Annotated in this window: 54 protein-coding genes (2 of these 54 only partly in view); 22 read left to right on the top strand and 32 right to left on the bottom strand. The window is 66.4% G+C overall.

The features are described from left to right. On the bottom strand, positions 1-596 hold the 5' portion of the coding sequence (locus tag ACLB1G_RS08055; RefSeq protein ID WP_491626684.1) for an AzlC family ABC transporter permease. It extends 160 nt beyond the left edge of the window; the window shows 596 of its 756 coding nt (coding positions 1-596); its start codon is at positions 594-596; its stop codon lies beyond the left edge, outside the window. Positions 597-735: 139 nt separating this feature from the next. Between ACLB1G_RS08055 and ACLB1G_RS08060 the strand changes: the two genes are divergently transcribed. Genes ACLB1G_RS08060 through ACLB1G_RS08075 form a run of 4 tightly spaced genes read left to right on the top strand, consistent with a single transcriptional unit; the run spans position 736 to position 3,125 of the window. Next, on the top strand, positions 736-936 hold the full coding sequence (locus ACLB1G_RS08060; protein ID WP_491626685.1) for a zinc-finger domain-containing protein: 201 nt from the start codon (positions 736-738) through the stop codon (positions 934-936). An 8-nt stretch (positions 937-944) separates the two neighbouring features. Beyond that, positions 945-1,361: a YybH family protein gene (locus ACLB1G_RS08065; RefSeq protein WP_491626686.1), complete on the top strand. Its 417-nt coding sequence runs from the start codon at positions 945-947 to the stop codon at positions 1,359-1,361. A gap of 13 nt (positions 1,362-1,374) precedes the next feature. Beyond that, entirely contained in the window at positions 1,375-2,325 is a 951-nt protein-coding gene (locus ACLB1G_RS08070) for a YheT family hydrolase (protein WP_491626687.1), read from the top strand. A 17-nt stretch (positions 2,326-2,342) separates the two neighbouring features. Continuing rightward, the gene (locus ACLB1G_RS08075; protein ID WP_491626688.1) at positions 2,343-3,125 is read left to right on the top strand and encodes a DUF2946 family protein; all 783 of its coding nucleotides are present in this window, start codon (positions 2,343-2,345) and stop codon (positions 3,123-3,125) included. On the opposite strand, the gene ACLB1G_RS08080 is transcribed toward ACLB1G_RS08075, so the two are convergent. Continuing rightward, the gene (locus ACLB1G_RS08080) at positions 3,053-4,780 is read right to left on the bottom strand and encodes a beta-barrel assembly-enhancing protease (RefSeq protein ID WP_491626689.1); all 1,728 of its coding nucleotides are present in this window, start codon (positions 4,778-4,780) and stop codon (positions 3,053-3,055) included. The genes ACLB1G_RS08075 and ACLB1G_RS08080 overlap by 73 nt on opposite strands. A gap of 113 nt (positions 4,781-4,893) precedes the next feature. Here ACLB1G_RS08080 and moaC point away from each other — a divergent pair, with 113 nt between their 5' ends. Continuing rightward, a complete protein-coding gene (gene moaC / locus ACLB1G_RS08085) occupies positions 4,894-5,385 on the top strand; it encodes a cyclic pyranopterin monophosphate synthase MoaC (protein WP_491626690.1) in 492 nt (163 codons plus the stop codon). Between the two features lie 13 nt (positions 5,386-5,398). On the opposite strand, the gene ACLB1G_RS08090 is transcribed toward moaC, so the two are convergent. The 6 genes from ACLB1G_RS08090 to recA all read right to left on the bottom strand — a co-directional run bounded on the left by ACLB1G_RS08090 (position 5,399) and on the right by recA (position 11,447). Beyond that, entirely contained in the window at positions 5,399-5,776 is a 378-nt protein-coding gene (locus ACLB1G_RS08090; protein WP_491626691.1) for a hypothetical protein, read from the bottom strand. A 755-nt stretch (positions 5,777-6,531) separates the two neighbouring features. Continuing rightward, positions 6,532-6,987 (bottom strand): pilin, encoded by a 456-nt coding sequence (locus tag ACLB1G_RS08095; RefSeq protein ID WP_491626692.1) that lies wholly within the window; start codon positions 6,985-6,987, stop codon positions 6,532-6,534. A gap of 245 nt (positions 6,988-7,232) precedes the next feature. Continuing rightward, positions 7,233-8,114: a succinate--CoA ligase subunit alpha gene (gene sucD, locus ACLB1G_RS08100; protein WP_491626693.1), complete on the bottom strand. Its 882-nt coding sequence runs from the start codon at positions 8,112-8,114 to the stop codon at positions 7,233-7,235. 14 nt (positions 8,115-8,128) lie between these two features. After that, entirely contained in the window at positions 8,129-9,295 is a 1,167-nt protein-coding gene (gene sucC / locus ACLB1G_RS08105; protein WP_491626694.1) for an ADP-forming succinate--CoA ligase subunit beta, read from the bottom strand. A 580-nt stretch (positions 9,296-9,875) separates the two neighbouring features. Then, positions 9,876-10,325, bottom strand: a complete 450-nt coding sequence (gene recX, locus ACLB1G_RS08110; RefSeq protein WP_491626695.1) for a recombination regulator RecX — start codon at positions 10,323-10,325, stop codon at positions 9,876-9,878. A 45-nt stretch (positions 10,326-10,370) separates the two neighbouring features. Continuing rightward, a complete protein-coding gene (recA, locus tag ACLB1G_RS08115) occupies positions 10,371-11,447 on the bottom strand; it encodes a recombinase RecA (RefSeq protein ID WP_491626696.1) in 1,077 nt (358 codons plus the stop codon). Between the two features lie 144 nt (positions 11,448-11,591). Here recA and ACLB1G_RS08120 point away from each other — a divergent pair, with 144 nt between their 5' ends. The 6 genes from ACLB1G_RS08120 (at position 11,592) to ACLB1G_RS08145 (ending at position 18,833) form a co-directional block, all read left to right on the top strand. After that, on the top strand, positions 11,592-12,299 hold the full coding sequence (locus tag ACLB1G_RS08120; RefSeq protein ID WP_491626697.1) for a response regulator: 708 nt from the start codon (positions 11,592-11,594) through the stop codon (positions 12,297-12,299). Next, a complete protein-coding gene (locus ACLB1G_RS08125; RefSeq protein WP_491626698.1) occupies positions 12,296-13,804 on the top strand; it encodes a sensor histidine kinase N-terminal domain-containing protein in 1,509 nt (502 codons plus the stop codon). Before ACLB1G_RS08120 ends, ACLB1G_RS08125 begins: the two co-directional genes overlap by 4 nt. Beyond that, positions 13,797-14,057 carry a DUF4212 domain-containing protein gene (locus tag ACLB1G_RS08130; protein WP_491626699.1) on the top strand — a complete coding sequence of 87 codons (261 nt, stop codon included), beginning with the start codon at positions 13,797-13,799 and terminating at the stop codon, positions 14,055-14,057. Before ACLB1G_RS08125 ends, ACLB1G_RS08130 begins: the two co-directional genes overlap by 8 nt. Next, on the top strand, positions 14,054-16,105 hold the full coding sequence (locus ACLB1G_RS08135) for a sodium:solute symporter family protein (RefSeq protein WP_491626700.1): 2,052 nt from the start codon (positions 14,054-14,056) through the stop codon (positions 16,103-16,105). Before ACLB1G_RS08130 ends, ACLB1G_RS08135 begins: the two co-directional genes overlap by 4 nt. 67 nt (positions 16,106-16,172) lie before the next feature. Continuing rightward, positions 16,173-18,227 carry an alpha/beta hydrolase family protein gene (locus ACLB1G_RS08140; RefSeq protein ID WP_491626701.1) on the top strand — a complete coding sequence of 685 codons (2,055 nt, stop codon included), beginning with the start codon at positions 16,173-16,175 and terminating at the stop codon, positions 18,225-18,227. A 303-nt stretch (positions 18,228-18,530) separates the two neighbouring features. Next, positions 18,531-18,833 carry a hypothetical protein gene (locus tag ACLB1G_RS08145; RefSeq protein ID WP_491626702.1) on the top strand — a complete coding sequence of 101 codons (303 nt, stop codon included), beginning with the start codon at positions 18,531-18,533 and terminating at the stop codon, positions 18,831-18,833. Positions 18,834-18,851: 18 nt separating this feature from the next. Here the strand turns inward: ACLB1G_RS08145 and ACLB1G_RS08150 are convergent, their stop codons facing one another. Further along, a complete protein-coding gene (locus tag ACLB1G_RS08150; RefSeq protein WP_491626703.1) occupies positions 18,852-19,769 on the bottom strand; it encodes a LysR family transcriptional regulator in 918 nt (305 codons plus the stop codon). Between the two features lie 100 nt (positions 19,770-19,869). Between ACLB1G_RS08150 and ACLB1G_RS08155 the strand changes: the two genes are divergently transcribed. Both ACLB1G_RS08155 and ACLB1G_RS08160 read left to right on the top strand, forming a co-directional pair. Next, positions 19,870-20,610: an SDR family NAD(P)-dependent oxidoreductase gene (locus ACLB1G_RS08155; RefSeq protein WP_491626704.1), complete on the top strand. Its 741-nt coding sequence runs from the start codon at positions 19,870-19,872 to the stop codon at positions 20,608-20,610. A 10-nt stretch (positions 20,611-20,620) separates the two neighbouring features. Then, on the top strand, positions 20,621-20,824 hold the full coding sequence (locus tag ACLB1G_RS08160; protein WP_491626705.1) for a tautomerase family protein: 204 nt from the start codon (positions 20,621-20,623) through the stop codon (positions 20,822-20,824). Positions 20,825-20,855: 31 nt separating this feature from the next. Here ACLB1G_RS08160 and purM read toward each other — a convergent pair whose 3' ends face one another. Continuing rightward, entirely contained in the window at positions 20,856-21,899 is a 1,044-nt protein-coding gene (purM, locus tag ACLB1G_RS08165; RefSeq protein ID WP_491626706.1) for a phosphoribosylformylglycinamidine cyclo-ligase, read from the bottom strand. A 170-nt stretch (positions 21,900-22,069) separates the two neighbouring features. On the opposite strand from purM, the gene ACLB1G_RS08170 reads away from it, so the two are divergent. From ACLB1G_RS08170 to panB, 6 genes are all read left to right on the top strand, one after another. After that, entirely contained in the window at positions 22,070-23,152 is a 1,083-nt protein-coding gene (locus ACLB1G_RS08170; protein ID WP_491626707.1) for an AI-2E family transporter, read from the top strand. Positions 23,153-23,200: 48 nt separating this feature from the next. Continuing rightward, positions 23,201-23,881 carry a DnaA regulatory inactivator Hda gene (hda, locus tag ACLB1G_RS08175; RefSeq protein WP_491626708.1) on the top strand — a complete coding sequence of 227 codons (681 nt, stop codon included), beginning with the start codon at positions 23,201-23,203 and terminating at the stop codon, positions 23,879-23,881. Further along, the gene (locus tag ACLB1G_RS08180; RefSeq protein WP_491626709.1) at positions 23,881-24,552 is read left to right on the top strand and encodes a histidinol-phosphatase; all 672 of its coding nucleotides are present in this window, start codon (positions 23,881-23,883) and stop codon (positions 24,550-24,552) included. Before hda ends, ACLB1G_RS08180 begins: the two co-directional genes overlap by 1 nt. After that, entirely contained in the window at positions 24,545-25,933 is a 1,389-nt protein-coding gene (gene pcnB / locus ACLB1G_RS08185; RefSeq protein WP_491626710.1) for a polynucleotide adenylyltransferase PcnB, read from the top strand. The genes ACLB1G_RS08180 and pcnB overlap by 8 nt, the downstream gene beginning before the upstream one ends. 95 nt (positions 25,934-26,028) lie before the next feature. Continuing rightward, entirely contained in the window at positions 26,029-26,508 is a 480-nt protein-coding gene (gene folK / locus ACLB1G_RS08190; RefSeq protein WP_491627262.1) for a 2-amino-4-hydroxy-6-hydroxymethyldihydropteridine diphosphokinase, read from the top strand. Positions 26,509-26,605: 97 nt separating this feature from the next. Further along, complete coding sequence (gene panB, locus ACLB1G_RS08195; protein ID WP_491626711.1) at positions 26,606-27,484, top strand: 3-methyl-2-oxobutanoate hydroxymethyltransferase; 879 nt, start codon at positions 26,606-26,608, stop codon at positions 27,482-27,484. Here the strand turns inward: panB and ACLB1G_RS08200 are convergent. Beyond that, the gene (locus tag ACLB1G_RS08200; RefSeq protein WP_491626712.1) at positions 27,481-28,389 is read right to left on the bottom strand and encodes a LysR substrate-binding domain-containing protein; all 909 of its coding nucleotides are present in this window, start codon (positions 28,387-28,389) and stop codon (positions 27,481-27,483) included. The two genes, panB and ACLB1G_RS08200, sit on opposite strands and share 4 nt — an antisense overlap. Before the next feature lie 101 nt (positions 28,390-28,490). On the opposite strand from ACLB1G_RS08200, the gene ACLB1G_RS08205 reads away from it, so the two are divergent. Further along, on the top strand, positions 28,491-29,102 hold the full coding sequence (locus tag ACLB1G_RS08205; RefSeq protein ID WP_491626713.1) for a glutathione S-transferase: 612 nt from the start codon (positions 28,491-28,493) through the stop codon (positions 29,100-29,102). Here the strand turns inward: ACLB1G_RS08205 and ACLB1G_RS08210 are convergent, their stop codons facing one another. From ACLB1G_RS08210 to ACLB1G_RS08240, 7 genes are read right to left on the bottom strand one after another with little or no spacing between them, the layout of a single operon-like run. After that, positions 29,103-30,458 carry an aspartate aminotransferase family protein gene (locus tag ACLB1G_RS08210; protein ID WP_491626714.1) on the bottom strand — a complete coding sequence of 452 codons (1,356 nt, stop codon included), beginning with the start codon at positions 30,456-30,458 and terminating at the stop codon, positions 29,103-29,105. Positions 30,459-30,466: 8 nt separating this feature from the next. Beyond that, positions 30,467-31,804, bottom strand: a complete 1,338-nt coding sequence (locus tag ACLB1G_RS08215) for a glutamine synthetase family protein (RefSeq protein WP_491626715.1) — start codon at positions 31,802-31,804, stop codon at positions 30,467-30,469. Positions 31,805-31,818: 14 nt separating this feature from the next. Continuing rightward, on the bottom strand, positions 31,819-33,195 hold the full coding sequence (glnT, locus tag ACLB1G_RS08220; protein WP_491626716.1) for a type III glutamate--ammonia ligase: 1,377 nt from the start codon (positions 33,193-33,195) through the stop codon (positions 31,819-31,821). Beyond that, the gene (locus ACLB1G_RS08225) at positions 33,192-34,676 is read right to left on the bottom strand and encodes an aldehyde dehydrogenase (protein WP_491626717.1); all 1,485 of its coding nucleotides are present in this window, start codon (positions 34,674-34,676) and stop codon (positions 33,192-33,194) included. Before ACLB1G_RS08225 ends, glnT begins: the two co-directional genes overlap by 4 nt. A gap of 12 nt (positions 34,677-34,688) precedes the next feature. Further along, a complete protein-coding gene (locus ACLB1G_RS08230) occupies positions 34,689-36,143 on the bottom strand; it encodes an aspartate aminotransferase family protein (protein WP_491626718.1) in 1,455 nt (484 codons plus the stop codon). Positions 36,144-36,170: 27 nt separating this feature from the next. Beyond that, positions 36,171-37,541 (bottom strand): glutamine synthetase family protein, encoded by a 1,371-nt coding sequence (locus tag ACLB1G_RS08235; protein ID WP_491626719.1) that lies wholly within the window; start codon positions 37,539-37,541, stop codon positions 36,171-36,173. Positions 37,542-37,553: 12 nt separating this feature from the next. Then, entirely contained in the window at positions 37,554-38,315 is a 762-nt protein-coding gene (locus ACLB1G_RS08240) for a gamma-glutamyl-gamma-aminobutyrate hydrolase family protein (RefSeq protein WP_491626720.1), read from the bottom strand. Between the two features lie 96 nt (positions 38,316-38,411). Here ACLB1G_RS08240 and pdxR point away from each other — a divergent pair, with 96 nt between their 5' ends. Continuing rightward, positions 38,412-39,914, top strand: a complete 1,503-nt coding sequence (pdxR, locus tag ACLB1G_RS08245; RefSeq protein ID WP_491626721.1) for a MocR-like pyridoxine biosynthesis transcription factor PdxR — start codon at positions 38,412-38,414, stop codon at positions 39,912-39,914. Then, the gene (locus tag ACLB1G_RS08250) at positions 39,911-41,059 is read left to right on the top strand and encodes an MFS transporter (protein WP_491626722.1); all 1,149 of its coding nucleotides are present in this window, start codon (positions 39,911-39,913) and stop codon (positions 41,057-41,059) included. Before pdxR ends, ACLB1G_RS08250 begins: the two co-directional genes overlap by 4 nt. A gap of 87 nt (positions 41,060-41,146) precedes the next feature. Here ACLB1G_RS08250 and ACLB1G_RS08255 read toward each other — a convergent pair whose 3' ends face one another. The 14 genes from ACLB1G_RS08255 to ACLB1G_RS08320 form a co-directional block, all read right to left on the bottom strand. Beyond that, positions 41,147-41,986, bottom strand: a complete 840-nt coding sequence (locus tag ACLB1G_RS08255; protein ID WP_491626723.1) for an ABC transporter permease — start codon at positions 41,984-41,986, stop codon at positions 41,147-41,149. Next, positions 41,983-42,891 carry an ABC transporter permease subunit gene (locus tag ACLB1G_RS08260; protein WP_491626724.1) on the bottom strand — a complete coding sequence of 303 codons (909 nt, stop codon included), beginning with the start codon at positions 42,889-42,891 and terminating at the stop codon, positions 41,983-41,985. The genes ACLB1G_RS08255 and ACLB1G_RS08260 overlap by 4 nt, the downstream gene beginning before the upstream one ends. A 10-nt stretch (positions 42,892-42,901) precedes the next feature. Next, positions 42,902-44,026: an ABC transporter ATP-binding protein gene (locus ACLB1G_RS08265; protein ID WP_491626725.1), complete on the bottom strand. Its 1,125-nt coding sequence runs from the start codon at positions 44,024-44,026 to the stop codon at positions 42,902-42,904. Positions 44,027-44,194: 168 nt separating this feature from the next. Continuing rightward, entirely contained in the window at positions 44,195-45,565 is a 1,371-nt protein-coding gene (locus ACLB1G_RS08270; protein ID WP_491626726.1) for a glutamine synthetase family protein, read from the bottom strand. 51 nt (positions 45,566-45,616) lie between these two features. After that, positions 45,617-48,334 (bottom strand): molybdopterin-dependent oxidoreductase, encoded by a 2,718-nt coding sequence (locus ACLB1G_RS08275; RefSeq protein ID WP_491626727.1) that lies wholly within the window; start codon positions 48,332-48,334, stop codon positions 45,617-45,619. A 13-nt stretch (positions 48,335-48,347) separates the two neighbouring features. After that, positions 48,348-49,562, bottom strand: a complete 1,215-nt coding sequence (locus ACLB1G_RS08280; RefSeq protein ID WP_491626728.1) for an NAD(P)/FAD-dependent oxidoreductase — start codon at positions 49,560-49,562, stop codon at positions 48,348-48,350. Positions 49,563-49,571: 9 nt separating this feature from the next. Beyond that, positions 49,572-49,919 carry a nitrite reductase small subunit NirD gene (gene nirD, locus ACLB1G_RS08285; protein ID WP_491626729.1) on the bottom strand — a complete coding sequence of 116 codons (348 nt, stop codon included), beginning with the start codon at positions 49,917-49,919 and terminating at the stop codon, positions 49,572-49,574. Positions 49,920-49,935: 16 nt separating this feature from the next. Further along, positions 49,936-52,476: a nitrite reductase large subunit NirB gene (gene nirB / locus ACLB1G_RS08290; protein WP_491626730.1), complete on the bottom strand. Its 2,541-nt coding sequence runs from the start codon at positions 52,474-52,476 to the stop codon at positions 49,936-49,938. 10 nt (positions 52,477-52,486) lie between these two features. Next, a complete protein-coding gene (locus ACLB1G_RS08295) occupies positions 52,487-53,782 on the bottom strand; it encodes an MFS transporter (protein WP_491626731.1) in 1,296 nt (431 codons plus the stop codon). Between the two features lie 287 nt (positions 53,783-54,069). Continuing rightward, complete coding sequence (locus tag ACLB1G_RS08300; protein WP_491626732.1) at positions 54,070-54,378, bottom strand: hypothetical protein; 309 nt, start codon at positions 54,376-54,378, stop codon at positions 54,070-54,072. Further along, on the bottom strand, positions 54,375-54,623 hold the full coding sequence (locus ACLB1G_RS08305; RefSeq protein ID WP_491626733.1) for a hypothetical protein: 249 nt from the start codon (positions 54,621-54,623) through the stop codon (positions 54,375-54,377). Before ACLB1G_RS08305 ends, ACLB1G_RS08300 begins: the two co-directional genes overlap by 4 nt. A gap of 94 nt (positions 54,624-54,717) precedes the next feature. Beyond that, positions 54,718-55,521 (bottom strand): uroporphyrinogen-III C-methyltransferase, encoded by an 804-nt coding sequence (gene cobA, locus ACLB1G_RS08310; protein ID WP_491627263.1) that lies wholly within the window; start codon positions 55,519-55,521, stop codon positions 54,718-54,720. Between the two features lie 11 nt (positions 55,522-55,532). Continuing rightward, a complete protein-coding gene (locus tag ACLB1G_RS08315; RefSeq protein ID WP_491626734.1) occupies positions 55,533-56,204 on the bottom strand; it encodes a methyl-accepting chemotaxis protein in 672 nt (223 codons plus the stop codon). Further along, positions 56,204-56,333, bottom strand: the end of a protein-coding gene (locus ACLB1G_RS08320; protein ID WP_491626735.1) for an ABC transporter ATP-binding protein. Its footprint extends 677 nt past the window's final position; the window shows 130 of its 807 coding nt (coding positions 678-807); its start codon lies off the right edge, out of view; the stop codon is at positions 56,204-56,206. The genes ACLB1G_RS08315 and ACLB1G_RS08320 overlap by 1 nt, the downstream gene beginning before the upstream one ends.

Consider the following 56,333-nt stretch of genomic DNA (forward strand, 5'->3'; position numbering starts at 1 on the left):
GGACGACCGGCCACCAGCGGCACCATCACGCACACGATGGCCAGGGTGCCGGCAAAGCCCAGCTGCCACTCGGGCGGCACAGTGCTGCCCAGGAAAATGCCGGCAATAGAGCCGATCTGCCAGGACGCCCAGTTGGGGTACAGCAAGCCCTTGAGATAGGAAATCTTGCCCGGCGCCGGTTCCTCGCTCGGGTATTTTTGCAGGAACAGGGCCACCGTCAGGTCGCCCGACACATAGCCCAGGGCCAGGCGCTGGCGCCACGGCAGGTGCGCGAAGTGCGGCGCCAGCAGGGCGGAGAAGATGACGAAACGCAGGTTGACCACCAGCGCGGTGAGGAAGATGACCCAGATCGGCGCGGCCGCCGCGATCAGCGGCAGCGAGGCCAGCTGGGCGGACCCGGCAAACACCACCAATGTCATGCCCAGCGCCTGCGGCACGGTCAGGCCGGACTTGATCATGGCAATACCCACCACCAGCCCCCAGGCGCCGATGCCGAACAGGCTGGGCATGCCATGGCGGACGCCTTCGCGCCAGGCAGCCTGCTCATGTTCTCGGAGCTCCGGGTCGGGAGGGACGGGAGGGGTCGTTTCGCTCATGTGGTTTTCCTGCCACATTGCTCGCGGCCCAAGAGTTATTAGACCGCTATTCTACCGGCGATTTTTGCTCCCTGCGCGAATCCGTTAAAATCGTGCTTATTTGCCTTTTACCGCCCTTACTTGTCCGGAGCAATCGAAGATGACCCACGCCACCACGCCAGCCCACGCCGTTGAACTCGACGGCAAGGATTTGCCTGCCCACTGCCCTAACCCGGCCATGCCCCTGTGGTCCTCGCATCCGCGCGTGTTCCTGGAATTCAACCACGACGGCGTCGCCAAGTGCCCCTACTGCGGCACCGCCTACAAGCTGAAACCCGGCACCGTGGTGGCCCACCACTAAGCCGGTCCATGAAAAAGCAGCTGAACGGCAGCGCCGCCGAAGTCGAGGCGGCCTTTTACGACGCCATGAACCGGGCCGACGTCGAAGCCCTGATGGCCCTGTGGGCCGACGACGAGGAAATCGTCTGCGTCCACCCGGGCGGCCCGCGCCTGATCGGCCATGCCACCATCCGCGCTTCCTGGAGCGCCCTCCTGGAGCACGGCGGGCTGCACATCCTGCCGTCCCAGCTGCATGAAACGCATAACCTGATGAGCTCGGTCCACACGGTGGTCGAGGGCACCACGGCCGCCAGCGGCGAGCCGGCCCACCTGGTGGCCACCAATGTGTACGTGAAAACGCCGCGCGGCTGGCGTATCGTGCTGCACCATGTGTCGGTAGCGCCGGGACCGGTGCCGGTCGACACCCGGGCCCAGGTGCTGCATTAAGGACCAGGCAGGCGTGGACTACAGCGCGCCCCTGTGGCTGCCCGGCGGCCACCTGCAGACCATCTACCCCGCCACCCGCATCGCCCGGCCGGAGGTAGGCTACCGGCGCGAGCGCTGGGACACGCCGGACGGCGATTTCATCGATGTCGATTTCGTCGACGGCCAGCCCGGCCTGCCCTTGGTGGTGCTGTTCCACGGCCTGGAAGGCTCGTCCGGCAGCCATTACGCGCGCTCGCTGATGGCGGCCCTGGGAGAACGCGGCTGGTCCGGCGCGGTGCCGCATTTCCGTGGCTGCTCCGGTGAACCCAATCGCGCGCCGCGCTTCTACCATTCCGGCGATGCCGAGGAGATCGGCTGGATCGTGCAGCGCCTGCGCGCCCGCGCCACCGGTCCCCTGCACCTGGCCGGGGTCTCGCTGGGCGGCAACGCCCTGCTGCGCTGGCTGGGCGAGTCGCAGCACCAGGCCGATTTCGTGGCCAGCGCCTGCGCCGTGTCGGCGCCGCTGGACCTGGCCCAGGGCGGCGTCTCGCTGTCGCGCGGCTTCAACATGGTCTACACCCGCATGTTCCTGCAGACGCTCAAGCCCAAGTGCGTGGCCAAGCTGCGCCAGTATCCGGGCCTGTTCGACCTCGGCGCCCTGCAGGCGGCGCGCGACCTGTACGCCTTCGACAACGTGGTCACCGCGCCCCTGCACGGCTACCGCGACACCGACGACTACTGGCACCGCGCCAGCGCCAAGCACGTGCTGCACGACATCACCGTCCCTACACTGGTGCTGAACGCGCAAAACGATCCCTTCCTGCCGGGCCGCCATTTGCCGCGCACGGCCGCCGCCTGCGTCACGCTGGAGTATCCGCGCCATGGCGGACACGTGGGGTTCGCGGTCGGCGCGCCTCCCGGCCGCATCGACTGGCTGCCCCGGCGGCTGCTGCGCTTCATGGATGGCGACGCAGCCGCAGCCTGACTGGTAGACTGGCGGCCATGGACGATATAGTCAAACAAGCCATGGCCAAATGGCCGAACGTGCCCTATTGCTACGGCTGGCTGGCGCTGGACGCGCGCGGCCACTGGCGCATGCGCGACGAGCGCGCCCAGCACCTGAACCTGCCGGGCGACAAGCTGACCCACGCGGCCCTGCTGGGCTTCATCGCCCGCAATTACGCACGCGACGACTCGGCCGAACGGCGTGGCTGCTGGTATTTCCAGAACGGTCCGCAGCGCGTCTACCTGGAGCTGGAAGCCACGCCCTACATCGTGCGCACAGATCCGGCCCAGGGCTGGGTGCTGCACACGGGCGAGCCGCTGGGGGCGGTGGAGGAAGCGGTGCTGTCCGAAGCCGGGGAACTGATACTGCGCAGCGGCGCCACCGTGGCCCAGCTGGATGACCGCGACACGGCCCAGGTGCTGTCCACCCTGGAACGCGACGGCGCCGCCCTCGGTGATGAGGCATTGCTGGCGTGGCTGGACCATGCCACTGCCCCGGGCGCTGCGGCCACCGAGCCGCCCGGTGGCGTAACCCTTGCCCCTGCATCACGGCAGGCCGAGGGGCCGGCGGCAGGCGACGCACATGGGGCAGGTTTGGTAAACTCGGCCGGTATGCCGCAGCCGCCAGGCGGCCCCGCCGCCCCTACTTTGCCGGATGGCGCGCGCCGCGTGCCGCTACGGCGGCTGGCCCGCGCCGAGGTGGAGGCTCACTTCCAGTTCGTGCGCTCGCCGCTGGCGCGCAGCCGCGCGGACGGCGACCAGGGGTCGGCAGCGTCCTGATCGGCGGCGCCGTTCTGCGCGCCGCCAGTCGTGCTCCCGCCGCTGACCTTCATGCTCAGGCCCAGGGGCCTGGCCTGGGGCGACTTCTCCGCCAGGTCCTTCTTGCCCTTGTCGCCCAATTCTTCGCGGCGGCGCGCCTGCAGCTCGCGCTCGCGGGCGTCGATCTGGGCCTGGTCGTAGAACGATGCGTCCGGCGCCTTGCGCGCCAGGTTGAGCTGGTCCAGCGCCGCCATTACCCCGCCCTGCAGGTTGTACGACTCCGCCAGCGCCATGTGCTGCAGCGCTTTCTTGCCCTGCTCGGCGTAGGTCTGGGCCAGCAGGTCGTAGGCGTCCGGATCCTCGCGGTACAGCTGGACCTGGTCGCGCAGGTAGGCCCCGGCCGCTTCCAGCTGCCCGTCGGCAATCAGGGCTTCGGCGTACTGGTGGGCCAGCCCGCGCGATAGCGGATACTGGGCGTGGGCCGCCTCGGCATCCTTGACCGCCTGCGCGATCACCGCCTTGTTGGTCTTCTGCGCCAGCTTGATCTCCAGCGCCGTGCTGAGGAAGATGGTGGTGCTGTCCTTTTTCGCCACGCTGAACGTGCCGGCGGCGGGCGCCTTGTTGAGCGTGGCCTGGGCCTTGTCCAGCCAGCTCTGGGCCAGGGTGGTGTCGCCCTGCTTCAGGGCCACGAAGGCCAGGCCGTACTGGGCCGCCGCCTGCTGCTGGCGGCTGGGCTGGTCCAGCTGGATTTCGAAGAAGGTCTTGGCGTCGGCCAGGCCCTGCGTGCTCTCATCCTGCAGCACGCGGGCGCGCGAACGCACCAGGTAGAAGTCCAGGCTGTCGGTGCGCTGGCGATAGGGCTGCTCGCGGATGCGGGCCTGGATGTCGGCGATGCGCTCGGTGGTCAGCGGGTGGCTCTGCAGCCAGGCCGGCACCAGGTCGCTGTAGTTGCGGGTGGCGGTCTGCATGCGCTGGAAGAAGGCCACCATGCCCGAGGTGTCGTAGCCGGCCGCGCCCATGATCTGGAAGCCGATGCGGTCGGCCTCGCGCTCGGCGTCGCGGCCGAAGTTGAGCTGGCGCTGGATGGCCAGGCCCTGCCCGGCCGCGAACACGCCGATGGCGGCGTCGCCGCCGGCGCTGCTGCGCGCCGTCAGCGCCGCCAGTATCATGGCCGCCAGCGGTATCAGGGCGTCCTGCTTCTGTGCGCCGATCGAACGGGCGATATGGCGCTGCACCACGTGGCCGATCTCGTGGCCCAGCACCGAGGCCAGCTCGGACTCGCTCTGGGCCGCCAGCAGCAGGGCCGAGTGCACGGCAATGAAGCCGCCCGGCAGCGCGAAGGCGTTCAGCTGCGGGTCGCGCACGGCAAAGAAGTAATAATCGAAATTGGCCTCGCCGCGCGCGTCCGGACGGGCCGCCACCAGCGAATTGCCGAAGTTGTTCAGGTATTCCAGGATGGGCGCGTCGTTGAGGAAATCGCGGTCACGGCGGATGTCGCGCATGATTTCCTCGCCCAGCTTGCGCTCCATCAGGGGCGACAAGTCCTGGCGCTCGGTGTCGCCCAGCGCGGGCAGGTTGGGTATCTTGGCCGGGGCCAGGGCGGTCTGGGCGATGCTGATGCTCAGCGGCGCGGCCAGCAGCAGCGCGGCCGCCAGGGTGCGCAGGCGTGGGCGCATGGGCAGGGCGGGAGAGTAACGTCGGGCATTCACGGGTGATATCATACCTGCATCCGGGGCGCGCAGGCCGCGCCATCTCGGGCAATTTCTTTATCCTACAGAATACCACCATCATGACCGACACCGCCGACCAGCTGACCCACTTCGACTCCACCGGCCAGGCCCACATGGTCGACGTGGGCGCCAAAGAGGAGACCCACCGCATCGCGGTGGCGGCCGGCTCCATCCGCATGAAACCCGAGACCCTGGCCATCATCCAGGAAGGCACTGCCAAGAAGGGCGACGTGTTGGGCATTGCACGCATTGCCGCCATCATGGGCGCCAAGCGCACCAGCGACCTGGTGCCGCTGTGCCATCCGCTGGCGCTGACCCGGGTCAAGGTCGAGTTCGAGATCGAAGCGGCGGCCGCCACCGTGCACTGCACGGCGCAGGTGGAAACCCACGGCAAGACCGGGGTCGAGATGGAAGCCCTGACGGCCGTGCAGGTAGGCCTGTTGACCATCTACGACATGTGCAAGGCGGTGGACCGCGGCATGGTGATGACCAATGTGCGCGTGCTGGAAAAGCATGGCGGCAAGAGCGGGGATTGGAGCGCCGCCGTCTAGGACACACGCAGGATCAACCGTGCGCCGCGAGGAAGATATCTTTATCGATGAGCACCCCGGCCTCGCCACGCTCGATGCCGAACAGCTTGTTGAAATCCGCTTTTCCCAGCACCTGCTCACAGCGAACAGCAAAATCCTGTATCAGCTTGTTGCAGGCGTCGACATATTGTTCGGGCGAGATGCTTTTTGATTCCAGCCCCGTGATCAAAGCATCCTGTTCCGCGTGCAGCCGCACTTGCAGGGTTTCGATTTCAACAAGCTTGGCTTTGTCGAAATCCGCTCCCAGATACACATCCGCCATAGCAGCAAACTCTTCATGGCGGATATCCTCAACCCCGCCGTCGCCATGAATAGCGAGAATCCGGCGCTCATAATCATCATCGGGTGCCATAGTGCCTCCTAAGGATGTGCATGGTTGCAGCAGGCAACCAGTTCGGGCCAAGGGTGGGATGCTGGGGAATAATATACACGCCCCTTTTTGCCGTAAGCGCCGTAGATCAAAGAACTCATGCGATAGCCACGCGCCCTCACTACCAGTCTACTTGACGGAAACAGGATACGGTTGGCCATTTGATGACACACGCCTTCGATGCCGTATAAAACGCCCGCAGAATGGTCGGGGAGCGCAAGGCACACCGCCTGATCTACGCTTCCCGCCCCCCGAGAAATAAGCTTGCCAGCCGAGGCACGCCCATGACATGCCCAGACGTGTCCCTCGCTGCCGCAGACATAGGTGTGATCGGCTACTTGCCCTATCATCGGCAAGGCATAAGCGGAGAGATTTCCTTGAGCCATGAAAGTCCTCCAGATGGAACGAATGAAGCTTCGAGGCTAGCGCAAACCAACCGGCTGCAAGGCCACCATCCGCAACATCACTGTGATGAAGCCGGAAAGCGGTGAAAAGCGCCCGGTGTTCACTACGGCGTGCAGTTCGGCGAGCTCGATCCGGTTCACCACACCATGCTGCAGAACCTGACCTACGAAGCCCTGGTCACCGACCGCCACAAGATCGTGTAGGCCCGGTGCTGGAGACAAGCCGGGCTTAGAACCCGTTTCAAAATGAGCAGGGTTAGGCACGGCGACGAAGACAGTGCGCCTGCACGGCCAGGAGCCGTAACGACGCGATGGTCATTTTGAAACGGGTTCTTACAGCTTGGGCCGGTACTTGGCGGGCAGGGTACTGTTGTCGGAGACGGTAGTCTTGCAGGTGGCGCCAGCCGTGCAGGCGATTGCATACACCAGCGTCTTGGTGTCAATATCGGTGCTGCCCGTGTTGCCAAGGGTCACGGTCACGGTGCCGTCGGTGGCGCTGCTGCCGGCCGCCGCCACGCCAGTCACATATTTGCCGGTGGTGGTCGGGATGCCCAGGCTGGCGTTGTCGGTGACGGAGGACAGCGTGCCTTCGTTGAAGGCCTGGACTACGGCCAGGCGCGCTGGGGCCGAGACCGTATTCGCTTCGGCGACCTTGGCTTTCATGGTGTAGTCGCTATAGACGGGGATGGCAAAGGAGGCCAGGATGCCGATAATGGCGACCACGATCATCAGCTCGATGAGGGTGAAGCCGGCTTGTCCCGGTTGCTTGATCATTTTCATCGATTTCATGTTGCTGCTCCTGTGTGAGTGACGTTGGGTACTGTGATACCCCAAACAGGCAATGGCTGTGCCAACCGGTTTTGATGGCAAAAGCGTATCAACCCCGCCCAAAAACGCCACTCTCGCCACCTGCAGCTGACCAGCCTTGTCAGGCTGCCGATTTTTGTCAGTCCGCACTGACGAATTTTGTCATCCAAAAATAAAAAACGGGAGGACCAGGCCTCCCGTTTCTTCGCTTGCAGAACAGCCTGAACTTACAGCATGGCTTTCAGCAGACGCGCCATTTCCGACGGGTTTTTGGTGACTTTGATGCCGCACTCTTCCATGATGTCCAGCTTGGCTTGCGCGGTGTCGGCGCCGCCCGAGATCAGCGCGCCGGCGTGGCCCATGCGCTTGCCCGGAGGAGCGGTGACGCCGGCGATGAAGCCGACCACCGGTTTCTTCATGTTGTCCTTGATCCAACGGGCGGCGTTGGCTTCGTCCGGACCGCCGATTTCGCCGATCATGATGACGGCGTCGGTGTCAGGATCGTCGTTGAACATGCGCATCACGTCGATGTGCTTCAGACCATTGATCGGGTCGCCGCCGATACCGACTGCGGACGATTGGCCCAGGCCCAGGGCGGTCAGCTGGCCCACGGCTTCATAGGTCAGGGTGCCCGAACGGGACACGACGCCAATGCGGCCTTTCTTGTGGATGTGGCCGGGCATGATGCCGATCTTGATTTCGTCGGGGGTGATCAGGCCGGGGCAGTTCGGGCCCAGCAGCAGGGTCTTGGAGCCGGCCTTGGCCATGCGGTCCTTGACTTCCATCATGTCACGAACGGGAATGCCTTCGGTGATGCAGATCGCCAGTTCCAGCTCGGCTTCCACGGCTTCCCAGATGGCGGCGGCGGCGCCTGCCGGCGGCACGTAGATCACGGAAACGGTGGCGCCGGTCTGCGTCGCGGCTTCCTTCACGGAACCGTAGATCGGGATGCCTTCGAAGTCTTCGCCGGCTTTCTTCGGGTTCACACCGGCCACGAAGGCGTTCTTGCCGTTCGCGTAGTCGCGGCAGCCGCGGGTGTGGAACTGGCCGGTTTTGCCGGTGATGCCCTGGGTGATGACTTTGGTGTCTTTGTTGATCAGAATAGACATGTTTGTTTCCTCAATTATTTACCGGCAGCGGCGGCGACGACGCTCTTGGCCGCGTCTTCCATGGTGTCAGCGGAGATGATGGGCAGGCCGGAGTCGGCCAGCATTTTCTTGCCCAGGTCTTCGTTGGTGCCCTTCATGCGGACCACCAGCGGCACGTTCAGCGAGACGGCCTTGACGGCGGTGATCACGCCTTCGGCGATCACGTCGCAGCGCATGATGCCGCCGAAGATGTTCACCAGGATGGCTTTCAGGCCGGGGTTCTTCAGCATGATCTTGAACGCTTCGGTCACTTTCTCGGCCGTTGCGCCGCCGCCCACGTCCAGGAAGTTGGCCGGCTCGCCGCCGAACAGCTTGATGGTGTCCATGGTGGCCATGGCCAGGCCGGCGCCGTTCACCAGGCAGCCGATGTTGCCGTCCAGGGAGATGTAGGCCAGGTCGAATTTCGAGGCTTCCACTTCGGCCGGATCTTCTTCGTCCAGGTCGCGGTAGGCCACGATTTCCGGGTGGCGGAACAGGGCGTTGGAGTCGAAGTTGAACTTGGCGTCCAGGGCGATGACCTTGCCCGAGCCGGTCAGGATCAGCGGGTTGATTTCAGCCAGCGAGGCGTCGGTTTCCCAGTAGGCTTTGTACAGGCCTTGCAGGTTGGTGACGGCGTCGGCAATCGAGCCTTCCGGCACGCCGATCTTGGCGGCGATGGAAGCGGCTTCGGCGTCGGTCAGGCCCACGGCCGGATCGATGGCGATCGAATGGATTTTTTCAGGGTGGGACTCGGCCACTTCCTCGATGTCCATGCCGCCTTCGGAGGAAGCCATCAGCACTACGCGCTGGGTGACACGGTCGGTCACCAGGGAAACGTACAGTTCTTTCTTGATGTCGGCGCCTTCTTCGATCAGCAGGCGGCGGACTTTCTGGCCTTCGGGGCCGGTCTGGTGGGTGACCAGCTGCATGCCCATGATCTGGTCGGCATATTCCTTGACCTGTTCCAGCGATTTCGCCACTTTCACGCCGCCGCCCTTGCCGCGGCCGCCAGCGTGGATCTGCGCCTTGACCACCCATACCGGGCCGCCCAGGGTTTCGGCTGCCTTGACAGCTTCTTCAACGGACAGGCACGGAATGCCGCGCGGAACCGTCACTCCGAATTTTCGGAGGATTTCTTTGCCTTGATACTCATGGATTTTCATGCTGGCTTCCCTTCTGATACTGATATATAAAAATCAGGGTTATGTTGCGAAATAAAACGAACGTGTAAAACGGCGCACGTCGGGGCTAGGCCGGCACAGGCTAGCCGTCCCGAAGCGGGTACAGCGGTGTGATGAAGCGCGGGTGCAGTTCGTGCGGGAGGAGGCCATCGGCGCGGACACCGGAAGCCAGCGGAAAATCATGGACGGCGCCATGCACGTCACGCTCCCACGGCCCTGCCGCGCGGCAGGCGGAGGTGGCATCTACGCGCATACGCCAGGGCGCACGCCGGGTTACTCGATTCGACAGTGACATAAGACCGTGCCGCTGATGCGGCGCTAATTAGTAAGCAGCCATTGTGCTGTTAAGCACGTTGCCGCAGCTTCTACGGACAACCACCGCACCCGCGGCGCTGCAAAAACCCCAAAAGTGTAGCATATCGCGTTCGCAGTTGCGCCAACAACATTTGCAATTTGCTGAAAAACCATGCGCCGATACGGGGAATGTTATGGATGTTCCCGGCAAATGAACGCAATTGCATGAAGTTTTCACCAACGTTTTCGTTGTGAAAATGTCGCAGGCTTACTCTTGATTTTCGCCGCGCAGGGCGGTGCTGATGGCGCGCTGCGAAAACCCGCGCTGCAGCAGGAAGCGCATCTGCTTGTTGCGCTCGTGAGGATCGGCCGCCACGGTACCGAACTTGCGCCGCCACACGTCGCAGGCACGCGCCGTTTCGGTGTCGGCCAGGGAGGATTTGAGTTCGCGCAGGGCGTCGCCGTTGATGCCCTGCTGCTGCAGTTCGGCCACGATGCGGCTGGCGCCGTAGCGGGCCGACTTGCGGTGGACCAGGGATTCGGCATAGCGCTCCTGGGACAGCCAGTTGTTGGCTTCCAGCCAGTCCAGCAGCGCGTCGATATCCTCACCCTCTTCCGCATGGCGGGCCAGCTTGCGCGCCAGCTCCATGCGGCTGTGTTCGCGCAGGGACAGGAAGCGCAGGGCGCGGGCTTTGAGGCTGAGGGGAGGCTGGGGCATGGCTGCCGGCAGCGACGCCGGGGGCCGGCGCCGCTGGAGGATGGATCAGGCCGCGTCGGCGGGCTTGAAGTTGATGACCTTGCCGTCATCGCTGAGCGGCGGCAGCTGGCGCACGCCCAGTGCTTCGCGCACCTTGTTCTCGACTTCCCAGGCCAGCTGCGGACGCTCCTTGAGGAAGGCGCGGGCGTTGTCCTTGCCCTGGCCTATGCGTTCGCCGTTGTAGCTGTACCAGGAGCCGGACTTCTCGATCACCTTGGCGTCGGCGCCCAGGTCCAGGATTTCGCCTTCGCGCGAGGTGCCTTCTCCGTACAGGATGTCGAAGTGGGCTTCCTTGAACGGGGGCGCCACCTTGTTCTTGACTACCTTGACCTTGGTTTCGTTGCCGATCACCTCGTCGCCGGACTTGATCGAGCCGGTGCGGCGGATGTCCAGGCGCACCGAGGCGTAGAACTTCAGCGCATTGCCGCCGGTGGTAGTTTCCGGGCTGCCGAACATGACGCCGATCTTCATGCGGATCTGGTTGATGAAGATCACCAGGGTATTGGTGCGGTTGATGGAGCCGGTCAGCTTGCGCAGCGCCTGCGACATCAAGCGGGCCTGCAGGCCGGGCAGTGAATCGCCCATGTCGCCTTCGATCTCGGCGCGCGGGGTCAGGGCCGCCACCGAGTCCACCACCACCAGGTCCACGCTGCCCGACCGCACCAGGGCGTCGCAGATTTCCAGCGCCTGCTCGCCGGTGTCCGGCTGCGAGATCAGCAGTTCGTTCAGGTTCACGCCCAGCTTTTGCGCATAGCCCACGTCCAGCGCGTGCTCGGCGTCGATGAAGGCGCAGGTGCCGCCCAGCTTTTGCATTTCAGCAATAGCTTGCAGGGTCAGGGTGGTTTTGCCGGACGATTCCGGACCGTAGATTTCCACCACGCGGCCGCGCGGCAGGCCGCCCACGCCCAGCGCGATGTCCAGGCCCAGCGAGCCGGTCGACACCACCTGGACTTCTTCCGGCGGTGCGCTGCCGTCCATGCGCATCACGGAGCCCTTGCCAAATTGCTTTTCAATCTGGGCCAGCGCGGCCGCCAGGGCCTTGGCTTTCTCGGATGCGGGTATTGCGCCTTTTTTCTCGTCCATGATGATCTTTCCGCTGGGTAAGCAGTGAGTGGAATTCCGGTACAGGCGATACTGTATAAAAAAACAGTGATCAATGCAAGCGCGATTTGCAGCACAATAGAAGTACAACAAAAAAACACCAAAGCAACGCCCGAGGAGACTGTTATGCGTATTTTACTGGCCGAGGACGACAGCGTACTGGCGGACGGGCTGACCCGTTCCCTGCGCCAGTCCGGCTATGCCATCGATTGCGTGGGCAACGGCCAGGAGGCCGACACCGCGCTCTCGACCCAGGAATTCGATCTGCTGATACTGGACCTGGGCCTGCCCCGCCTGTCCGGGCTGGAAGTGCTGCGCCGCCTGCGGGCGCGCGGTTCGCTGCTGCCGGTGCTGATACTCACGGCGGCCGACTCCATCGAACAAAAGGTCAACGGCCTGGACCTCGGCGCCGACGACTACATGGCCAAGCCCTTCGCCCTGTCCGAGCTGGAGGCGCGGGTGCGGGCCCTGACCCGGCGCGGCGCCGGCGGCGGCGCCACCATCATCAAGCACGGCCCGCTGTCCTACGACCAGGTGGGACGCAGCGCCTACATCCACGACCAGATGCTGGACCTGTCGGCGCGCGAACTGGGCCTGCTGGAAATCCTGCTGGCCCGCACCGGCCGCCTGGTGTCCAAGGAACAGCTGGTGGACCACCTGTGCGAATGGGGAGAGGAAGTGAGCAACAACGCCATCGAAGTCTATGTGCACCGCCTGCGCAAGAAGATCGAGGTGGGCGGCATCCGCATCGCCACCGTGCGCGGCCTGGGCTATTGCCTGGAAAAATACGTGGAAGGCGCGCGCGCCGAACTCGCGGGGCACAGCGCCAAGTGAAGGAGCCGGGGGACAGCGGCGACACCTGGCAACCGCCCGCCGCCGAGCAGGACGACGGCATCCAGCACTCGCTGTTCGGCGAAATCCTGGACTGGATGCTGGCTCCGCTGCTGCTGCTGTGGCCGATGAGCATCGCCATCACCTACCTGGTGGCCAAGAGCATCGCCAACCAGCCCTTCGACCATGCGCTGGAGGACAGCGTCACCGTGCTGGCCCAGCAGGTGCGCACGGTGGACGGCAAGCTGATACGCCACCTGCCCGGCAGCACCCGCGACATCCTGCGCGCCGACGATATCGACAATGTCTACTTCCAGATCCTCGGCCCCGACAACGCCTACGTGGACGGCGACCGCGACCTGCCGCCGCCGCACGAGGAAGACAAGTTCCGCGCCGGCCTGGTGCGCTTCCGCAACGACAGCATGCACGGCACGGCGGTGCGGGTGGCCTATTCCTACGTCCAGCTGGACAACACCGGCGACGATGAGGCCCAGCTGGCCCTGGTGCAGGTGGCCGAGACCCTGGAAAAACGGGCCCAGCTGGCCAACGAGATCATCAAGGGCGTGATACTGCCGCAGTTCATCATCCTGCCCATCGTGCTGGCCCTGGTGTGGTTCGCGCTGGCGCGCGGGCTGTCGCCGCTGGCCCAGCTGCAGGAGCGCATCCGCGCGCGCAGCTCGGACGACCTGAGTCCCATCGATTCCAAGCAGGTGCCGGAGGAAATCTCGCCCCTGGTGCGCTCGCTCAACGAACTGCTGGGCCGGCTGTCCCAGAACATCGAGATGCAGAAGCGCTTCATTGCCGACGCGGCGCACCAGATGAAGACCCCGCTGGCCGGCATGCGCATGCAGTCCGAGCTGGCCCTGCGCCAGACCGACCAGGCCGAGGTGCACCGCTCGCTGGAGCAGCTGGCCAAGAGTTCGGAAGCGGCCACCCGCCTGGTCAACCAGCTGCTGGCCCTGGCCCGCGCCGAGCATCTGCCGCAGGCCGGCACCGCGCCGCAGCCGCTGGACCTGGGCGAGCTGGCGCGCAGCGTGGTGCACGACTGGGTCCAGGCCTCTTTTTCGCACCGGATCGATCTCGGCTACGAGGCCCCGCCGCAGCCGGTGGAAATCGACGGCAACCCGACCATGCTGCGCGAACTGCTGTCCAACCTGATCGACAACGCCCTGCGCTACACCCCGGCCGGCGGCAGCGTCACGGTGCGGGTGCGCGAGACCGCCGAGCACGTCCTGCTGGAGGTGGAGGATACCGGCCCCGGCATCCCTCAGGCCGAGCGCGCCCATGTCTTCGAGCGCTTCTACCGGGTGCTGGGCTCCAACGTGCCGGGCAGCGGCCTGGGGCTGGCCATCGTGCGCGAGATCGCCCAGCAGCACGGCGCCGAGGTCGATGTGTTCAACAATCCGCGCGCGGCCAACCCCAGGCTGCCGGGCGCCCTGTTCCGCCTCAGCTTCCCGCTGCCGCCACGGCCGCCGCAGGACGACAACGAGATCATCTACTATGGATAAACCTGGATTGCGCGGCCTGCACTGGCGCCGCACCCGCCGGCTGAGCGCCTGGCTGCTGGCGGCCTGGATACTGACCGGCTTCTGCGCCGCCTTTTTCGCGCGCGAGCTGGCCGGCCTGTCGGTGTTCGGCTGGCCGCTGTCGTTCTACCTGGCGGCCCAGGGCGCGTCCCTGGTCTACCTGGCCATTATCGGGGTCTACGCCTGGCGCATGCGGCGCCTGGACCTGGGCGCCGCCGGGGAGCAGCGTCCTTGAGCCAGCGCTCCTTCCAGCAGCGCCTGCGGCGCTACTACACCTTGTTTACCATCGGCTTCGCCGGCTTCCTGGTGGCCCTCACGGCGCTGGAGCAGGAGGGCATGCCGCGCGTGTGGATAGGCTATCTGTTCATGTTCGCCACCATCGTGCTGTACGCCACCATCGGCGTCATCAGCCGCACCTCCAACGTGCTGGAATACTACGTGGCCGGACGGCGCGTGCCGGCCGTGTACAACGGCATGGCGACGGCGGCCGACTGGATCTCGGCGGCCAGCTTCATCAGCCTGGCCGGCACCCTGTATTTGCGCGGCTTCGACAGCCTGGCCTACATCATGGGCTGGACCGGCGGCTACTGCCTGGTGGCGCTGCTGATCGCACCCTATCTGCGCCGCTTCGGCCAGTACACCCTGCCTGACTTCCTGGCCGCCCGCTACGGCGGCGGCGACGGCGCCAACTGGGGCGGGCGCACCGTGCGCCTGCTCGCGGTGGGCGCCACCATCGCGGTCTCCTTCACCTACGTGGTGGCGCAGATCTATGCCGTGGGCCTGATCGCCTCGCGCTTCACCGGGGTCGATTTCTCGGTCGGCATCTTCCTCGGCCTGGCCAGCATATTGGTTTGCTCGTTCCTGGGTGGCATGCGCGCCATCACCTGGACCCAGGTGGCGCAGTACATCATCATCCTGGTGGCCTTCCTGCTGCCGGCCATCTGGCTGTCGGCCAAGCAGGGCGGCAACCCGGTGCCGCAGGTGGCCTACGGCACCCTGCTGCCCAAGCTGGGCGCGCGCGAAGCCGCGCTGCAGCAGGACCCGAAAGAGCTGCAGGTGCGCGCCATCTTCCGCCAGCGCGCCGACGACTACCAGGCCAGGCTGGACGCCCTGCCCGCCTCCTGGGAACAGGGCCGTATCGCGGTCCAGCACCAGCTCGACAAGGTCAAGCAGCGCAACGCCTCCCTGCTGGAAATCCGCGCCGCCGAAAAGGCGCTGATCGCCTACCCCAAGACCGCCGAGGAAGCGGCCCGCAGCTGGAGCGAGGAGCGCGACCTGAACCTGGCGCGCGCGGCGCCCATCACGCCGCACGCCACGCCCTACCCCGGCACGCCGGAGCAGTCCGACATCAAGCGCAACAACTTCCTGGCCCTGGTGTTCAGCATGATGCTGGGTACGGCCGCGCTGCCGCACATCCTGATGCGCTCCTACACCACGCCCTCGGTGCACGAGGCGCGGGTGTCGGTGTTCTGCGCCCTGTTCTTCATCCTGCTGATCTACCTCACCATCCCGGCGCTGGCGGTGCTGGTCAAGTACCACATCTACAGCAGCCTGGTGGGCAGCGACTATGCCCACCTGCCGAGCTGGGTCTCGTACTGGGCCAATGTGGACAAGGTCCACCCGCTGCTCAGCATCAGCGACATCAACCATGACGGCATCGTGCAGCTGGCCGAAATCGCCATCGACGCCGACGTGCTGGTGCTGGCCACGCCGGAAATCGCCGGCCTGCCCTACGTGGTGTCCGGACTGGTGGCGGCCGGCGGGCTGGCGGCCGCGCTGTCGACGGCGGACGGCCTGCTGCTGGCGATTTCCAACGCGCTGTCGCACGACGTGTATTACAAACTGGTCGATCCCTCGGCCTCGACCCAGAAGCGGGTCACCATCTCCAAGCTGCTGCTGCTGGCGGTGGCCTTCATCGCCGCCTACGAGGCCTCGCAAAAGCCGGGCGACATCCTGTCGCTGGTAGGCGCGGCCTTCTCGCTGGCCGCCTCCACCCTGTTCCCGGCGCTGGTGCTGGGCGTGTTCTGGAAGCGCGCCAACCACCAGGGCGCGATTGCCGGCATGGTCACCGGCTTCTGCGTGTGCGTGTACTACATGGTGCACACCAGCGCCACCTTCGGCGGCGGCGCGGCCGGCCAGTGGTTCCACATCGCGCCGATTTCGGCCGCCGTATTCGGCGTCCCGGCCGGGGTGCTGGCCATGGCCGTGGCCAGCTGGCTGACGCCGGCGCCGGACGGGCGCACCATGGCCCTGGTGGACTATATTAGATCGCCGGAACTATAGCGAAAAAAGCAAGGCGGTGTTATTCTCAGGCAATTATTTATTTTGTAACGACACGAGGTAGAGTTCCATGAAGCACGCCACCATCCTGCGCACCACCGTCCTGGCCTGCGCCCTGGCCACCAGCCAGGCCGTCCTGGCGGACGCCGCCCAGTCCACCGAGGCGGCCGCCGCGGCGCCCCAGGCCGCCGCCCTGCCGCCGCTGGAAGCTTTTTTCGACAATCCCGCATTCAGCGGCGCCGCGCTGTCGCCCAGCGGCAAATACCTGGCGGCCAAGGTGGGCGGCAAGGACCAGCGCGAACGCCTGGCCGTGGTCGACCTGGCCACCAGCCAGCTGACCGTGGTGGCCAACTTCGTGGACGCCGACGTCGGCGACTTCCACTGGGTCAGCGACGAGCGCCTGGTCTATGACGTGACCGACCGCAGCGTCGGCCCCGGCGACGCCCGCTACGCGCCTGGCCTGTACGCCGTCAACCGCGACGGCAACGGCTTCCGCCAGCTGATCAACCGCAGCAACCGTCCCGATGTCAGCGGCGTGGCCGCGCGCCTGGTGCTGCCCTACAATCACTACCTGCTCAGGCAAAAAATCGGCCTCAAGGACAACATCGTCTACGTACAACGGGCCAACTACAGCGGCGACCAGTTCGACAGCGCCGACCTGCTGCGGCTCGATACGGTCAGCGGCACCAGCACCATGATCAAGCGCCCCGGCAAGGTCAAGAGCTGGCTGCTGGACCAGAATGGCGAACCGCGCATCGCCGCCACCATGGAGCAGGGCGAGACCACCTACCTGTACCTGGACCCGGCCAGCAACACCTGGAACAAGCTGGCCAGCTTCCACACCTACAAGGAAACCGCAGGCGCTTTCACGCCGCTGGAATTCGGTCCGGACGGCACCCTGTACGTGCTGTCCAGCGCCGGCCGCGACACCCAGGCCGTGTACACCTTCAATTTCAGCACCGGCAAGATCAATCCGCAACCGCTGGTGGAGCTGCCCGGCTACGACTTCAGCGGCGCCCTGGTCATGAACGACAAGAAGCTGGTCGGCGTGCATTACATGATCGATGCCCACGCCACCAGCTGGCTGGACCCGGCCATGAAAGCCAATCAGGAAGCGGTCGACGCCCTGCTGCCGGGCAAGGTCAACGTGCTGAACGCGCCATCCCGGCCGCAGACCCCGTGGATACTGGTCAATTCGTATTCCGACGTCACCCCGCTCAACACCCTGCTGTACAACACCGAGACCAAAAAGCTGGCCTCGGTGGGCTCGACCTATCCGGCCATCGTGCCGGGACAGATGGGCCACCAGACCATGGTGCGCTACAAGGCGCGCGACGGCCTGGAGATCCCGGCCTGGCTGACCCTGCCACGCGGCAAGGACAAGAACTTGCCGCTGGTGGTGCTGGTGCACGGCGGCCCCTATGTGCGCGGCGGCCACTGGGGCTGGAACCCGGACGCCCAGTTCCTGGCCTCGCGCGGCTACGCCGTACTGGAGCCGGAATTCCGTGGCAGCACCGGCTTCGGCAACAAGCTGTACCGCGCCGGCTGGAAGCAATGGGGCCTGGCCATGCAGAACGACCTGGCCGACGGCGCGCGCTGGGCCATCGCCCAGGGCACGGTCGATCCCAAGCGCATCTGCATTGCCGGCGCCAGCTACGGCGGCTATGCCACGCTGATGGGACTGATCAACGATCCCGACCTGTTCAAATGCGGCATCGACTGGGTCGGCGTGACCGACATCAACCTGCTGTATGACGGCAACTGGACGCGCTCGTCCGACATGCAGGAGGGCTGGAAGCAGTACGGCATGCCGGAACTGGTCGGCGACCAGGTCAAGGACGCGGCCCAGCTGAAAGCCACCTCGCCGCTGCTGCAGGCGCACCGCATCACCCAGCCGCTGCTGCTGGCCTATGGCGGCACCGACCAGCGCGTCCCCCTCTACCACGGAACCAAGTTCTACGAAGCCGTCAAAGCCACCAACAAGAACGTGCAGTGGATAGAGTATCCCGAGGAAGGCCACGGCTGGGCCCTGCCCAAGAACCGCTACGACTTCTGGGGCCGGGTGGAGAAATTCCTCGACCAGAACATCGGTCCCAAGGCGCAGCCGGCCGCCCCGGCGCCCTGATTTGGCGTACCCTGCGCCGCCCTGCCGGGCGTGTACGTGGGAGTGGTGATGGGCCGCCACGCCGGCCAGGCTGCCGTTCCGGCATCTTTACCCGGCTTTACGCGGCCTTGACATCGTCTAACGCGGTGCTGGCGGACAATGGCTCCGCAGCCCGCATAGATGGGCTGGTTCAAGCGCACAACCGTAGGGCGCCGTGCCAGCCCGGATACCCGGCACCGCACGCCGCCGCTCGGCGAGGAATACGGGTCAGGTGGACTACGTCACCGTGTCGATCGCGGTATGACCATCAACCAAGGAGTACATATGAAAAACGTAGGACAATGGGCCCTGTGCATGGCCCTGGCCGTGGCCAGCATGGCTGCCGTGGCGCAGAACGACAGCATGCAGCCGCCGCCGGGCGGCGCCCCGCCGGGCGGCGCTCCGCACGGCCCGCCGCCGGAAGCCATCGAAGCCTGCAAGGGCAAGGCCGAAGGCGCCGAAGTCAGCTTCACCATGCGCGACCGTAAAGTGAGCGGCACCTGCCAGAAGGATGGCGAAGTGCTGGCGGCACGTCCGGCCGGCATGCCGCCCGGCGGTCCCGGCGGCGGCAAGGGCGGCGGCAAGTAAGCTCCGATACCGGCGCCGTCAGCCGCGCGGCGCCAGCTTCTCCACCAGGAAATCCACCAGGGCCCGCACCCGCAGCGACAAGTGCCGCGCGTGCGGATACAGCAGGATGAAGGGCCGCGAAGCGCCGCCATGCTGCGGCAGCAGCTCGACTAGCGCGCCCCGCTTCAAATCTTCCTCCACGATGTAGCGGTAAGTCTGCACCAGGCCGGCGCCATGCCGGGCCAGGGTGACGATGCCCAGCACGTCCTCGGTGCAGGTGTAACTGCCGCTGGTGGCTACCTCCACCACTTTGCCATCCACCCTGAACGGCCACGGTATGGTGCGGCCGGTGCTGGGCAGTTCGAACTGTATGCATTCGTGACGCTGCAGATCGTCCAGCGATCGCGGCGCGCCAGCCCGCTTCAGGTAAGCCGGCGACGCCACCAGCACCAGTTCCGCATCCTCCAGCTTGCGCGCGATCAGGGTGGAGTCGGCCGGATCGCGGCCTCGGATGGCGATGTCGTAGCGGTCTTCGACGAAATCGATATTGCGGTTGCTGACGTGGACTTCCACCGTCACCTCCGGATAACGCGCGCGGAATGCCGGCAGCAGCGGCAGCAAACGGTAGTGCGCATACGGGGTCGGCGCGCTGATGCGCAGCGGACCAGCCGGCGCCGCCTGGGCGCCGGTCACCTCGCGCTCGGCCTCGACCAGTTGGCTCAAGGCTTGCCTGCACTGCTGGTAGTAGCGCTGGCCGGCGTCGGTCAGCTTGATGCGGCGCGTGGTGCGCACGAACAGCCGTACCCCCAGTCTCTTCTCCAGCCGCAGCACGGAACGGCTGACGGCGGCCGGCGTCACCCCGGCCGCGTTGGCCGCTTCGGTAAAGCTGGACAGCTCGGCCGCGAGGCAGAACAGTTCTATGCTGCCCAGCTGGATATCGTCGAAACTGCGCTTCATTGATTACATGATGTAAGTAGTAATGTGCTTGCCGCCTAATTTATCGGCTTCCCACGCAAAAGTATAGTGGCTGCTCCACCGCTTACTTTGAGGTTTACAGATGAGCACCAAGACTGTCATCGTGACCGGCGCATCCAGCGGCATAGGCTACGCCATCGCCGAGGCTTACCTGAAGCGCGGCTACAACGTGGTCGGCAACGCCCGCACCCTGGAGCGCCTGCAGGCCGCCGCCGCGCAACTGGGCCAGCCCGCCAATTTCCTGCCGGTGGCAGGCGATATCGCCAAGCCGGAGACGGCGCGCGCCCTGTTCGAGCGCGCCATCGCCGCTTACGGCAAGGTGGATATTTTGATCAACAACGCCGGTATCTTCATTGCCAAGCCGGTAGGCGATTACACCGAAGAGGATGTGAACGCGCTGGTGGCCACCAACCTGGCAGGCTTCTTCTATCCTGCACAGCAGGCGGCCAGGCACATGGCGGCCCGTGGCGACGGCCATATCGTCAGCATCACGGCCAGCCTGGGCGTGCAGCCGACAGCGAAGGTGCCGGCTTTGCTGCCGGTACTGGTCAAGGGCGGCTTGAACCAGGCCACGCGCGCGCTGGCGCTGGAACTGGCGGCATCGAATGTGCGTGTCAACGCGGTGGCGCCGGGCATCATCGCCACCCCGCTGCACGCGGGCGCCGACGAGGCCACCTGGAATTACCTGAAAACGCTGGCGCCCAGCGGCAAGGCCGGCACGGTGCAGGACATCGTCGACGCGGTGCTGTACCTGACCGATTCCAGCTACACCACCGGCACGGTGCTGAGCGTGGACGGCGGCGCCACCGCCGGCAGCTGGTAAGGAGGCCGCCATGCCCTACGTGAATATCCGCATTACCCGCGAAGGCGTCACCCCGGAGCAGAAGCTGGAACTGATACAAGGCGCCACCGACCTGCTGACCCGCGTGCTGAACAAAAACCCCGCCACCACCTTCGTCATCATCGACGAGGTGGAGATGGATAACTGGGGGGTGAACCGGGAAAGCGTGACCACGCTGCGCAAGCGCGGGGAATGAATACTGCGGGCTGAAAAGCCCGCTTTTTGTTTTACACCACGATGGTCTGGTGCTCGTCGCCCACGCGTTCGCGGATGGCGCCGATACGGTACACGGTCTCGCCGGCCGCTTCCAGCTGGGCCTGGGCCGCGTCCGCGTTTTCCTTGGAGACGATGACCGTCATGCCGATGCCGCAGTTGAACACGCGGTGCATTTCAGCGTCGGCCACGCCGCCGTGCTGCTGCAGCCACTGGAACAGCGGCGGCAGGGTCCACGAGCTGGAATCGAGCTCGGCCACCAGGTTCGGCTGCAGCACGCGCGGGATGTTCTCGACCAGGCCGCCGCCGGTGATGTGCACCATGCCCTTCACTTCCAGCTTTTCCATCAGGGCCAGCAGCGGCTTGACGTAGATGCGGGTCGGGGCCATCAGCACGTCAGCCAGCTTGCGGCCGTGGAAATCGGCGTCCAGGTCCGGCTTCGACACTTCGATGATCTTGCGCACCAGCGAGTAGCCGTTCGAGTGCACGCCCGACGAGGCCAGGCCCAGGATCACGTCGCCCGGCGCGATTTTGGTGCCGTCGATGATCTTCGATTTTTCCACCGCGCCGACAGCAAAGCCGGCCAGGTCGTATTCGCCGGCCGGGTACATGCTCGGCATTTCCGCCGTCTCGCCGCCGATCAGGGCGCAGCCGGCCTGTTCGCAGCCGGCCGCGATGCCCTTGATGACGTCGGTCGCGGTCGGCACGTCCAGCTTGCCGCAAGCGAAATAGTCGAGGAAGAACAGCGGCTCGGCGCCCTGCACCAGGATGTCGTTCACGCTCATGGCCACCAGGTCGATGCCGACCGTGTCGTGGCGGTTCAGCTCGAATGCCAGTTTCAGCTTGGTGCCCACGCCGTCGGTGCCGGACACCAGCACCGGTTCCTTGTACTTCTTGCTGACTTCGAACATGGCGCCAAAGCCGCCCAGGCCGCCGAGCACGCCCTCGCGCAGGGTACGCTTGGCAAATGGCTTGATCGCTTCGACCAGGGCATCGCCCGCATCGATATCGACGCCGGCGTCACGGTAGGAGAGGGAAACATTTGGAGTTTGGCTCATGGTGTATTTGGCAGCAGAGGCGGTAAAATAGAAGGCGGAGACCACTTTTGGCCCAAAATCCCGCGATTTTGGCCAAAAACGTGTGAAAAAGACACGCTAATCAGGTAAGTCCGCTATTTTATCAAAATGCCCCGTCCAGCACCCTTTTTTAAACCACCAGATCCCATTCCATGCCATTTCCCCTCACGGTAGAGCAAAAGCAGACGGTGTTCTGGGTGGCGGTGTGGGCCGCGTTCTTCTTCCTGCTGATACTGCTGGGGCCGGTGCTGACGCCCTTCCTGGCGGCCGCCATCATCGCCTATGCCTTGAATCCCGGCGTCGATCATATTGCCCACATCCGTCTCGGGCGGTTCGGCGTGCCTCGCGCATTGGCCGTGACCATCGTGGTGACGCTGTTCTTTGCCGCCATGACGGCCCTGGTGCTGATCGTGGTGCCGGTGCTGCAGAAGGAAATCCCCATGCTGCAAGCCCAGATCCCGGCCTTCCTGGCCAAGGCCAACGACCTGCTGGCCCCCAGGCTGCAGGAGCTGGGCGTCAAGGTGCGGCTGGACAGCGCCGGCATCAAGACCATCGTCACGCGCCAGCTGTCCACCAGCGGCGACGAGATCTGGACCGCCGTGCTCAGCTCGGCGCGGGTGGGCGGCACGGCGGTGCTGGGCTGGCTGGCCACCGTGACCCTGGTGCCGGTGCTGCTGTTCTACCTGCTGCTGGACTGGCATCCCATGCTGGCCCGCATCGCCGGCGCCGTGCCGCGCCGCTTCATCGCGCGCGCCATGGCCATGGCCGAGGAAGTCGATACCCTGCTGGCCCAGTACCTGCGCGGCCAGCTCCTGGTGATGCTGGTGCTGGCCGTGTACTACTCGGCGGCGCTGGCGATCGCCGGCTTCGACGTGGCGCTGCCGGTCGGGATTTTGACCGGGCTGCTGGTGTTCATCCCCTACCTGGGCTTCGGCCTGGGCCTGGTGCTGGCCCTGATCGCCGCCGTGCTGCAGTTTGCCGACTGGAGCGGCGTGATCGCGGTGGCCATCATCTACGGCTGCGGCCAGGTGCTGGAAGGCTTTTTCCTGACCCCGCGCCTGGTGGGCGAGCGTATCGGCTTGAATCCGCTGGCCGTGATCTTCGCCCTGCTGGCGTTTGGACAGCTGTTCGGCTTTGTCGGTGTGCTGCTGGCATTGCCCGCGTCGGCGGTGCTGATGGTGGCGTTCAAGCACCTGCGACGCCACTACCTGCGCAGCAGCTTCTATAATGCGTGACGTGATACAGAAAACCGTTATGCAAAAGATAAGCACAGGACGAACGCCATGAAGCAGCTGGTGCTCGATTTAGGCGCGGAACCGGCGCACAGCCTCGACTCGTTCGAGGTGGGCCACAATGCGGAAGCGGCGGCGCTGATGGCGCAATTCGCCGCGCGCAGCTCACGCGAGCACTTCGCCTACCTGTGGGGCGAGGTCGGCGTCGGCAAGAGCCATTTGCTCAAGGCCCTGGCCGGCACCTCCGGCCCGAACGGGCGGGCGCGCTACATCTCGCCCTTCTCGATCGAGTCCGAATTCGTGTATTCGCCCGAAGTCGATTTGTACCTGCTGGACGATTGCGAAAAGCTGTCGCCGGTGGCCCAGATCGACGCCTTCGCCCTGTTCAACGAGATCCGCGCCAACCATGCGTTCATGGTGTGCAGCGGCGCGGTGGCGCCGGCCGTGCTGCCGGTGCGCGAGGACCTGCGCACCCGCATGGGCTGGGGCCTGATCTACCAGATCCACGGCCTGACCGACGACGAAAAGGTGGCCGCCCTGAGCGCGGCGGCGGCGGCGCGCGGCTTGACGCTGTCGCCCGGCGTGTTACCCTATTTGCTGTCCCATTTCCAGCGTGACATGCGTTCGCTGTCGTCCATGCTGGATTCGCTGGACCAGTATTCCCTTGAAACCCAACGCCCCATCACTCTGCCGCTGCTGCGCGAGTGGCTGCAGGCGGAAGCGAAAGAATAATGAAACTCGCCCTGTTTGACCTGGACCACACCCTGCTGCCCATCGATTCCGACAACGAGTGGGGCCGCTTCCTGGTGCGCGTGGGCGCCATCGACGGCGAGGAATTCGGCCGCCGCAACGACGCCTTCTTCGAGCAGTACAAGGCCGGCACCCTGGATGCGGAAGAATACCTGGAATTCACGCTCGGCATGCTGGCCAACTTCACCCGCCCGGAACTCGATGCGCTGCACGCCCGCTTCATGGACGAAGTGGTGATGCCGGCGCTGCGCCCGGCCGCGCTGGCGCTGGTGAAGAAGCACCTGGACGCCGGCGACCTGGTGGCCATCGTCACCGCCACCAACCACTTCGTCACCGCCCCCATCGCGCGCGCGCTGGGCGTGGAGCACTTGATCGCCGCCATGCCGGAGTACGATGCCGACGGCCGCCCGACGGGCAAGCTGGTCGGCACGCCCACCCTGGGCAAGGGCAAGATCACGCACACCAAGGCCTGGCTGGACCAGCTGGGCCACACCCTGGAAGGGTTCGAAAGCAGTCATTTCTACAGCGATTCGCAAAACGATATTCCGCTGATGGAACTGGTGACCCATCCGGTGGCGACCAATCCCAATGCCCTGCTGCGGGCGCACGCCAGTTCCAAAGGCTGGCCACTGATAGAATTGTTCAATGATTAAGAAACTCATCCGCAAAATCCTGGGCACCAAGAACAACAAGGGCGGACGCGATACCCCGGTGGTGCTGGGCCCCGAACAGCATGGCATCGATCCGAAGCTGGTGTCGAACAACGCCGTGCGCGTCACCAGCACGTTGCAGGAAGCCGGCTACGAAGCCTTCGTGGTGGGCGGCGCCGTGCGCGACCTGCTGCTGGGCGTCAAGCCCAAGGACTTCGACATCGCCACCAACGCCACCCCGGAGCAGGTCAAGCGCCTGTTCCGGCGCGCCTTCATCATCGGCAAGCGCTTCCAGATCGTGCATGTGATGTTCGGCCAGGACCTGCTGGAAGTGACCACCTTCCGCGGCACCACCTCGGGCGATGCGCCCAAGGATGAACATGGCCGCGTCCTGCGCGACAACACCTTCGGCACCCAGGCCCAGGACGCCGAGCGGCGCGACTTCACCATCAACGCCATGTACTACAACCCGGCCAACGGCCAGGTGCTGGACTACCACGGCGGCATCGAGGACATCCGCGCCAGGACCCTGCGCATCATCGGCCAGCCGGAGGCGCGCTACCGCGAGGACCCGGTGCGCATGCTGCGCGTGGTGCGCTTTGCCGCCAAGCTCAATTTCGAGATCGAGCCGGAAACCCGCGCACCCATCGCCCTGATGGCCACCCTGATAGACAACGTGCCGGTGGCGCGCGTGTTCGACGAAATGCTCAAGCTGCTGATGAGCGGCCACGCCATGGCCTGTCTGCAGCAGCTGCGCAAGCAGGGCCTGCACCACGGCCTGCTGCCGCTGCTGGACGTGGTGATGGAGCAGCCGCTGGGCGCCAAATTCGTGACCCTGGCGCTGGACTCGACCGACGCCCGCATCCACGCCGGCAAGACCGTCTCGCCCGGTTTCCTGTTCGCCTCCCTGCTGTGGCACCAGGTGCTGGAAAAGTGGACCGCCTACCGCGCCGCTGGCGAACAGGTGATCCCGGCCCTGCACCTGGCGGCAGACGACGTGCTGGAATCGCAGACCGAGAAACTCGCCCTGCAGCGCAAGATCGGTTCCGACATGCGCGACATCTGGGCCATGCAGCCGCGCTTCGAGCGCCGCTCGGGCAAGTCGGCCTACAAGCTGCTGGAGCACCCGCGCTTCCGCGCCGGCTACGACTTCCTGCTGCTGCGCTGCGCCTCGGGCGAGATCGAGCAGGAGCTGGGCGACTGGTGGACCGGCTTTTACGAGGGCGACGAGATCAGCCGCGAGGAACTGGTGGCAGCCGCCAGCCAGCCCGCAGCAGCGGGCGGCGCCAAGCGCAAGCGCCCGCCGCGCCGCGGCAACCGCGCCAAGGTGCAGGGCGAAGCCCAGACCGAAACCGCTGCAGCCGACCATGCCAGCGACAACTGAAACGTCGCTCCCGCCTGGAGCGGGAGCCCATGCTGACTGCGCACGGACGCGCCAGGTTCCATGTCGATATACCCGGCATGCGTGGCGGGCCTGACATGAAGACCACCGCCTACATCGGCATAGGCGCCAACCTGGGCGATGCGCGCGCCAACGTGCTGGACGCCGTCGAACGCCTGCGCCGGGTTGAGGGGACCAGCGTGGAGGCCGTGTCCTCGCTGTACCGCACCGCCCCGATCGACTCCAGCGGCGACGACTACATCAATGCCGTGGCCCGCATCTCCACCACGCTGGACGCCGAAGCCCTGCTGCTAGCCCTGCAGCGCATCGAGCAGGAGCACGGCCGCGAGCGCCCTTACCGCAACGCCCCGCGCACCCTGGACCTGGACCTGCTGCTGTACGGCGACGCCGTGATCGATACCCCGACGCTGAGCGTGCCGCATCCGCGCATGCACGAACGCGCCTTCGTACTGGTGCCGCTGCTGGAAACCGCGCCCGACGTCACCATTCCCGGCCTGGGCCCGGCCACCACCCACGCCGAAGCAGTTGCCAACCAGGCCATCGCCCGCCTGGCCTGAAGCGGCTATACTCCGACGCCAAATAAAGAACTTACAGCGCGAAGTTGGTCCAAAGGCTACACTATCGCGGTCCAAACTCATCTAACAAGGAATCCCCATGTCTGGTTATTTGCAAGGGAACGAAATGGCGGCCAGCCAAAAGGCTGCCGCCACCCCGGCGCCGGCACCGTCCAAACCGGCCGCGACCAAGGCCATCACCGTGAACTCGCTGGCGGCGCTCAAGGGCGCGGGCGAAAAGATCACCATGCTGACCTGCTACGACGCCAGCTTCGCCGCCACCATGGACCGCGCCGGCGTGGAGATACTGCTGATCGGCGATTCGCTGGGCATGGTATGCAACGGCCACCAGTCCACCCTGCCGGTGACGGTGGCCGAAGTGGCCTACCACACGGCCGCCGTGGCGCGCGGCGCCAAGTCGGCCATGATCGTGGCCGACCTGCCGTTCGGCGCCTACGGCACCCCGGAGGCGGCCTATAGCAATTCCGTGCAGCTGATGCAGGCCGGCGCCCACATGATCAAGCTGGAAGGCGGCGCCTGGCTGGCCGAGACCGTGCGCTTCCTGACCGAGCGCGCGGTGCCGGTGTGCGCCCACGTGGGCCTCACGCCGCAGTCGGTGCACCAGCTGGGCGGCTACAAGGTGCAGGGCAAGACCACGGAAGCGGCAGACCGCCTGAAAGCGGACGTGCTGGCGCTGCAGGAAGCGGGCGCCTCCATCGTGGTGCTGGAAGCCATACCGGCCGCGCTGGGCCGCGAGGTGACCGAGCTGCTGCACATGCCCACCATCGGCATAGGCGCCGGTCCGGACTGCTCCGGCCAGGTGCTGGTGATGCACGACCTGCTGGGCGTCTTCCCCGGCCGCAAGGCGCGCTTCGTGAAAAACTTCATGGAAGGCCAGCCCAGCATCGAAGCGGCCTTTGCCGCCTACGTCAGGGAAGTCAAGGAAGGCAGCTTCCCGGCGCTGGAACACTGTTTCTAAGTGCGATATTGATTTGCCACCTCGGCCTCCAGCCACTCCATGAAGTGGCGCTGGCCTGGGCTGAGGCCGTCGCGGGGCTGCCAGACCAGCCAGTATTGGTAGGGATAGGGAACCGTGACGGGGCTGAGCTGGACCAGTTCGCCCCGCCGCAGCGCTTCCGCCACCAGGCTGCGGCGCTCCAGCGCCAGTTCCGTGCCCTGCGCCAGCGCGGCCAGGATCACGTTGGAATCGTTGGCGTGCAGGACCGCGCGGCCCGGCGCTTTCTCCACGCCGGCGGCCTGGCACCAGGAGCCCCAGGGCGCATCCGGACATTCGATACGCGGCGCCTGCGCGATCTCCTGCGCCCCCAGCCCCTGCGGCGCGAACTGCAGCACGAACTGCGGCGAGGCCACCACCAGCAATTCATCCTCGAACAGCACGCGGCTGGACAGCCCCGGCCAGTCGCCCTTGCCCATGCGGATGCCGATGTCGGCCATGCCTTTCGCGGCCCCGCCCGGTCCCAGGCCCTGCACCTCCAGGCTGGTATGCAGCCGCAGGCGGTACTGCGGATAAGCGGCGCGGAAGCCGCCCAGGCGCGGCGCCAGCCAGTGGGTGGCGAAGGAGGGCAAGGTGGTCACCACCAGCTCGCTCTGCTGCGGCCGCGCCTGCGCGTGCCGGGTGGCGTCGGCAATGCCGCGCAGCGCAGCGCGCACATCCAGCGCGTACAGGCGGCCGGCGTCGGTCAGGCGCAGGCCGCGCGCCTCGCGCTGGAACAGCGCCACGCCCATCCATTCCTCCAGCACGCGGATCTGCTGGCTCACGGCCGAATGCGTGACGTGCAGTTCGCGCGCCGCCGCCGTCACGCTGCCCAGCCGGGCGGCGGACTCGAAACAGCGCAGGGCTGCCAGGGGTGGTATCTCTCTCATGTAAGCAGGTCTAACGCTTAGCGTCGAATAATATTGCTATTCACACCAATCCGGCATGCTTAGACTGGTACGGATTGATAGCGATTCTAACGGAGGAATGAATGAAACTGATCGGCATGCTGGATTCCCCATACGTGCGGCGCACCGCCATCGGCATGAAGCTGCTGGGCCTGGAGTTCGAACACCACTCCATCTCCGTGTTCAGCACCTACGAGCAGTTCAGGCAGATCAACAGCGTGGTCAAGGCGCCCACCCTGGTGCTGGACGATGGCCAGGTGCTGATGGATTCCAGCCTGATCCTCGACTACCTGGCGCCGCTGTCAGCCAACGGCCATGTGCTGATCCCGGCCGAACCGGCGCGGCGGCTGCAGGCCTATCGCCTGCTGGGCCTGGCGCTGGCGGCCTGCGAAAAGTCCGTGCAGATCGTCTACGAGGACAAGCGCCCGCAGGACAAGCGCCACGCCCCGTGGGTGGAGCGCGTCGCCCAGCAACTGCTGGCCGCCTGCACGGAGCTGGAACGGGAAGTGGCCGAGCTGCCCATCCCCGGCTCGGAAGCCGCACTGGGACTGGCCGAGTTGACCATCGCCGTGGCCTGGTCGTTCACGCAGCTGCTGCTGCCGCAGCACGCGCCAGCGCAGCGCTTCCCGGCACTGGCCGCCTACACGGCCGCCCTGGAGGCCCTGCCGGTATTCGTGGACACGCCCCCTGTTTGATCAAACCAGCTCGCCGCAGCAGGCGTCGAATTGGGACAGCAGCAAGTCCACATCGTCCTCGCCGGTCTGCGGGCAGACCAGCAGCATGTTGTGAAAGGGCGTGATCAGCAGGCCGCGGTTGAGCAGGTACAGGTGGATGAGCTGTTCCAGTTCGCTGTCCAGGGCCGCGCCAGCCTCGCTGCCATTGCGCGGCGGCGTGGCGGCAAACTGGAACTCGGTGCGCGCGCCGACCTGGGTCACGCACCACGGCAAGCCGCGCCGCGCGATCACGCCGCGCAAGCCCTCCGCCAGCCGCGCCGCCAGCGCGACCATGCGCTCATAGGCCGGCGCCGTCATCACCTGCTCAAGGTTGGCGCGCATGGCGGCCATGGCGAACATATTGGCGCTCAGCGTGGTGCCGACGCCGGAATGGCCGGGCGGCGCACCGCGCTTGGCCTGCTCCACGCGCGCCGCCAGCTCGGCCGTGAAGCCGTACACGGCGCAGGGCACGCCGCCACCGATTGGCTTGCCCAGCACCAGCGCATCCGGCTGCAATCCATGTTCCCGCGCATAGCCGCCCGGACCGCTGCTGATGGTGTGGGTCTCGTCGATCACCAGCAGCGCGCCGTGGCGGCGCATGATAGCCCGTGCAGCTTCCCAATAACCCGGCTGCGGCAGCACCATGCCGATATTGGTCATCACCGGCTCGGCCAGCACGCAGGCCACCTGGCCGTCGGCCAGCGCCGCTTCCAGCGCCTGCAAGTCGTTGAACTCCACTACCCGCGTGTGTTCCGTGAGCGCATGGACCTGGCCCAGCAGGCTGTCGCGCTGCACCGGCCGGCCATCCTGCAAGTCCACGAACACATCGTCCACGGTGCCGTGGTAGCAGCCGTTGAACACCAGGATCTTGCTGCGCCCGCTGGCGGCGCGCAGCCAGCGCAGCACGAAGCGGTTGGCGTCCGAGGCCGACAACGCGAACTGCCAGTACAGCAGGCCGAAGCGGCGCGCCAATTCCTCGGCCACCGGCGCCGCATCCTCGGACGGCAGCATGGCCGTGTAGCCGCGGCTGGCCTGGCGCGCGATGGCGTGCGCCACCGGTTCCGGCGAGTGGCCGAACATGGCGCCGGTGTCGCCCAGGCAGAAATCGATGTACTCGTGGCCGTCCACGTCGCGGAAACGGGCGCCGCTGGCGTCAGCCACGGTCAGGGCGAACGGCGTGGACCAGTCGTTCATCCAGTGCATGGGCACGCCGAACAGCAGGTGCTGCGCACCGCGCCGGGCCAGCGCGGCCGATATCGGGTGGCGTGCGATGAAGTCGGCGCGTACGCGCTGCATCAGCGCCTGCGCCCGCTCCCAGTTGATGCCCATACGTGTCATGCGCCCTCCTAGACCAGCAGCATCAGATGCTCGCGCTCCCACGAGCTGATGACGCGGCTGTAGGTGGCGAATTCCAGCTCCTTGACCTCGCAGAAGGCGCGCACGAACTGCTCGCCCAGGATGTCGCTGAGCGGCTTGCACTCGCGCAGGCGCAGGATGGCGTCCTCCAGGTTGCGCGGCAGCTGGTCGTGCACATGTTCGGCGCTGTCCGCAGTCGGCGCCGAGGGCTGCAGTTCTTCCATCATGCCCAGGTAGCCGCAGGCCAGGGTGGCCGCCATGGCCAGGTAGGGATTGACGTCCACGCCCGGCACCCGGTTTTCCACGCGCCGGTTGACGGGCGCCGAATTCGGGATGCGGAAGCCGCAGGTGCGGTTGTCATAGCCCCAGTGCACATTGGTGGGCGCCGACATGAAGCGCGACAGGCGCCGGTAGGAATTGACGTGCGGCGCCAACAGCAGGGTGGCGGCCGCCGTGTACTTCTCCAACCCGGCGATGTAGTGGAAAAAGCGTTCGCTGGCCTGGCCGTCGGCCTGGGTGAAGATGTTGTTGCCGCCGCCGGTCTCGATCACGCTCTGGTGGATGTGCATGGCGCTGCCCGGCTCCGTCTCCATGGGCTTGGCCATGAAGGTGGCGAAGATGCCGTGCCGTAGCGCCGTCTCGCGCACGGCGCGCTTGAACAGGAACACGCGGTCGGCCAGCTCCAGCGCTTCGCCGTGGGTGAAGTTGATTTCCATCTGCCCGGCGCCAGCTTCATGGATCAGGGTTTCCACGCCCAGCTGGTGCTGCTTGCAGAAGGTGGACAGCTCCAGGAAGAAGGGATCGAAATCGTTCACGGCGTCGATGGAATACGACTGGCGGCCCGACTCGGTCTTGCCGCTGCGGCCCAGCGGCGGCACCAGCGGCTCGTGCGGATTGCTGCTGCGCGCCACCAGGTAAAACTCCATCTCCGGCGCCACCACCGGCTGCCAGCCGCGCTCCGCATACAGCGCCAGCACCCTGCGCAGCACGGCGCGCGGCGACAGTCCGACCGGACTGCCGTCGAAATTCTGGCAGTCGTGTATCACCAGCGCCACGTTCTCGGCGGCCCACGGCACCTGGCGCAGGGTGGCCAGGTCCGGCACGCAGATCATGTCCGGATCGGTGGCGCCCACATAGGGCGTGTTGTTGGGCTGCTCGCCGTTGACGGTGTTGAGCAGCACGCTCTTGGGCAGGCGCATCTCGCCCTCGGAGAGGAACAGGTCCTTGGGCAGTATCTTGCCGCGTGCGATGCCGGTCATGTCGGCGATCACGCATTCGACTTCGTGGATATTGTGCTCGCGCAGAAAATCGCGCATCGCCTGGCTCATGCTAGTCTCCCGTTTCAGAAACGATCCAGATAGCGTGCGGTCTCCCACGCGCTCACGTGCTGGCTGTACTCCAGCCATTCGGCCGACTTGAGGGCGCTGAATTCAGCGCTGAAGGCCGTCCCCAGCGACTGGCACAGGATATCATCCAGACGCAGCGCTTCCACCGCCAGTCCCAGGTTCTGCGGCAGCAGGCGCAAGCCCAGCTCCGCCCGGCGCTGCGCGCCCATCTCGTAGATGTCCTCGTTGACCGGCGCGGCCGGCTGCAGGGCGCGGTCCACGCCATCCAGCCCGGCCGCGATCACTGCAGCCAGCGCCAGGTAGGGATTGGCGGAACTGTCCGGCAGGCGCCACTCGATACGCTGGGCGACCACGCGCGCCACCGTGGTGCGGTTGTTGTCGCCGTAGCCGATATAAGCCGGCGCCCAGCTGGTGCCGGACAGCGACTGGCCGCACATCAGGCGCTTGTACGAGTTCACCGTGGGCGCGCACAGCGCCGTCAGCGCGGGCGCATGGTGCAGCAGCCCGGCCAGGAAGTGACAGGCCAGCGGCGACAGGCCCAAACCTTGCGCATCCTCGGCGCCGGAGAATAGCGCCCTGCCCTCGCCGTCCGCCAGCGACAGGTGGAAATGCAGGCCGCTGCCGGGACGGTCGGCAAAGGGCTTGGGCATCATGGAGAACAGCAGGCCCTGCTCCTCCGCGATGTGCTGGGCCGCCATCTTGAACAGCATGAAGTTGTCGGCCGCCTTGAGCGCATCGGCGTAGCGGTAGTTGACTTCGAACTGGCCGCTGGCGTCCTCGTGGTCGATCTGGAACACGTCCAGGCCGCAGGCATCCAGGCAGGCGGCCAGGCGCGTGAGGAACTCGCGGCGGCGCAGCAGGCTCCGGGTGTCGTAGGATGGCTTGTCCAGCATGTCGCCCGGCTCGGCGTCGTAGCCGGCGGGACCTGGCTGCAGCAGGAAGAATTCCGGTTCCAGGCCGGCGTTCAGGGTCCAGCCGCGCTGCGCCAGCCGTTCCACCTGGCGCCGCAATATCCGGCGCGGGCAGAGTTCAAAGGGCAGGCCCGCCACGTACCCGTCCAGCACCACGCGCGCATAGCCGGGCAGCCAGGGCATGGGCTGCAGGGTGGACAGGTCGGCGCGCCCGTAGTATTCCGAGCGCGGGCCATTGCGCGGCAGTCCCGTGCCCCAGATCGAGGGACCGGAAAAGCCGGCGCCGGGATGGACGATGCTATCCAGGTGGGCCAGCGGTACCAGCTTGCCCTTGGCGGCGCCGTGGATGTCGGTGAACTGTGCATAGACGTAATCTATGCCGCGTTCGCGCAGCTGTTCCACTGCATGGCTCAGTGCATGGTTCACCACATGGTTCACCGCATGGCTGACTGCCGGGCTCATAGCTGTATCCACGTGGTTTTCAGCTCGGTGTACTTGTCGAAGGCGTGCAGCGATTTGTCGCGGCCATTGCCGGACTGCTTGTAGCCGCCGAAGGGCACGGTGATGTCGTCGCCATCGTATTGGTTGACGTGCACGGTGCCGGCGCGCAAGGCCCGCGCGGTCTGGATCGCCTTGCTCAGGTTGGCGCTCCACACGGCAGCCTGCAAGCCATAGGGCGTGGCGTTGGCCTGCCGCACGGCGTCGCGCACATCGGTAAAGGCCAGCACGGACAGCACCGGGCCGAAGATTTCCTCGCGGGCGATGGCCATGCCGCTGTCCACGCCGTCGAACAGCGTGGGCTGCACGTAGTAGCCGCCGGAATCCACGCGGGCCCGGGCGCCGCCGGCCAGCAGCCTGGCGCCATCGGCCTTGCCGGCCTCGATATAGCCCATCACGGTCTGGAGCTGGGTGGCGTCCACGATGGCGCCCATCACGGTGTTCTCGTCCAGCGGATCGCCGGGCGCGTAGTCCGGCACCATGGCCAGGGCCTTTTCCAGGAAGCGCTCCTTGATGGATTCCTCCACGAACAGGCGCGACGGCGCATTGCAGCTCTCGCCCTGGTTGAAATAGATGGAACCGATGGCGGCCGCCACCGCCGCGTCCAGGTCCGGGCAGTCGGCGCACACGATGTTGGCGGATTTGCCGCCCAACTCGGTCCAGGCCCGCTTCAGGTTGGACTGGCCCGCCATCTGCACGATCTGCTTGCCGGTGCGGGTGGAGCCGGTGAAGCCTATGCAGTCCACGTCCATGTGCAGGGCCAGCGCGGCGCCAGCCTCCTGGCCATAGCCGGGCAGGACGTTGAACACGCCGGGCGGCAGGCCCGCCTCCAGCGCGATCTCGGCCAGGCGCAGCGCCGTCAGCGGCGACTTTTCGGACGGCTTGAGCACCACGCTGTTGCCGGCCGCCAGTGCCGGCGCGATCTTCCAGGCCGCCATGATCATGGGGTAGTTCCAGGGCACGATGGCGGCCACCACGCCGACCGGCTCGCGCGTGACCAGCGCCAGGCTGCTGTCGGCCGTGGGCGCGATCTGGTCGTAGATCTTGTCGATGGCCTCGCCGTACCAGCGCAGGCAGTTGGCGGTGGAGGCCACGTCCACGCTCTGGCTGTACTTGATCGGCTTGCCCATGTCCAGTGTCTCCAGCAGCGCCAGTTCCGCGCCGTACTGCAGCACCAGGTCGGCGAACCTGACCAGCACGCGCTTGCGCCGGGCCGGCGCCTGGCCGGCCCAGCGCCGGTCCTCGAAGGCGGCGCGGGCCGAAGCCACGGCGGCGTCCACGTCGGCCGCGCCGCAGCGCGCCACCAGGCCCAGCGAGCGGCCATCCACCGGCGACAGGTTCTCGAACTGCTGCCCGTCCGCCGCCCATACGCGCCGCCCTTCAATCAGGGCGCGTCCATCGCACACGGCGGCTGCCGCGCGCTCATGCCAGTTGGTGTCAGTCATGTAAGCTCCGGTTCAGATCAAGCCGCGCTGGCGCACGTCGTCGTAAGTCAGGTCCAGGCAGTGGCGTATCAGCGCCACCATCTCGTCGATCTGCGCCCGCGTCAGCACCAGCGGCGGCGCGATGATCATGCGGTCGCCCACGGCGCGCATGATCATGCCGTTGTTGAACATATGGCCGCGGCACACCATGCCGACCGCCAGCGCCGGATCGAAGTATTCATTTTCGTGCACGGTGGCGCCCTTGCGGCGCACCAGGTTCAGGCCGGCGACGAAGCCGCAGCTGTCGGTGTAGCCCACCAGCGGATGGTCGGCCAGGCTGGCGAAGCGCTGCTTCAGGTAGGGGCCGGTGTCCTCGGCCACCTGCCGCACCAGGCCTTCCGATTCGATGATGCGGATGTTTTCCAGCGCCGCCGCGCAGGCCACCGGATGGCCGGAATAGGTGAAACCGTGTTCGAACTCGCCGCCCTGGCCGATCAGCACGTCGGCCACGCGGTCGCCCACCAGCACCCCGCCCAGCGGCACGTAGCCGGAGGTGACGCCCTTGGCGAAGGTAATCAGGTCAGGCTTGATGCCGAACAGCTCGGAAGCGAACCAGGTGCCCAGCCGTCCGAAGCCGCAGATCACTTCATCGGCAATCAGCAGCACGCCGTACTTGTCGCAGATACGCTGGATCTCGGGCCAGTAGCTGCGCGGCGGGATCACCACGCCGCCGGCGCCCTGTACCGGCTCGCCGATGAAGGCGGCCACCTTGTCCGGGCCCACTTCCAGGATTTTCTGCTCCAGCCAGGACGCGGCCACGATGCCGAATTGGTCCTCGCTCATGCCCTGGCCGGATTCCAGATAGTTGGGCTGGCCGATGTGCACCACGCCCGGTATCGGCAGCCCGCCCTGGGCGTGCATGGCGCTCATGCCGCCCAGCGAGGCGCCGGCCACGGTGCTGCCGTGGTAGGCGTTGTGGCGGCTGATGATGGTGTGCCGCTCCCGGTATCCCAGCACGTCCCAGTAGCGCCGCACCATGCGCAGGTTGGTGTCGTTGCCCTCTGAGCCGGATCCGGTGAAATAGACATGCCTGAACTGCGGCGGCGAGATCTCGGCCAGCTTGGCGGCCAGGCGCGCGGCCGGCACGTTGGTGGTGTTGAAGAAGCTGTTATAGAAGGGCAGCGTCTCCATCTGGCGGTACACCGCCTCCGAGATGCTGGTGCGGCCATAGCCCGCGTTCACGCACCACAGGCCGGACATCCCGTCCAGCAGCTTCTTGCCTTCCGAATCCCACAGGTAGACGCCCTCGCCGCGCACCATCACGCGCGCGCCGCGTTCATTCAGCTGCTTGAAGTCGGTGAACGGGTGCAGGTAGTGGTCCGAGTCCATCTTCTGGATGGCGGCGGTGTCGTACAGTTCCTGGCGCGCCGCGGGACTCTTGACCGATGCGACCAGTGCGGCGCTGGGCGCCAGGGGATGCTGGGACATGATGGCTCCTGGTTCGTTGAAGATGGCTTAGACGTGCAGCAGCAGGTGCTCGCGCTCCCACGGGCTGATCACGGTCATGAATTCCTGGTGTTCCAGTTCCTTGATGGCGGCGTAGACGTCGACGAAGCGCTCGCCCAGCACCTGGCGCAGCCGGTCCTCGGGACGCAGCAGACTGAGCGCCTCGGGCAGGCCTTGCGGCAGCTCGACCTTGAGGTCATAGGCGCTGTCGGTGGTCATGGGCGTGGGTTCCAGGCGGTCCACCATGCCCAGGTAGCCGCAGGCCAGCGTCACGGCCAGGGCCAGGTAGGGATTGGCGTCGGCGCCGATGATGCGGTTTTCCACGCGCCGGTCCTGCACGCCCGATTCCGGCACCCGGAAGCCCACGGTGCGGTTGTCCATGCCCCACTGGATGTTGATGGGGGCGGCCGTGTGGCGCACGATGCGGCGGTAGGAATTCACGTAGGGCGCGACGATGGCCATGGCGCTCGGCATGTAGCGCTGCAGGCCGCCGATGTAGTGCTTGAACAGCGGCGAGGCGGAGCCGTCCTCGTTGCTGAAGATGTTCAGGCCAGTCTTCGCATCCACCACGCTCTGGTGCACGTGCATGGCCGATCCCGGCTCGCCCGCCATGGGCTTGGCCATGAAGGTGGCGTACATGTCGTGCTTGAGCGCCGCCTCGCGCAGGGTGCGCTTGAAGTAGAACACCTTGTCGGCCAGGCCCAGCGGCTCGCCATGGAGGAAGTTGATTTCCATCTGGCCGGCGCCGATTTCGTGGATCAGGGTATCCACGTCCAGGTTCATCATGTCGCAATAGTCGTAGATGTCCTCGAACAGGGGATCGAATTCGTTGACGGCGTCTATGCTGTAGACCTGGCGGCTGGTCTCGGCGCGGCCGCTGCGGCCGATGGGCGGGCGCAGCGGCAGGTCGGGATCGCTGTTCTTGGCGGTCAGGTAGAACTCCAGTTCCGGCGCCACCACCGGCTTCCAGCCCTTGTCCGCATACAGCTTGAGCACCCGGCGCAGCACCGAGCGCGGGGCAAAATCGACCAGCCGGCCGTCGGCGAAATAGCAGTCGTGTATCACCTGCGCGGTGGGATCGGTGGCCCACGGCACCATGGTGATGGTGGTGGGGTCGGCGCGCAATATCATGTCGCGGTCGGTGTTGGAGATGGCGCGGTCGTAGGCCGGATCGTCGGTCGGGTAGTTGCCGGTCACGGTCATGCCCAGCACCGCCTCCGGAATGCGCATGCCGCGCTCCTGGGTGAATTTGCCGCGCGGGAGTATCTTCCCGCGCGCCACGCCGGTCAGGTCCGGCACCAGGCATTCGATTTCGGTGACCCGCTTCTCGTTCAGCCACAGGTCCATGTCGGTATAGGTAAAGCCTTCGCGTATTGCCATGGTATTGCCTCGTCAGTTTTTCTTGGTGGTGGCCTGGTAGCGCCGGCACGCATCGCCGAACGCCTGGAACAGCTTGATCGAATCCGGATTATCGGCCAGGCGCCATTCGGGGTGCCACTGCACCGCCAGCGTGAAGCCCGGCGCATGCTGCACGCGGTAGGCTTCCACCAGGCCGTCGTCGGCGCGCGCCTCCACGGCCAGGCCGCGCGCCAGCCGGTCCACGCCCTGGCCGTGCAGGGAGTTGACCATGATGTATTCCACGCCGCCGAGGATGCGCGCCATCAGGCCCTGCGGCTCCAGGCGCACCCGGTGCGCAGGCGCGTACTGCTGCTCCAGCGTGTGTTCCTTGTTCTCGCGGTGATCGGCCATGCCGGCCACCTGGTGCACGGCCTGGTGCAGGGTGCCGCCCAGCGCCACGTTCACTTCCTGGAAGCCGCGGCAGATCGCCATCAGCGGCAGGCCGCGCTCCAGCGCCGCGCGTATCAGCGGCAGGGTGGTGGCGTCGCGCGCCTGGTCCAGCGGCAGGGAAGGATCCAGCAAATCCTGGCCGTACAGGCTGGCGTGCACGTTGGAGGGGGAACCGGTGAGCAGGATGCCGTGCGCCGCATCGAGCAGCGCTGCGGTATCGGTGGCGGCGCCCAGCGCCGGAATGATGAGGGGCGCGCAGCGGGCGCCGTCGGCCACGGCGGCCACGTACTTGAGCTGGGCCGTGTGGTTGGCGTGGGCGCCGATCTGCCGTATGCAGGCAGGCACCAGAACTATGGGACTGCTCATAACTCTCCGTCCAAGCATGAATTTTAGTTAATCATATGCCCAATTTGGTATCATTGTCAGTGCCACTTGTTGTTATTTGATAGAACCACTTTGATCATGCACGCCGCCACCGGGCTGCTGGCCCAGACCCTGGCCCTGCCCGGCTTCCATTCCCGCCTGCCACAGCAGCGCCGCCTGTACGAAGCAGCCAAGGCCGCCATCCACCAGGAACGGCTGGCGGCCGGCAGCAAGCTGCCCTCCAGCCGCGACCTGGCGCGCGACCTGGGCATCGCCCGCAACACCGTGATCGCGGCCTTCGAGCAGCTGGCGGCCGAGGGCTATGTCGCCAGCCGTCCCGGCAGCGGCACCTACGTGGCCGACCTGCGGGCCCACAGCGCCAGCATGCGCGGCGATGGCGCGCGCCAGCAGGCGGCGCGCGGCGCTTCCGCTTGCCCGGCCATGCTGTCGCGGCGGGGCCGCGAACTGACCGCGTTCGCGGCCGGAGCGCGCTACGAGATCCAGCCCATGGCGCCGGGCGACGCGGACTTTTCCTCGTTTCCGTTCAAGCTGTGGCAGCGCCTGCAGAACCGCGTATGGCGCGAGGCGCGCGCCGACCTGCTCGATTACGGCCAGTCGGGCGGCTACCTGCCGCTGCGCCAGGCCATCACCGACTACCTGCGCATCTCGCGCTCGGTCAAGGTGTCGGTGGAGCAGGTGCTGATCACCGGCGGCACCCAGCAGTCACTGGACCTGTGCGCCCAGCTGCTGGCCGACGTGGGCGACACCGCCTGGGTCGAGGATCCCTGCTACTGGGGCGCGCGGCGCGTGTTCCAGGCGCGCGAACTGAAGCTGCATCCGGTCACGGTGGACAGCGATGGCATGGCGCTGCGCCCGGCCGACCTGGCCACCGCGCCGCGCCTGATTTACGTCACGCCCTCGCACCAGTATCCGACCGGCGCCGTCATGAGCCTGGCGCGGCGCCGCGAGCTGCTGGAGGTGGCGGTGCGCAAGCAGGCCTGGATACTGGAGGACGACTACGACAGCGAATTCCGCTACACGGGCCGCCCGCTGGCCGCGCTGCAGGGCCTGGACACGGATGAAAGGGTGCTCTACATGGGCACCTTCTCCAAGGTGCTCTACCCCGGCATCAAGGTCGGCTACCTGGTGGTGCCGCCGGCCCTGGCGCCGGGCTTCAAGAGCGCGCTGTACGACTTGCAGCGGCCCGGCCAGCTGATGGTGCAGGCGGCGCTGGCCGACTTCATCGCGCTGGGCCACTTCACTGCCCACATCCGCAAGCTGCGCCAGACCTACGGCGCGCGGCGCGAGCTGCTGCGCCGCACCCTGGCCGGCCAGCTGGGCGCGCGCCTGCACGGGCGCGTGGCCATCTCCAGCGAGGAATCCGGCCTGCACCTGGTGGTGGAGCTGCCGGACCAGGTGGACGACGTGGCGCTGGAACAGCTGGCCGCCGAATCGGGCATACAGGTCAAGGCGCTGTCTTCCTACTACCTGGTGGCGCCGCCTCGGCGCGGGCTGCTGGTGGGCTACGCCTACTGCGCCACGGAAAAAATCGTCCACTACGGCCGCCTGCTGGCGTCCGTGATCGAGGCGGGCCTGCGATGAAGACGGTGCCTTGGCGGGATTTCAGCGCCCTGGTGGCCAGCATAGGCGTGGTCGGGCTGGGCCTGGGCGCCACCGTGCCGCTGACGGCGCTGGTGCTGGACCGGCGCGGCGTGGGCACGGACTTGATCGGCATGATCACGGCGGCCGGCGCACTCGGCATCCTGGCGGCGGCGCCCTTCGTGTCGCGCTGGGTGGCGGCGCACGGCGCCCGCGCCAGCATGGTGTACGCGGTGCTGGCGGCCGCCATCTCGACCGCGCTGATGGATTGCACCGCCAGCGTGCCGGCCTGGGTGGCGCTGCGGCTGGTGTTTGGCGCCGCCATGGGCGTGCTGTTCACCATCGGCGAGGCCTGGGTCAACCGGCTGGCGCCGCGCGAGTCGCGCGGGCGGGTGGTGGCCCTGTACACCACCAGCTTCACCCTGTTCCAGCTGGTGGGACCGGCCCTGGTGGCGGCGCTGGAAGGCCGGATCGCGCTACCATTCGCGGCTTGCGGGGCCTTGTTCCTGCTGGCCTTGCCGGGCCTGGGCCTGGTCGGCGGCGGCCGGGTCCAGGAGGACGACGGGCCGCACGTGCCCTGGCTGGCCATGCTGCCTCGCATCCCGATGATCGTGCTGGGCGCCGGATTCTTCGCCCTGTTCGACACCCTGGCCTTGAGCCTGCTGCCGCTGTATGCGATCCGGCATGGCATGGCGCTGGAGCTGGCGCTGCTGTCGGCCACGGCGGTACTGGTGGGCGATACGGCGCTGCAGTTTTTCTTCGGCTGGCTGGCCGACAAGGTGGGCAGGCGCCGCGTGCATGTGGGCTGCGGCATCGCCGTGTGCCTGCTGCTGCCGCTGCTGCCAACCGCGGCGGGGACGCCTTGGCTGTGGTGGCCCGTGCTGCTGATGCTGGGCGCGGCGGCCGGCGCGATCTATATGCTGTCGCTGGTGGCCTGCGGGCAGCGCTTTGAAGGGCAGTCGCTGGTGGCGGCCAGCGCGGCCGTCAATGCCTCGTGGGGCGTCGCCAGCAGCGGCGGGCCTTTGCTGACCGGGGTGCTGATGCAGAACTGGGGAGTGGATGCGCTGCCGGGCGTGCTGCTGGCGGGGGTGCTGCTGTTCCTGGGCGGCGCGTGGTGGGAGGGCCGCAGGCCAGTTAGCTCAGCATAGGCTGCCGCGTGCGCGGCAGCGACGTCTGGTCCACGGGGCGTTGATACGTCACTGCCGCGCAGGCGGCAGTCCATGCTGAGTAGGCGTTTAGCCGGCTTTCGCTGCCGCCGCGATTTGCTTCTGGCGCAAACGCTCATTGCGCGCCATGACCAGGCTGGAGGCGATCACGCCTATCGACACCGCCAGGATGGTCAGCGCCGCCACCGCATTCACGCGCGGGTCCAGGCCCAGGCGGGCGCGCGAGAAGATCACGATGGGCATGGTCGAGGAACCGGGGCCGGACAGGAAGGCCGACAACACCACGTCGTCCAGCGACAGGGTGAAGGTCAGCAGCCACGCCGAACCCAGGGCCTGGGTAATGTTGGGCAGCGTGACCAGGAAGAACACCTGGTGCGGCTTGCAGCCCAGGTCCATGGCCGCCTCCTCCAGCGACTTGTTCATCTCCTGCAGCCGCGATTGCACCACCACCGCCGCGTAGGCCATGCCCAAGAGGCAATGGCCCAGCCAGATGGTCAGGGCGCCGCGCTCGGGGAATCCGAACACCTTCTGCACCGACACCAGCATCAGCAGCAGCGACAGGCCAATGATCACCTCCGGCATCACCAGCGGCGCGCTCACCATGCCGGAGAACAGGGTGCGGCCCGTGAAGCGCTGGTAGCGGTTCAGGACAAAGGCGGCAAATGTGCCCAGGATGACCGAGGCGCAGGCCGTGCCCAGCGCGATGCGCAGGGACAGGCCGAAGCCGCTGATGATTTCCGTGTCGTTCATCAGCTCCGCATACCAGCGCAGCGAGAAGCCCGACCACGCCATGTCCTGGCGCGAGCTGTTGAAGGAAAACACGATCAGCACCAGTATCGGCAGGTACAGGAACAGGTAGCCCAGCGACAGCCAGCCGCGCCCGAACCAGCGTTGTATCAAGTTGTTCATGCGCGCGCCTCCTGCTCCGCCTTGTACTTGTTGAAGATGGCCATCGGCACCAGGATCAGCAGGATCACCACCACCGTCACCGACGAAGCCATGGGCCAGTCGTTATTGGTGAAGAATTCATCCCACAGCACATGGCCTATCATCAGCGTTTCCGGGCCGCCCAGCAGCTCGGGGATGACGTACTCGCCCACGGCCGGAATGAACACCAGCATGGAGCCGGCGATGATGCCGGACTTGGACAGCGGCACCGTGATGCGCCAGAAGGCCTGCAGCGGCGTCGCCCCCAGGTCGGCCGCCGCCTCCAGGTAGCGGATATCCATCTTCACCAGGTTGGCGTACAGCGGCAAGATCATGAAGGGCAGATAGGCGTACACCATGCCGACGATGAGCGAGAACTGGGTGTTCATCATGTGGATGGGTTCATGGATCACGCCTATCCCGATCAGGAAGTTGTTGAGCAGGCCGGCATTGGCCAGGATGCCCTTCCAGGCGTAGATACGCAGCAGGAACGAGGTCCAGAACGGCAGCATCACCATCATCAGCAGCACCGGCCGCACGGTGGGTTTGGCGCGCGCCATGAAGTAGGCGAACGGGTAGCCTATCACCAGGCACAGCACCGTGGTGATGGCAGCGAACTTGAGCGAGCTGAGATAGGTCAGCACGTACAGGTCGTCCTGCAGGATGAACAGGTAGTTGGCGATCTTCAGCTTGAAGGTGACGATGCCGTCGGCCAGCGTCATCAGGGTGCCGAAGGGATTGCCGCCCTCCTCCGTCTCGGTGAAGCTGATGCGCGCCACGATCAGGAAGGGGATCAAGAAGAAGGCCGTCAGCCACAGGAAGGGCACGGCGATCACGGCGGCGCGGCCCGTCAGCCACGTCCTCGCCAGATGTTTGAGCTTGTCCATGGCCGCTCCGTCAGCTGGTCAGCACGACCACGTCGGCGCCATCCCACCAGGCGTACACGCGCTGGTCGCGCTGCAGGCTGGCGTCGCCGTGGCGCTGGGCATTGGTGCGCGAGACTTTCAGCTCCATGCCGGAATCGAGCTTCACGGTGTAATGGGTCTCGTTGCCGAAATACGAGGTGGCCTTGAGCACGCCCTGCACGCAGTTGAAATCGCGCTCGGCGGCGCTGGCGCGCGCCGCTTCCTCGGGAGGCTGCAGCTGGATGCTGATCTTCTCCGGACGTACGGCCACCGACACCGGCATGCCCATGGTACCGGTGATGCCGTGTGGGACGTAGTGGCGGCATTCCGCGCTGTCCACCACCACGTGGTCATGCTCATCCACCGTCACGCTGCCGGTGAACATGTTGACGCTGCCAATGAAGTCGGCCACGAAGCGGCAATTGGGCGTTTCGTAGATTTCGTTGGGCCGGCCGACCTGCAGGATGCGGCCCGCGCTCATGACGGCAATGCGGGTGGCCATGCTCATGGCCTCGTCCTGGTCGTGGGTCACCATCACGCAAGTCACACCGACCTGCTCGATGATGTTCACCAGTTCCATCTGGGTGCGTTCGCGCAGTTTTTTATCGAGCGCGCCCAGCGGCTCGTCCAGCAGCAGCAATTGGGGACGCTTGGCCAGGCTGCGCGCCAGCGCCACGCGCTGCTGCTGGCCGCCGGACAGCTGGTGCGGCTTGCGCTTGGCATATGGGCTGAGCTGGACCAGGGCCAGCATCTGGTCCACGCGCGCGGCGATCTCGTCTTTCGGCAGGCCGTCGCGGCGCAGGCCGAAGGCGATGTTGTCCCACACGGTCAGGTGCGGGAACAGCGCATAGGACTGGAACATCATGTTGATCGGGCGCTGGTAGGGCGGCACCGGGATGATGTCCTGGCCGGCCAGCGTGATCCCGCCGGAAGTCGGGGTTTCGAAGCCGGCCAGCATGCGCAGCAGGGTGGACTTGCCGCAGCCCGAGCTGCCCAGCAGGGCAAAGATCTCGCCCTTGTTGATGGCGACCGACACATCGTTCACGGCGCGCACGCCATCAAATTCCTTGACCAGATTGCGTATCAGGAGAAAGGGCTGGCCGGAGTCTGTCGTCATAATATTAAAAAATTAATGATGGCAAAAAGGTTATGGTGTCGTAGCCACTTGCGCGCGGGAGGCGGCAAACACCGGATATGGGGACGTAACCCGTGATTATAAATGCAGCGTCCTTGTTGGGGAACGTCGGGCCGCGCCGCGCAGGCCGCGCAGGCCGGGCCGCCCGCTTCACACATGAAGCAAGAGGTGTTCCCGCTCCCATGGGCTGATGACGGTCATGAACTCCTGCTGTTCCAAGTCCTTGATGGCCGCGTACACGTCGACGAAGCGCTCGCCCAGCACGTGGCGCAAGCGGTCCTCGGCGCGCAGCAGCTGCAGGGCGGCCGGCAGGGTCTGGGGCAGCTCGGCCGGGTGGTCGAAGGCGCTGCCCTGGGTGATGGGCGTGGGTTCCAGCTGGTCCACCATGCCCAGGTAGCCGCAGGCCAGCGTCACGGCCATGGCCAGGTAGGGATTGGCGTCGGCGCCGATGATGCGGTTCTCGATGCGCCGCTCCTCGACGCCGGACACCGGCACCCGGAAGCCCACCGTGCGGTTGTCCATGCCCCACTGCAGGTTGATGGGCGCCGCCGTGTAGCGCACGATGCGGCGGTAGGAATTGACGTAGGGCGCGGTCAGCGCCATGGCGGCCGGGGTGTAGCGCTGCAGTCCGCCCAGGTAGTGCCTGAAAGCAGGCGTGGGTGCGCCGTCGTCGGCCGTGAAGATATTGCGGCCGCTGGCGGCATCGCGCACGCTCTGGTGCACATGCATGGCCGATCCCGGTTCGCCCGCCATGGGCTTGGCCATGAAGGTGGCATACATGCCGTGCTTGAGGGCTGCCTCGCGCAGGGTGCGCTTGAAGTAGAACACGCGGTCGGCCACGGCCAGCGGATCGCCATGCATGAAGTTCAGGCCCATCTGCCCGGCGCCCGTTTCGTGGATCAGGGTGTCCACGTCCAGGTTCATCAGCTCGCAGTAGTCGTAGATATCCTCGAACAGCGGATCGAATTCGTTCACCGCATCGATGCTGTACACCTGGCGGCTGGTCTCGGCGCGACCGCTGCGGCCCACCGGCGCGCGCAATGGCAGGTCGGGATCGGTGTTCTGCTCGGTGAGGTAGAACTCCAGCTCGGGGCCGACCACCGGCTTCCAGCCGCGCTCCGCGTACAGCTTGAGCACGCGCCGCAGCACCGAGCGCGGCGCAAAATCGACCAGGGCGCCGTCGGCGAAATAGCAATCCTGTATCACCTGGGCGGTGGGATCGCTGGCCCAGGGCACGGCGGTGATGGTGCTGGGATCGGCGCGCAGCACCATGTCGCGGTCGGTGTTGGAGATGGCGCGGTCGTAGGCCGGGTCGTCGGTGGGATAGTTGCCGGTCACGGTCATGCCCAGCACCGCTTCCGGGATGCGCATGCCGCGCTCGCGGCTGAATTTGGCGCGCGGCAGTATCTTCCCGCGCGCCACGCCGGTCAGGTCCGGCACCAGGCATTCGATTTCGGTGACCCGCTTCTCGTTGAGCCAGCGGTCCATATCGGCATCGGTGAAGTTTTCTCGTATCGGCATGTCAGGGCAGCGGCTATCGCGACAGCCCTAATTTACCATAATCGCAAGTTTTTAACGGGCCCCTTCCTCGGCGGCGACGCGGGTCTCCACCAGCAGCTTCTTGATCTCCGGGATGCAGGAGCCGCAGTTGCCGCCCGCCTTCAGGCAGGAGGTCACCTGCTGCACGGTGGATAGGCCCTGCTCGCGGATGGCGCCGCAAATGGTGTTGCGGCCCACGCCAAAGCAGGAGCACACGGTGGGGCCGGCGTCGGCGCCCTTTTCCACCGGCTGGCCGACCAGCAGGCCGACCCTGTCGATTTCGCTCAGCTGGTCCTTGGCAAACAGGCTGGCCAGCCAGGCGCGCGAGGGCATGTCCTGGCGCGGCGACACGAAGATGCATTGGGCGATGCGGTCATCCACCACGTGCACGGCGCGGTACACGCCGGCCGTGCGGTCCTCGTACTCCAGCCAGTCGGCGTCCGGGTCCTGCACGCCCAGCAGCTCGCGCGCCCATTGCGCATAAGCGGTGATGGTATTGCGGCCGGCCAGTTCGTAACGGGCGAAATCGCGGCCCTGGATGCGGGTCCAGTGCGCCACCTCATCCAGGTCGAGTTCATCGCGGCTGAGGATGAAGCCATGCCAGTTGACGCGAAACTGCTCCACTCGCACCGGCGTGTGCTTGAATTCCGGCTCGCCCGAGATCGGGTCCACCACGGGATTGACCAGCGCGCCGACGCGGGCGTCGGAGGCAGTCTGGCCGTTCCAGTGGATGGGCACGAACACGCTGCCGCGCGGGATGCCGCCGCCGTGCTGCACGCGCGCCACCATGGCGCCCCATTCCGTGCTGATGCGGGCCAGTTCGCCCTCGCGCACGCCGCTCAGCAGGGCGTCCTGCGGGTGCATGTCGACGAAGGATTCCGGGATGTGGTCGGCCAGGCGCGGCGACTTGCCGGTGCGCGTCATGGTGTGCCACTGGTCGCGCACGCGGCCCGTGTTCAGGGTCAGCGGATAATCCTCGCTGATCACGCCGGCCGGCGCGCGCGGCGGCGTGGCCACGAAGCGCGCCTTGCCGTCCGGCGTGGCGTAACGGCCGTCGGCAAACAAACGCTGGCGGCCGCCACCCTGGCCGCCGGCCGGCAAGGGCCACTGCACCGGTTCCAGGTCGTCGTACTGGCGCTGGGTCAGGCCGCCCAGGCCGGACATGTCGAAGGCACGCGGCACCTGGTCCGGCGCGTTGCGGAAGCCGCTCAGGCGCGCGTGCTCATCGAAGATGTCATGCGGGCATGCGTAATCGAAGCCCTGGTAGCCCATGCGCCGGGCGAAGCGCGAGATGATCTCCCAGTCGCCCAGGGCCTCGCCAGGCGCCGGCAGGAAGGCGCGCTGGCGCGAGATGCGGCGCTCGGAATTGGTGACCGTCCCATCCTTCTCGGCCCAGCCCAGGGCCGGCAGCAGCACGTGGGCGTAGGCGTTGGTGTCGGTATCCTGTATCACGTCGGAGGCCACCACCAGCTCGCACTTGCTCAGTGCGCGCTTGACCTGGTCGGCGTCCGGCAGGCTGACCAGGGGATTGGTGGCCATGATCCACACCGCCTTGATCTTGCCTTCCTCGATGGCGCGGAACATGTCGACCGCCTTCAGGCCCGGCTTGTCGGCCATGCGCGGCGCATCCCAGAACGCCTGCACGGTCTCGCGGTGCTCGGGACGCTCCAGGTCCATGTGCGCGGCCAGCATATTGGCCAGGCCGCCCACTTCGCGACCGCCCATGGCGTTGGGCTGGCCGGTGATGGAGAACGGGCCCATACCGGGCTGGCCGATGCGTCCGCCGATCAGGTGGCAGTTGATGATGGCGTTGACCTTGTCGGTGCCGGCCGAGGACTGGTTCACGCCCATGGAAAAGGCGGTGATGGTTTTGGCGGTGGCGGCGTAGGCCTCGTAGAATTCCAGCAGCGCGGCCGGATCGACGCGGCAGATGCGTGCCACCTGGGCCGGATCGCTGCAATCGAGGTTGGCGGCGGCCAGTGCGGCCTCCAGGCCGGTGGTATGCTGCGCCACGAAGTCCGCATCGACCGCGCCGATGCGGGCCAGGTAGCTGAGCAGGCCGTTGAACAGCCACACATCGGTGCCGGCGCGCACCGGCAGGTGCAGGTCGGCCAGCTCGCAGGTGGCGGTGCGGCGCGGGTCGATCACCACCAGCTTCATGTGCGGCCGCGCCTCCTTGGCCTTGACGATGCGCTGGAACAGGATGGGATGGCACCAGGCCGCGTTGGAGCCGACCAGCACCACCATGTCGGCCAGCTCCAGGTCTTCATAGCAGACCGGCACCAGGTCTTCGCCAAAGGCGCGCTTGTGGCCGGCCACGGCGGACGACATGCACAGGCGCGAGTTGGTGTCGATATTGGCGCTGCCCACATAGCCCTTCATCAGCTTGTTGGCCGCGTAGTAATCCTCGGTCAGCAGCTGGCCGGAGACGTACAGGGCCACCGCATCAGGACCGTGTTCATCGATAATGGCTTGCCAGCGCGTGGCCACGTGGTCCAGCGCCTGGTCCCAGCTGACCCGGCGCAGGCTGCCGGCCTCGCGCAGCTGCGGATACAGCAAACGGCCTTCCAGGCCCACGGTTTCGCCCAGGGCCGAGCCCTTGACGCACAGCTTGCCCAGGTTGGCGGGATGCAGGACATCGCCGGCGATGGCGACCGTTCCGTCGGCCTGCGGCGTGGCCTTGACGCCGCAGCCCACGCCGCAATAGGCGCAGGTGGTACGGACTGCAAGATGGGCTTGGGATAAATTCACTGTCGTCTTCCTGTCACGCGGCGCGGGCGCACATGGCCTGGCCGAATAAGAGATGCTGGCGGATAGGACCGATATCGGTGCCCTTCTGGATCAGATCAAAGTACCAGGGGCCGTCCTGCACGTCGCCGTACAGCACCGCGCCGACCACGCGCTGGTCCTTGAGCACCAGGCGCTTGTAGACGCCGCGGCGCGGATCGCGCAGCACCAGGTCTTCGCTGCCCTCGCCGCCGATGAAGTCGCCCACCGAGTATAAATCAACCCCGGTCACTTTCAGGCGCGTGGGCGAGGTTTGCTGCACGTAGCGGCGGTGGCCGGCGCCGGCCAGGTGGGCGCCGGCCACGCGCGCCTGGTCCCAGATCGGCGCCACCAGGCCGAAGGTGGCGCTACGGTGCTGCACGCATTCGCCCACGGCGTAGATGCGCGGGTCGTAGGTTTGCAGGGTATCGTCCACCACGATGGCGCGTTCGCAATGCAGGCCGGCCGCTTGCGCCAGCGCGATGTTGGGGCGCACGCCGGCCGTCATCACCACCAGGTCGGCCGGGATGGTGCTGCCGTCGGCGAAGCGCACCCCGGTGACGCGGTCCGGTCCCGTGATCTCGGCGGTCTGTGCGTTCATCAGGAAGCGCAGGCCCTTGGCTTCCAGCGCCTTTTGCAGCAACTGGGCGGCCGGCTGGTCCAGCTGCTGGTTCATCAGCACGCTGGAGACATGCACCACGGTGACGTCCATGCCCTGGCGCTGCAGGCCGTTGGCGGCCTCCAGGCCCAGCAGGCCGCCGCCGATCACCACCGCGTGGCGGTGGTTGCGCGCCATGGCCAGCATGGTTTCCACATCCTGGATGTCGCGGAAGGCCAGCACGCCCGGCAGCTCGTGGCCGGGCACCGGGATGATGAAGGGCTTGGAGCCGGTGGCGATCAGCAGGCGGTCGTACTTCACCTCCAGCCCGGAACGGGCGCGCACGATGCGGCGGCGGCGGTCTATCCGCTCGACCGGGTCGCCCGCGTGCAGGGTGATGCCGTGCTGGGCATACCATTCGCGGGTATGCAGCATGATGTCGTCCATCTTCTTCTCGCCGGCCAGCACCGGCGACAGCATGATGCGGTTGTAGTTCCCGTGCGGCTCGGCGCCGAACACGGTGATCTGGTACAGGTCCGGGGCCAGCTTGTGCAGCTCCTCGACCGTGCGCATGCCGGCCATGCCGTTGCCGATGACTACCAGGGATGGCTTCATGATGCTCTCTCAGGCGCCAACCAGGACCATGCCGCCGTCCACGCGCACCGGATAGGTGCCCACCGAATGCTCGGGCGCTTCCAGGCACTCGCCGGTCTGCAGGTCGAAGTGCTGCTTGTAGATGGGCGAGGCCACCACGATGCGCTCGCCCAGGCTGCCGACCAGGCCGCGCGACAGCACCGAGGCGTCCGAATTGGGGTCGTAGTTATCGATGGCGAACACGCGCGGCCCGCCGTCGTCCACATGGAACACGGCCACCTGGCGCCCATTGACCAGGGCGCACACGCCGGTGTTGGGGACGATGTCGTCCAGGCTGCAGATGGAGATCCAGTTGTCGGTTTGTATGTCGCGGTGCATGAGAGTCTCCTAGTGTTCAGGCGATGGCGGCGATGGGGATGACACGCTTGCGTTCTTCCACGGTGGCCGGACGGATCTGGCCGCGCTCCTCCATGAACAGCACGTTGTTGTCGCCCTGTTCGCTGTTGACGAAGTGGCGGAAGCGCTTGCGGGTCTCGGGATTCTCGACCGCTGCCTTCCACTCGCAGGCGTAGGTATCGACCACATGCTGCATGTCCTGTTCCAGCTCGGCGGCGATGCCCAGCTTGTCGTCGATGACGACGGACTTGAGGTAATCCAGGCCCCCTTCCATGTTGTCGCGCCAGGTGCTGGTGCGCTGCAGGCGGTCGGCGGTGCGGCTGTAGAACATCAGGAAGCGGTCCACGTACTTGACCAGGGTGGCCTTGTCCAGGTCCGAGGCGATCAGCTCGGCGTGGCGCGGCTTCATGCCGCCGTTGCCGCACACGTACAGGTTCCAGCCCTTCTCGGTGGCGATGATGCCGACGTCCTTGCCCTGCGCCTCGGCGCACTCGCGGGTGCAGCCGGACACGCCGAACTTGATCTTGTGCGGCGTACGCAAGCCCTTGTAGCGGTTTTCCAGCTCCACCGCCAGGCCCACCGAGTCGCCCACGCCGTAGCGGCACCAGGTCGAGCCCACGCAGGACTTCACGGTGCGCAGCGACTTGCCGTAAGCGTGGCCGGACTCGAAGCCGGCCGCGATCAGTTCCTCCCAGATCAGCGGCAGCTGCTCGACGCGGGCGCCGAACAGGTCGACTCGCTGGCCGCCCGTGATCTTGGTGTACAGGCCGTATTTCTTGGCCACGGTGCCGACCGCGATCAGGCCGTCAGGCGTGACTTCGCCGCCGGCCATGCGCGGCACCACCGAGTAGGTGCCATCCTTCTGGATGTTACCCAGGAAGTAGTCGTTGGTGTCCTGCAAGCTGGCCAGTTCCTTCTTCAGCACGAAGTCGTTCCAGCAGGTGGCCAGGATGCTGGCGGCCAGCGGCTTGCACACGTCGCAGCCCAGGCCCTTGCCATGCCTGGCCAGCAGTTCGCTGAAGGTCTTGATGCCGCCCACGCGGATCAGGTGGAACAGTTCCTGGCGCGAGTAGGCAAAGTGTTCGCACACGTGGTTGTTCACTTCCATGCCCAGCTTGGCCATCTCGGCCTTCATCACCTGGGTCACCAGCGGCACGCAGCCGCCGCAGGAAGTGCCGGCGCCGGTGCAGCTTTTCAATTCGCCTATGGTGGTGGCGCCGGCCGCCACGGCCTTGCACAGGGCGCCCTTGGAAATGTCGTTGCAGGAGCAGATCTGGGCGCTGTCGGGCAGCGCGTCCACGCCCAGCGCGGGCTTGGCGGCGCCGTCCGACTGCGGCAGTATCAGGAACTCGGGCGACTCGGGCAGCTCTATCTTGTTGAGCATCATTTGCAGCAGGGTGCCGTATTCGGCCGCGTCGCCCACCATGACGCCGCCCAGCAGGTAACGCCCGCAGTCGGACACCACGATCTTCTTGTAGATCTGCTTGCGCTCATCGGTGAACTGGTAGGAGCGCGCACCTTCGGCCTTGGCGTGCGGGTCGCCGATGCTGGCCACGTCCACGCCCATCAGTTTGAGCTTGGTGCTCATGTCGGCGCCGGCGAATTCGGCCGCTTCTCCCAGCATGTGCTTGGCGGCCACGCGCGCCATCTCGTAGCCGGGCGCCACCAGACCGTAGATCATGCCGCCCCACAGCGCGCATTCGCCTATGGCGTACACGTCAGGGTCGGAGGTGACGCAGTTGTTGTTGATCTCGATGCCGCCGCGCGGGCCGATGGTCAGGCCGGCCTCGCGCGCCAGCATGTCGCGCGGGCGTATGCCGGCCGAGAACACGATCATGTCGGCTTCCAGGTGGCCGCCGTCGGCGAATTCCATGCGGTGGGTGGCGCTCTCGCCATCGACGATGGCGGTCGTGTTCTTGCCGGTGTGGACAGTCACGCCCAGCTGCTCGATCTTGCGGCGCAGGACGTAGGCGCCGGCATCGTCCACCTGCACCGCCATCAGGCGCGGCGCGAATTCGACCACGTGGGTGTCCAGCTTCATGTCGCGCAAGGCCTTGGCGCATTCCAGGCCCAGCAGGCCGCCGCCTATCACCACGCCGGACTTGGCGCGCTGGCCACATTCCAGCATGGCTTCCAGGTCTTCGATGGTGCGGTAGACGAAGCAATCCTTGCGGTCCTTGCCCGGCAGCGGAGGCACGAAGGGATAGGAGCCGGTGGCCATTACCAGCTTGTCGTAGGGGAGGACCTCGCCTTCGCCGGTGGTGACGGTCTTGGCCTTCACATCGATGGCGGTGGCGCGGGTGTTCAGGCGCAGCACCATACTCAGTTCCGTATCCTTGCGGTCGAAGAAGCCTGGCTTGACCAGCGACAGGTCCTCGGCCGATTTCCCCGAGAAGAATTCGGACAGGTGCACGCGGTCGTAGGCCGGGCGCGGTTCCTCGCACAGCACGGTGACCTGCAGGTTGGAGGCGCCGCCGTTGGCCAGGCTTTCCAGGAATTTGTGGCCCACCATGCCGTGGCCGATAACGATGATCTTCATGACTGTTCCTTTAAACGGGGGCGACTGCGGTTTCTTGTACGGTGGCGCTGCTGAAGCGCGCGGCCAGGGCGCACAGGGCGGAGATGGCCACCAGGATGCCGAGAATGCTGAGGGTACGCTGCACGTCGCCGGTGCCCTTCATCAGGAAGCCGGCGGCCACCGCGCCCACGTTGCCGCCGGCGCCGATGATGCCGGCCACGCCGCCCAGGGCGCGCTTGTCGACGAAGGGCACCACGGCGTAGGTGGCGCCGCAGGCCATGTGGGTGAACAGGCCGAACACCAGCATGGCGGCAATGGCCAGCGCGGCGTTGCCGGCGTGGGCGAACATCAGCAGGCCGGCGCCCTCGCCCAGCATCAGCACGAACAGCAGGGTGACGCGGTTGTTCAGGTTGCCGGCGGCGGCAAACTTGTCGGATACCCAGCCGCCCAGGGCGCGGGCGAACAGCGCCAGCAGGCCGAAGCTGCCGGCCGCCATCCCGGCCTGCGCCAGCGACAGCTTGAAGTGGTCGACGTAGTAGGTGGCGGCGATGTTGTGGATGAAGATCTCGATGCCGAAGCAGGCGCCGTAGGTGATGAACAGCAGCCACACGCGGTAGTTGGCGGCGGCCAGCTTGAACGAATCCCACCCGCCTTTCTTGCCTCCGTCGATGGCGATGCCGGCCGCACGCAGTTCCTTGAAGTTACCCTGCGGGCAGTCCTGGGTAAAACGGTAGTAGACGAAAGCCATGATGATCATCAGCACGCCCGGCACGATCAGGGCGGCGCGCCAGCCGTAACCCTCGCTCACGCCCAGCATGATCATGGCGGTCATCAGCAGCGGCATGGCGGCTTGCGCCACGCCGCCGCCGGCGTTGCCCCAGCCGGCGGCGGCCGCGTTGGCGGTGCCCACCACCTTGGGCGCGAACATCACCGAGGTGTGGTACTGGGTGATGACAAAGCTGGCGCCGGCCGCGCCTATGGCGAGGCGGAAGAACAAGAAGCTCTCATAGGTCTGGGCGAAGGCCACGCCGATCACGGGGATGGAGCCCAGCAGCAGCAGGCCGGTGTAGGCCTTGCGCGGGCCGTAGTGGTCGCACAGCGGGCCGACGATCAGGCGCACGAGGATGGTGACGGCCACGGCCGCGATATTGATGTTGGCGATCTGCCCCGGCGTCAGGCCGAATTCGCCTTTGATCACCGGCATCAGCGGTGCGCAGGCGAACCAGGCGAAGAAGCACACAAAGAACGCCATCCAGGTCAGGTGGAAGGCCCGCATCTGGGGCGTGGAGATCGAGAAGAGCTTGATGCTGGTAGCTTTGCTGGCCATGTTTTATCCCGTTCAAAAAACAAAAAGGCGCCCGCTCAACCTCAGGCCGCAAAGACCGGGTTGGGCGGACGCCGTTGTCCTGCCGGTCCGTCCTTGGACCAGCCATGTATTCGTGCTTACTGCAGGAGATCGCCGTTGACCTCTTGGCGTTTATCTATGCAATCAGCGTGCCAGGCGGTTTCAGGGGCAAATGGGGGCAAAAGCTGCTGGAGGGAATGAAAAGCTGGGATTTGGTGCAATGTTGCGGTGCATCGCGCACGGTATCGGTGCGCGGGAACGGTGCACACCTAGGGGCAGCGGGTGATGGTGATGGCGACCGGGTCGCTGGCCGGAAAACTGGCCGCCAGGGCATCGTCCAGCGCCGATTCCTCGTGCTGGGCATCCGATACGGGCGCATTACCGGCGGCGGGAACAGCGGCGTTGCGCAGCCGCTGGCTCAACATCAGCGTCCGCATCACCGTTTCGGTGGCGAGGCCCTGATGCTGCATATAGCTGAGCGCGGCGCCCGCGCTCCACAATTCCAGGGCACTGTCCGCCCAGTCCAACAAGGTCAGATCGGGACGCATGGCCTCGATGCCGGCGCGCCTGCTCGTCATGGCGCGCTCCTGAACAGCCGTTTCAGCCCGATGTCGATATCGGCCATGGCCAGGTGGACAGCCCAGTCGCAGGCGTCCTCCTCGCTGCGGCGGCCGTCGATGTCCGGCGCACGCCAGGGCGATACCACCAGCCCCGCCAGGGAGATCTCGTACTCCGGATACCACATGGCGTTGCGCAAGCAGGCAGCGGTTTGAATATCGAAGCCGTCATACGACACGGACCGTAACAACGGTTTGCTGACCATAGCGCCTCCACGATCCGGATTGGCGTTGCGCCAATGAACACAGATCCTAGCAGGCGGGCGGTGTAAGGCCCGTTCGGTACGGGCGGGCAACGATTCAGGCCGAGGCCTTCGCCTGCCCCTCCTGCTGCGCCAGCCCCTGCCACTGGTCGGCGCAGCGCACCACATCGCCCACGATGATGATGCTGGGGCTGCCCAGGCCGCTGTCGCGCAGGGCCTGCGGCAGCTGGCCCAGGGTGGTCAGCAGCTGCTGCTGGTTGGCGCGGCTGGCCGATTGCACCACGGCCACCGGGGTATCGGCCGCTGCACCGCCCGAGAGCAGGCCGGCCTGGATGGCCTCGCAGCGCGCCACGCCCATGTAGATCACCAGCGTCAGGCGGCTTTGCGCCAGCGCCTTCCAGTTGGGTTCCGACGCCGCATCCTTGCCGTGGCCGGTGACGAACACGGCGCCCTGGCTCCAGGCGCGGTGCGTGATGGGCACGCCGATGCTGGTGGGCGCCGCCAGGCCGCTGCTGATGCCGGGCACCACGTCGACCGCAATGCCATGGGCGCGCAGGGTGGCGCGTTCCTCGCCGCCGCGTCCGAACATATAGGGGTCGCCGCCCTTGAGACGCACCACGTGGTGGCCGGCGCGGGCTTCCTGCACCATCAGGCGCTCGATGAATTCCTGCGGCGTGGAGGCGCAGCCGCCGCGCTTGCCGACCTGGATCACGCGCGCCGTGGCCGGCGCATGCGCCATGATGTCCTCGCTGACCAGGTCGTCCACCAGCAGCACGTCGGCGCGTGCTATGGCGCGCATGGCCTTGATGGTCAGCAGTTCCGGGTCGCCGGGACCGGCGCCGACCAGGGTGACACTACCTCGGGTCACACTACCTTGGGTCACACTATCTTGGCTATGCATCATCCTCTCCCTCAAGCTGCGGTGGCCAGCGCGGTGCTGACCATCTCGTCGATCTCGCCCGTGATGTTGGCCAGCACGCCGGCCACCACGGAGAATTCCTTGCCGGCCGGGCCGGCGCGCGCCGCCACGATGCGGGCGTTGAAGGCCACCATGCGCGCCTGCTTGGCAATGGTCTCGATATCGGTGATCACGCCGCGCAGCTGCTTTTTCATCAGGCGCGCGTGCAGCTTGGCCTGTTCCTCGTAGATGGCGGTGATCTGGTTGAGGATGGACAGGGTCGGCGTGGTGCTGTTCACCAGCTGCGCCAGCAGCTGCTCGCACTGGGTCCAGCCGCGCTCGATGGCGGTCAAGGTACGCTCGGCCAGGTCCATGAACTGCACGATCTGGCTGTCGCCCTGGAGGGGACCGAAATACGCCTGCTGCAACTCCCTGCAAAACACGCCGGGCAATCCGTCCGCTTCCTTCAGCAGCGCCGCATGGGCGCCGCGGAACAGCCCCAGCGCCTCGCGCGCCGTGGCCAGCGCATCGGCCTCGCCCTGGCGCGCCAGCAGCGCGTACAGCACGATGCGCTGCGAGGTGAAGCGGCGCCGGCCCGACAGGTTGATCAGCGCACCGAACACCTCGCCCGGGATGGGTTTGGCGTCGGCGGCCGGGACGGCGGACGGGATTGCGGCGGCTGACATTACGCGGCTTCCTTGGCGGGATGGGCTTGTTTGCGGTACAGGAATTCCAGCACGGCGCTGCGGTACTCGGTGTAGCGCGCATCCTGGGCCAGGGCCACGCGGTCGCGCGGGTGCTCCAGTTCCACGTTG

The sequence above is a fragment of the Duganella kummerowiae genome (assembly GCF_053572355.1).

Coding starts and splice junctions, on each gene's coding strand:
- cobA (WP_491627263.1), bottom strand. CDS start 55,521: ATGCATAGCCAAGATAGTGTGACCCAAGGTAGTGTGACCCGAGGTAGT.
- ACLB1G_RS08060 (WP_491626685.1), top strand. CDS start 736: ATGACCCACGCCACCACGCCAGCCCACGCCGTTGAACTCGACGGCAAG.
- ACLB1G_RS08295 (WP_491626731.1), bottom strand. CDS start 53,782: ATGGCCAGCAAAGCTACCAGCATCAAGCTCTTCTCGATCTCCACGCCC.
- ACLB1G_RS08280 (WP_491626728.1), bottom strand. CDS start 49,562: ATGAAGCCATCCCTGGTAGTCATCGGCAACGGCATGGCCGGCATGCGC.
- ACLB1G_RS08130 (WP_491626699.1), top strand. CDS start 13,797: ATGGATAAACCTGGATTGCGCGGCCTGCACTGGCGCCGCACCCGCCGG.
- ACLB1G_RS08215 (WP_491626715.1), bottom strand. CDS start 31,804: ATGAGCCAGGCGATGCGCGATTTTCTGCGCGAGCACAATATCCACGAA.
- ACLB1G_RS08250 (WP_491626722.1), top strand. CDS start 39,911: ATGAAGACGGTGCCTTGGCGGGATTTCAGCGCCCTGGTGGCCAGCATA.
- ACLB1G_RS08230 (WP_491626718.1), bottom strand. CDS start 36,143: ATGTCCCAGCATCCCCTGGCGCCCAGCGCCGCACTGGTCGCATCGGTC.
- sucD (WP_491626693.1), bottom strand. CDS start 8,114: ATGTCTATTCTGATCAACAAAGACACCAAAGTCATCACCCAGGGCATC.
- ACLB1G_RS08090 (WP_491626691.1), bottom strand. CDS start 5,776: ATGGCACCCGATGATGATTATGAGCGCCGGATTCTCGCTATTCATGGC.
- ACLB1G_RS08140 (WP_491626701.1), top strand. CDS start 16,173: ATGAAGCACGCCACCATCCTGCGCACCACCGTCCTGGCCTGCGCCCTG.
- ACLB1G_RS08065 (WP_491626686.1), top strand. CDS start 945: ATGAAAAAGCAGCTGAACGGCAGCGCCGCCGAAGTCGAGGCGGCCTTT.
- ACLB1G_RS08080 (WP_491626689.1), bottom strand. CDS start 4,780: ATGCGCCCACGCCTGCGCACCCTGGCGGCCGCGCTGCTGCTGGCCGCG.
- moaC (WP_491626690.1), top strand. CDS start 4,894: ATGACCGACACCGCCGACCAGCTGACCCACTTCGACTCCACCGGCCAG.
- ACLB1G_RS08120 (WP_491626697.1), top strand. CDS start 11,592: ATGCGTATTTTACTGGCCGAGGACGACAGCGTACTGGCGGACGGGCTG.
- ACLB1G_RS08145 (WP_491626702.1), top strand. CDS start 18,531: ATGAAAAACGTAGGACAATGGGCCCTGTGCATGGCCCTGGCCGTGGCC.
- ACLB1G_RS08265 (WP_491626725.1), bottom strand. CDS start 44,026: ATGACGACAGACTCCGGCCAGCCCTTTCTCCTGATACGCAATCTGGTC.
- ACLB1G_RS08225 (WP_491626717.1), bottom strand. CDS start 34,676: ATGACTGACACCAACTGGCATGAGCGCGCGGCAGCCGCCGTGTGCGAT.
- ACLB1G_RS08150 (WP_491626703.1), bottom strand. CDS start 19,769: ATGAAGCGCAGTTTCGACGATATCCAGCTGGGCAGCATAGAACTGTTC.
- purM (WP_491626706.1), bottom strand. CDS start 21,899: ATGAGCCAAACTCCAAATGTTTCCCTCTCCTACCGTGACGCCGGCGTC.
- ACLB1G_RS08200 (WP_491626712.1), bottom strand. CDS start 28,389: ATGAGAGAGATACCACCCCTGGCAGCCCTGCGCTGTTTCGAGTCCGCC.
- recX (WP_491626695.1), bottom strand. CDS start 10,325: ATGCCCCAGCCTCCCCTCAGCCTCAAAGCCCGCGCCCTGCGCTTCCTG.
- glnT (WP_491626716.1), bottom strand. CDS start 33,195: ATGAGCCCGGCAGTCAGCCATGCGGTGAACCATGTGGTGAACCATGCA.
- ACLB1G_RS08180 (WP_491626709.1), top strand. CDS start 23,881: ATGAAACTCGCCCTGTTTGACCTGGACCACACCCTGCTGCCCATCGAT.
- ACLB1G_RS08300 (WP_491626732.1), bottom strand. CDS start 54,378: ATGACGAGCAGGCGCGCCGGCATCGAGGCCATGCGTCCCGATCTGACC.
- nirD (WP_491626729.1), bottom strand. CDS start 49,919: ATGCACCGCGACATACAAACCGACAACTGGATCTCCATCTGCAGCCTG.
- panB (WP_491626711.1), top strand. CDS start 26,606: ATGTCTGGTTATTTGCAAGGGAACGAAATGGCGGCCAGCCAAAAGGCT.
- ACLB1G_RS08240 (WP_491626720.1), bottom strand. CDS start 38,315: ATGAGCAGTCCCATAGTTCTGGTGCCTGCCTGCATACGGCAGATCGGC.
- ACLB1G_RS08235 (WP_491626719.1), bottom strand. CDS start 37,541: ATGGCAATACGCGAAGGCTTTACCTATACCGACATGGACCTGTGGCTG.
- pdxR (WP_491626721.1), top strand. CDS start 38,412: ATGCACGCCGCCACCGGGCTGCTGGCCCAGACCCTGGCCCTGCCCGGC.
- ACLB1G_RS08095 (WP_491626692.1), bottom strand. CDS start 6,987: ATGAAATCGATGAAAATGATCAAGCAACCGGGACAAGCCGGCTTCACC.
- recA (WP_491626696.1), bottom strand. CDS start 11,447: ATGGACGAGAAAAAAGGCGCAATACCCGCATCCGAGAAAGCCAAGGCC.
- ACLB1G_RS08315 (WP_491626734.1), bottom strand. CDS start 56,204: ATGTCAGCCGCCGCAATCCCGTCCGCCGTCCCGGCCGCCGACGCCAAA.
- ACLB1G_RS08270 (WP_491626726.1), bottom strand. CDS start 45,565: ATGCCGATACGAGAAAACTTCACCGATGCCGATATGGACCGCTGGCTC.
- ACLB1G_RS08305 (WP_491626733.1), bottom strand. CDS start 54,623: ATGGTCAGCAAACCGTTGTTACGGTCCGTGTCGTATGACGGCTTCGAT.
- ACLB1G_RS08210 (WP_491626714.1), bottom strand. CDS start 30,458: ATGACACGTATGGGCATCAACTGGGAGCGGGCGCAGGCGCTGATGCAG.
- ACLB1G_RS08255 (WP_491626723.1), bottom strand. CDS start 41,986: ATGAACAACTTGATACAACGCTGGTTCGGGCGCGGCTGGCTGTCGCTG.
- ACLB1G_RS08260 (WP_491626724.1), bottom strand. CDS start 42,891: ATGGACAAGCTCAAACATCTGGCGAGGACGTGGCTGACGGGCCGCGCC.
- hda (WP_491626708.1), top strand. CDS start 23,201: ATGAAGCAGCTGGTGCTCGATTTAGGCGCGGAACCGGCGCACAGCCTC.
- ACLB1G_RS08205 (WP_491626713.1), top strand. CDS start 28,491: ATGAAACTGATCGGCATGCTGGATTCCCCATACGTGCGGCGCACCGCC.
- folK (WP_491627262.1), top strand. CDS start 26,029: ATGAAGACCACCGCCTACATCGGCATAGGCGCCAACCTGGGCGATGCG.
- ACLB1G_RS08160 (WP_491626705.1), top strand. CDS start 20,621: ATGCCCTACGTGAATATCCGCATTACCCGCGAAGGCGTCACCCCGGAG.
- sucC (WP_491626694.1), bottom strand. CDS start 9,295: ATGAAAATCCATGAGTATCAAGGCAAAGAAATCCTCCGAAAATTCGGA.
- nirB (WP_491626730.1), bottom strand. CDS start 52,476: ATGAAGATCATCGTTATCGGCCACGGCATGGTGGGCCACAAATTCCTG.
- ACLB1G_RS08170 (WP_491626707.1), top strand. CDS start 22,070: ATGCCATTTCCCCTCACGGTAGAGCAAAAGCAGACGGTGTTCTGGGTG.
- ACLB1G_RS08155 (WP_491626704.1), top strand. CDS start 19,870: ATGAGCACCAAGACTGTCATCGTGACCGGCGCATCCAGCGGCATAGGC.
- pcnB (WP_491626710.1), top strand. CDS start 24,545: ATGATTAAGAAACTCATCCGCAAAATCCTGGGCACCAAGAACAACAAG.
- ACLB1G_RS08075 (WP_491626688.1), top strand. CDS start 2,343: ATGGACGATATAGTCAAACAAGCCATGGCCAAATGGCCGAACGTGCCC.